This window comes from Pseudomonas sp. Marseille-Q5115, from assembly GCF_916618905.1.
In the GTDB taxonomy this organism is placed as follows: Bacteria; Pseudomonadota; Gammaproteobacteria; order Pseudomonadales; family Pseudomonadaceae; genus Aquipseudomonas; species Aquipseudomonas japonica_A.
This window is the reverse complement of sequence record NZ_CAKAKI010000002.1, coordinates 56167-112522: the sequence shown is the minus strand read 5'-3', so window position 1 is coordinate 112522 and position 56356 is coordinate 56167. Positions and strand designations below refer to the sequence as shown.

The 56356-nt window shown below is 57.2% G+C and carries 60 protein-coding genes and 1 pseudogene; 44 read left to right on the top strand and 17 right to left on the bottom strand.

The window, feature by feature from the left end; all coding sequences use genetic code 11:
* Positions 1 to 1052 precede the first annotated feature (1052 nt).
* The 3 genes from LG385_RS24405 to LG385_RS24395 are packed head-to-tail and all read left to right on the top strand — an operon-like array spanning position 1053 to position 7227.
* On the top strand, positions 1053 to 2015 hold the full coding sequence (locus tag LG385_RS24405) for a DNA-processing protein DprA (RefSeq protein WP_225776391.1): 963 nt from the start codon (positions 1053 to 1055) through the stop codon (positions 2013 to 2015).
* Positions 2012 to 6676: a RecQ family ATP-dependent DNA helicase gene (locus LG385_RS24400; RefSeq protein ID WP_225776390.1), complete on the top strand. Its 4665-nt coding sequence runs from the start codon at positions 2012 to 2014 to the stop codon at positions 6674 to 6676. Before LG385_RS24405 ends, LG385_RS24400 begins: the two co-directional genes overlap by 4 nt.
* The gene (locus tag LG385_RS24395; RefSeq protein WP_225776389.1) at positions 6673 to 7227 is read left to right on the top strand and encodes a hypothetical protein; all 555 of its coding nucleotides are present in this window, start codon (positions 6673 to 6675) and stop codon (positions 7225 to 7227) included. The genes LG385_RS24400 and LG385_RS24395 overlap by 4 nt, the downstream gene beginning before the upstream one ends.
* Positions 7228 to 7745: 518 nt before the next feature.
* Here LG385_RS24395 and LG385_RS24390 read toward each other — a convergent pair.
* Positions 7746 to 8639, bottom strand: a complete 894-nt coding sequence (locus LG385_RS24390) for a LysR family transcriptional regulator (RefSeq protein ID WP_225776388.1) — start codon at positions 8637 to 8639, stop codon at positions 7746 to 7748.
* 135 nt (positions 8640 to 8774) lie between these two features.
* Between LG385_RS24390 and LG385_RS24385 the strand changes: the two genes are divergently transcribed.
* Complete coding sequence (locus tag LG385_RS24385) at positions 8775 to 9920, top strand: TDT family transporter (protein ID WP_413247398.1); 1146 nt, start codon at positions 8775 to 8777, stop codon at positions 9918 to 9920.
* Positions 9921 to 9923: 3 nt separating this feature from the next.
* Here LG385_RS24385 and LG385_RS24380 read toward each other — a convergent pair whose 3' ends face one another.
* The 11 genes from LG385_RS24380 to LG385_RS25850 form a co-directional block, all read right to left on the bottom strand.
* Positions 9924 to 10499: a uracil-DNA glycosylase gene (locus LG385_RS24380; protein ID WP_225776386.1), complete on the bottom strand. Its 576-nt coding sequence runs from the start codon at positions 10497 to 10499 to the stop codon at positions 9924 to 9926.
* Between the two features lie 18 nt (positions 10500 to 10517).
* Positions 10518 to 11252 carry an arsenical resistance protein ArsH gene (gene arsH / locus LG385_RS24375; RefSeq protein ID WP_225776385.1) on the bottom strand — a complete coding sequence of 245 codons (735 nt, stop codon included), beginning with the start codon at positions 11250 to 11252 and terminating at the stop codon, positions 10518 to 10520.
* Entirely contained in the window at positions 11252 to 11722 is a 471-nt protein-coding gene (locus tag LG385_RS24370; RefSeq protein ID WP_225776384.1) for an arsenate reductase ArsC, read from the bottom strand. The genes arsH and LG385_RS24370 overlap by 1 nt, the downstream gene beginning before the upstream one ends.
* Before the next feature lie 10 nt (positions 11723 to 11732).
* Positions 11733 to 13022, bottom strand: coding sequence for an arsenic transporter (locus tag LG385_RS24365; protein ID WP_225776383.1), 1290 nt, complete (start codon positions 13020 to 13022; stop codon positions 11733 to 11735).
* Positions 13023 to 13041: 19 nt separating this feature from the next.
* Positions 13042 to 13392: a metalloregulator ArsR/SmtB family transcription factor gene (locus tag LG385_RS24360; protein ID WP_225776382.1), complete on the bottom strand. Its 351-nt coding sequence runs from the start codon at positions 13390 to 13392 to the stop codon at positions 13042 to 13044.
* A gap of 77 nt (positions 13393 to 13469) precedes the next feature.
* Positions 13470 to 14993, bottom strand: coding sequence for an IS66 family transposase (gene tnpC / locus LG385_RS24355; protein ID WP_225776381.1), 1524 nt, complete (start codon positions 14991 to 14993; stop codon positions 13470 to 13472).
* Positions 14994 to 15044: 51 nt separating this feature from the next.
* Positions 15045 to 15455: an IS66 family insertion sequence element accessory protein TnpB gene (gene tnpB, locus LG385_RS24350; RefSeq protein WP_225776380.1), complete on the bottom strand. Its 411-nt coding sequence runs from the start codon at positions 15453 to 15455 to the stop codon at positions 15045 to 15047.
* On the bottom strand, positions 15377 to 15709 hold the full coding sequence (locus tag LG385_RS24345; protein ID WP_225776379.1) for a transposase: 333 nt from the start codon (positions 15707 to 15709) through the stop codon (positions 15377 to 15379). The genes tnpB and LG385_RS24345 overlap by 79 nt, the downstream gene beginning before the upstream one ends.
* A 1037-nt stretch (positions 15710 to 16746) precedes the next feature.
* Positions 16747 to 16956, bottom strand: coding sequence for a hypothetical protein (locus LG385_RS24340; protein WP_225776378.1), 210 nt, complete (start codon positions 16954 to 16956; stop codon positions 16747 to 16749).
* 195 nt (positions 16957 to 17151) lie between these two features.
* Complete coding sequence (locus tag LG385_RS25855; protein ID WP_225776377.1) at positions 17152 to 17655, bottom strand: LytTR family DNA-binding domain-containing protein; 504 nt, start codon at positions 17653 to 17655, stop codon at positions 17152 to 17154.
* Positions 17588 to 18061, bottom strand: coding sequence for a LytTR family transcriptional regulator DNA-binding domain-containing protein (locus LG385_RS25850; RefSeq protein WP_225776376.1), 474 nt, complete (start codon positions 18059 to 18061; stop codon positions 17588 to 17590). Before LG385_RS25850 ends, LG385_RS25855 begins: the two co-directional genes overlap by 68 nt.
* A gap of 62 nt (positions 18062 to 18123) precedes the next feature.
* On the opposite strand from LG385_RS25850, the gene LG385_RS24325 reads away from it, so the two are divergent.
* The 18 genes from LG385_RS24325 to LG385_RS24235 all read left to right on the top strand — a co-directional run bounded on the left by LG385_RS24325 (position 18124) and on the right by LG385_RS24235 (position 34011).
* Positions 18124 to 18813 (top strand): AAA family ATPase, encoded by a 690-nt coding sequence (locus LG385_RS24325; RefSeq protein WP_225776408.1) that lies wholly within the window; start codon positions 18124 to 18126, stop codon positions 18811 to 18813.
* Positions 18813 to 19193, top strand: coding sequence for a hypothetical protein (locus LG385_RS24320; RefSeq protein ID WP_225776375.1), 381 nt, complete (start codon positions 18813 to 18815; stop codon positions 19191 to 19193). Before LG385_RS24325 ends, LG385_RS24320 begins: the two co-directional genes overlap by 1 nt.
* Before the next feature lie 558 nt (positions 19194 to 19751).
* On the top strand, positions 19752 to 20399 hold the full coding sequence (locus LG385_RS24310) for a helix-turn-helix domain-containing protein (protein ID WP_225776373.1): 648 nt from the start codon (positions 19752 to 19754) through the stop codon (positions 20397 to 20399).
* Between the two features lie 73 nt (positions 20400 to 20472).
* Positions 20473 to 21326, top strand: a protein-coding gene (locus LG385_RS24305; RefSeq protein WP_225772267.1) for an IS5 family transposase whose coding sequence is annotated in 2 segments (ribosomal slippage) — positions 20473 to 20821 and positions 20821 to 21326 — 855 coding nt in all. Because the reading frame shifts where the segments join, the coding sequence is not laid out codon by codon here.
* A 385-nt stretch (positions 21327 to 21711) separates the two neighbouring features.
* On the top strand, positions 21712 to 22419 hold the full coding sequence (locus LG385_RS24300; RefSeq protein ID WP_225776372.1) for a lytic transglycosylase domain-containing protein: 708 nt from the start codon (positions 21712 to 21714) through the stop codon (positions 22417 to 22419).
* Positions 22416 to 22754, top strand: coding sequence for a conjugal transfer protein (locus LG385_RS24295; RefSeq protein WP_413247397.1), 339 nt, complete (start codon positions 22416 to 22418; stop codon positions 22752 to 22754). Before LG385_RS24300 ends, LG385_RS24295 begins: the two co-directional genes overlap by 4 nt.
* Positions 22755 to 22766: 12 nt before the next feature.
* Positions 22767 to 23201, top strand: coding sequence for a VirB3 family type IV secretion system protein (locus LG385_RS24290; protein WP_225776371.1), 435 nt, complete (start codon positions 22767 to 22769; stop codon positions 23199 to 23201).
* A complete protein-coding gene (locus LG385_RS24285) occupies positions 23104 to 25650 on the top strand; it encodes a VirB4 family type IV secretion system protein (protein ID WP_225776370.1) in 2547 nt (848 codons plus the stop codon). The genes LG385_RS24290 and LG385_RS24285 overlap by 98 nt, the downstream gene beginning before the upstream one ends.
* Positions 25647 to 26327, top strand: a complete 681-nt coding sequence (virB5, locus tag LG385_RS24280) for a P-type DNA transfer protein VirB5 (protein WP_225776369.1) — start codon at positions 25647 to 25649, stop codon at positions 26325 to 26327. The genes LG385_RS24285 and virB5 overlap by 4 nt, the downstream gene beginning before the upstream one ends.
* A 20-nt stretch (positions 26328 to 26347) precedes the next feature.
* A complete protein-coding gene (locus tag LG385_RS24275) occupies positions 26348 to 26680 on the top strand; it encodes a hypothetical protein (protein WP_225776368.1) in 333 nt (110 codons plus the stop codon).
* 9 nt (positions 26681 to 26689) lie between these two features.
* Entirely contained in the window at positions 26690 to 27634 is a 945-nt protein-coding gene (locus LG385_RS24270; protein ID WP_225776367.1) for a type IV secretion system protein, read from the top strand.
* Positions 27635 to 27702: 68 nt separating this feature from the next.
* Entirely contained in the window at positions 27703 to 28032 is a 330-nt protein-coding gene (locus tag LG385_RS24265) for a conjugal transfer protein (RefSeq protein ID WP_225776366.1), read from the top strand.
* Positions 28033 to 28075: 43 nt separating this feature from the next.
* Complete coding sequence (locus tag LG385_RS24260) at positions 28076 to 28864, top strand: virB8 family protein (RefSeq protein ID WP_225776365.1); 789 nt, start codon at positions 28076 to 28078, stop codon at positions 28862 to 28864.
* A 94-nt stretch (positions 28865 to 28958) separates the two neighbouring features.
* Complete coding sequence (locus LG385_RS24255) at positions 28959 to 29687, top strand: TrbG/VirB9 family P-type conjugative transfer protein (protein WP_225776364.1); 729 nt, start codon at positions 28959 to 28961, stop codon at positions 29685 to 29687.
* The gene (locus LG385_RS24250) at positions 29674 to 31008 is read left to right on the top strand and encodes a TrbI/VirB10 family protein (protein ID WP_225776363.1); all 1335 of its coding nucleotides are present in this window, start codon (positions 29674 to 29676) and stop codon (positions 31006 to 31008) included. Before LG385_RS24255 ends, LG385_RS24250 begins: the two co-directional genes overlap by 14 nt.
* 9 nt (positions 31009 to 31017) lie before the next feature.
* The gene (virB11, locus tag LG385_RS24245; protein WP_413247396.1) at positions 31018 to 32067 is read left to right on the top strand and encodes a P-type DNA transfer ATPase VirB11; all 1050 of its coding nucleotides are present in this window, start codon (positions 31018 to 31020) and stop codon (positions 32065 to 32067) included.
* 9 nt (positions 32068 to 32076) lie between these two features.
* Positions 32077 to 32433: a hypothetical protein gene (locus LG385_RS24240; RefSeq protein ID WP_225776362.1), complete on the top strand. Its 357-nt coding sequence runs from the start codon at positions 32077 to 32079 to the stop codon at positions 32431 to 32433.
* A gap of 15 nt (positions 32434 to 32448) precedes the next feature.
* Positions 32449 to 34011 carry a type IV secretory system conjugative DNA transfer family protein gene (locus LG385_RS24235; RefSeq protein ID WP_225776361.1) on the top strand — a complete coding sequence of 521 codons (1563 nt, stop codon included), beginning with the start codon at positions 32449 to 32451 and terminating at the stop codon, positions 34009 to 34011.
* Positions 34012 to 34069: 58 nt separating this feature from the next.
* Here LG385_RS24235 and LG385_RS24230 read toward each other — a convergent pair whose 3' ends face one another.
* The gene (locus LG385_RS24230) at positions 34070 to 34531 is read right to left on the bottom strand and encodes a phospholipase D family protein (RefSeq protein ID WP_225776360.1); all 462 of its coding nucleotides are present in this window, start codon (positions 34529 to 34531) and stop codon (positions 34070 to 34072) included.
* 116 nt (positions 34532 to 34647) lie between these two features.
* Here LG385_RS24230 and LG385_RS24225 point away from each other — a divergent pair, with 116 nt between their 5' ends.
* The 7 genes and pseudogenes from LG385_RS24225 to LG385_RS24190 all read left to right on the top strand — a co-directional run bounded on the left by LG385_RS24225 (position 34648) and on the right by LG385_RS24190 (position 42891).
* Positions 34648 to 35010 (top strand): TrbM/KikA/MpfK family conjugal transfer protein, encoded by a 363-nt coding sequence (locus LG385_RS24225; protein ID WP_225776359.1) that lies wholly within the window; start codon positions 34648 to 34650, stop codon positions 35008 to 35010.
* Between the two features lie 26 nt (positions 35011 to 35036).
* Positions 35037 to 37184: a type IA DNA topoisomerase gene (locus LG385_RS24220; protein WP_225776358.1), complete on the top strand. Its 2148-nt coding sequence runs from the start codon at positions 35037 to 35039 to the stop codon at positions 37182 to 37184.
* Positions 37185 to 37632: 448 nt separating this feature from the next.
* Positions 37633 to 40257, top strand: a complete 2625-nt coding sequence (locus LG385_RS24210) for a M10 family metallopeptidase C-terminal domain-containing protein (protein ID WP_318781427.1) — start codon at positions 37633 to 37635, stop codon at positions 40255 to 40257.
* A gap of 427 nt (positions 40258 to 40684) precedes the next feature.
* Positions 40685 to 41401, top strand: coding sequence for a StbB family protein (gene stbB / locus LG385_RS24205; RefSeq protein WP_225776357.1), 717 nt, complete (start codon positions 40685 to 40687; stop codon positions 41399 to 41401).
* A pseudogene (locus LG385_RS24200) lies at positions 41401 to 41724 on the top strand (hypothetical protein); the annotation flags it as partial. The gene stbB and the pseudogene LG385_RS24200, both read left to right, overlap by 1 nt.
* Before the next feature lie 14 nt (positions 41725 to 41738).
* Positions 41739 to 42592 (top strand): IS5 family transposase gene (locus LG385_RS24195; protein ID WP_225772267.1). Its coding sequence is split into 2 segments (ribosomal slippage): positions 41739 to 42087 and positions 42087 to 42592, totalling 855 coding nucleotides; the frame shifts between segments, so codons are not numbered across the junction.
* A gap of 20 nt (positions 42593 to 42612) precedes the next feature.
* Positions 42613 to 42891, top strand: coding sequence for a hypothetical protein (locus tag LG385_RS24190; RefSeq protein WP_225776356.1), 279 nt, complete (start codon positions 42613 to 42615; stop codon positions 42889 to 42891).
* A 3-nt stretch (positions 42892 to 42894) separates the two neighbouring features.
* On the opposite strand, the gene LG385_RS24185 is transcribed toward LG385_RS24190, so the two are convergent.
* The gene (locus LG385_RS24185) at positions 42895 to 43308 is read right to left on the bottom strand and encodes a hypothetical protein (protein WP_225776355.1); all 414 of its coding nucleotides are present in this window, start codon (positions 43306 to 43308) and stop codon (positions 42895 to 42897) included.
* Positions 43309 to 43652: 344 nt separating this feature from the next.
* Between LG385_RS24185 and LG385_RS24180 the strand changes: the two genes are divergently transcribed.
* The gene (locus LG385_RS24180; protein ID WP_225776354.1) at positions 43653 to 44003 is read left to right on the top strand and encodes a plasmid mobilization protein; all 351 of its coding nucleotides are present in this window, start codon (positions 43653 to 43655) and stop codon (positions 44001 to 44003) included.
* Positions 44004 to 44169: 166 nt separating this feature from the next.
* Here the strand turns inward: LG385_RS24180 and LG385_RS24175 are convergent, their stop codons facing one another.
* Entirely contained in the window at positions 44170 to 44463 is a 294-nt protein-coding gene (locus LG385_RS24175; protein WP_225776353.1) for a hypothetical protein, read from the bottom strand.
* Between the two features lie 526 nt (positions 44464 to 44989).
* On the opposite strand from LG385_RS24175, the gene LG385_RS24170 reads away from it, so the two are divergent.
* From LG385_RS24170 to LG385_RS24130, 9 genes are all read left to right on the top strand, one after another.
* On the top strand, positions 44990 to 45412 hold the full coding sequence (locus LG385_RS24170; RefSeq protein WP_413247395.1) for a hypothetical protein: 423 nt from the start codon (positions 44990 to 44992) through the stop codon (positions 45410 to 45412).
* A gap of 164 nt (positions 45413 to 45576) precedes the next feature.
* On the top strand, positions 45577 to 47466 hold the full coding sequence (locus LG385_RS24165; RefSeq protein WP_318781428.1) for an LPD7 domain-containing protein: 1890 nt from the start codon (positions 45577 to 45579) through the stop codon (positions 47464 to 47466).
* Positions 47454 to 48380, top strand: a complete 927-nt coding sequence (locus tag LG385_RS24160) for a hypothetical protein (RefSeq protein ID WP_225776352.1) — start codon at positions 47454 to 47456, stop codon at positions 48378 to 48380. Before LG385_RS24165 ends, LG385_RS24160 begins: the two co-directional genes overlap by 13 nt.
* 528 nt (positions 48381 to 48908) lie before the next feature.
* The gene (locus tag LG385_RS24155; RefSeq protein WP_225776351.1) at positions 48909 to 49268 is read left to right on the top strand and encodes a histone-like nucleoid-structuring protein, MvaT/MvaU family; all 360 of its coding nucleotides are present in this window, start codon (positions 48909 to 48911) and stop codon (positions 49266 to 49268) included.
* A 34-nt stretch (positions 49269 to 49302) separates the two neighbouring features.
* Complete coding sequence (locus LG385_RS24150) at positions 49303 to 49926, top strand: hypothetical protein (RefSeq protein ID WP_225776350.1); 624 nt, start codon at positions 49303 to 49305, stop codon at positions 49924 to 49926.
* 270 nt (positions 49927 to 50196) lie between these two features.
* The gene (locus LG385_RS24145; protein ID WP_225776349.1) at positions 50197 to 50553 is read left to right on the top strand and encodes a type II toxin-antitoxin system RelE/ParE family toxin; all 357 of its coding nucleotides are present in this window, start codon (positions 50197 to 50199) and stop codon (positions 50551 to 50553) included.
* Positions 50546 to 50866, top strand: coding sequence for a helix-turn-helix domain-containing protein (locus tag LG385_RS24140; RefSeq protein ID WP_225776348.1), 321 nt, complete (start codon positions 50546 to 50548; stop codon positions 50864 to 50866). Before LG385_RS24145 ends, LG385_RS24140 begins: the two co-directional genes overlap by 8 nt.
* Positions 50867 to 51424: 558 nt before the next feature.
* Complete coding sequence (locus LG385_RS24135; protein WP_225776402.1) at positions 51425 to 52195, top strand: MarR family transcriptional regulator; 771 nt, start codon at positions 51425 to 51427, stop codon at positions 52193 to 52195.
* Positions 52196 to 52811: 616 nt separating this feature from the next.
* Positions 52812 to 53516 carry a hypothetical protein gene (locus LG385_RS24130; protein WP_225776347.1) on the top strand — a complete coding sequence of 235 codons (705 nt, stop codon included), beginning with the start codon at positions 52812 to 52814 and terminating at the stop codon, positions 53514 to 53516.
* 4 nt (positions 53517 to 53520) lie between these two features.
* Here the strand turns inward: LG385_RS24130 and LG385_RS24125 are convergent, their stop codons facing one another.
* Entirely contained in the window at positions 53521 to 53886 is a 366-nt protein-coding gene (locus LG385_RS24125; RefSeq protein WP_225776346.1) for a hypothetical protein, read from the bottom strand.
* A 219-nt stretch (positions 53887 to 54105) separates the two neighbouring features.
* Between LG385_RS24125 and LG385_RS24120 the strand changes: the two genes are divergently transcribed.
* From LG385_RS24120 to LG385_RS24110, 3 genes are all read left to right on the top strand, one after another.
* Positions 54106 to 54384 (top strand): hypothetical protein, encoded by a 279-nt coding sequence (locus LG385_RS24120; RefSeq protein WP_225776345.1) that lies wholly within the window; start codon positions 54106 to 54108, stop codon positions 54382 to 54384.
* Positions 54381 to 54629 (top strand): cysteine desulfurase, encoded by a 249-nt coding sequence (locus LG385_RS24115; RefSeq protein ID WP_225776344.1) that lies wholly within the window; start codon positions 54381 to 54383, stop codon positions 54627 to 54629. The genes LG385_RS24120 and LG385_RS24115 overlap by 4 nt, the downstream gene beginning before the upstream one ends.
* 129 nt (positions 54630 to 54758) lie before the next feature.
* Entirely contained in the window at positions 54759 to 54905 is a 147-nt protein-coding gene (locus LG385_RS24110; protein ID WP_225776343.1) for a hypothetical protein, read from the top strand.
* Between the two features lie 66 nt (positions 54906 to 54971).
* On the opposite strand, the gene LG385_RS24105 is transcribed toward LG385_RS24110, so the two are convergent.
* Positions 54972 to 55247: a hypothetical protein gene (locus LG385_RS24105; RefSeq protein ID WP_225776342.1), complete on the bottom strand. Its 276-nt coding sequence runs from the start codon at positions 55245 to 55247 to the stop codon at positions 54972 to 54974.
* Positions 55248 to 55453: 206 nt separating this feature from the next.
* Between LG385_RS24105 and LG385_RS24100 the strand changes: the two genes are divergently transcribed.
* Together LG385_RS24100 and LG385_RS24095 are read left to right on the top strand one after the other, a co-directional pair.
* Positions 55454 to 55786, top strand: coding sequence for a hypothetical protein (locus LG385_RS24100; protein ID WP_225776341.1), 333 nt, complete (start codon positions 55454 to 55456; stop codon positions 55784 to 55786).
* Between the two features lie 235 nt (positions 55787 to 56021).
* Positions 56022 to 56339 carry a hypothetical protein gene (locus tag LG385_RS24095; RefSeq protein WP_225776340.1) on the top strand — a complete coding sequence of 106 codons (318 nt, stop codon included), beginning with the start codon at positions 56022 to 56024 and terminating at the stop codon, positions 56337 to 56339.
* Positions 56340 to 56356: the final 17 nt, after the last annotated feature.

Here is a 56356-nt window from a genome sequence, read left to right as displayed (position 1 = left end):
AGTGAAGAACACGGATCTCGATACCCTCGTCGCTGACATGTAGGCAAGTGCCACGAACGCGTAACCCACGGTGGTCTCGGTCTCACCATACTCACGCTTGCCGGCGTATTTGGCCTGAGTGATTTCGCTCATGCTGGCATGGCCGATATCGGCCTCAGGAGAGCAGCCCCAGTCATTTGAACCCGTCCTTCAAGTGTTATTAGTGGGAAGGGATACTGCAGCACGGCCGCTCACCCTCGGCCTGTTCCAACTCACAAACGACCCAGCTCCGCCAGCGCTGCCAGGGTGTCTTGGGCGGTGCGCCAAAAGCCGCCCGGGGGGCAAGCGTGCCTATGCTTCTACTGACAAGTGCAGCGCACCTACGGAGGTGATGATCAGTCTCCGTTCTACTAATCCTGCGCATGGCCTGTACGTGTTGCGCAATACAGTTTCGAATGTGCCCTGGCCCAGGCGACTGGTGACCTGATGATGGTTCGCTCGCTGGCCGGGCACGCGTGTCTGGACACCACCAGCCGTACCTGCATGCCGAGGCGGCTCAATTGCATGCGCAGGTGATACAGACACTGGTCACGCCCTCCAGTCGAGAAGCGAACGACCAGCTCTAGCCAGCCGGTACCGGTCCGGCAGCTATTAATGGAGTATCCTACCCGCCTCCCATCCAGGGGGCTATCAGGCGCTATCCTAGTCGGGTGCTGGGCTTCCCAGAGCCCTGCGCTGCTGAAGTCTCCAGCGGGGAAGCCGGAGAAAACAAAACCATCGTACATGAGCAGGCAGGGAGATCCGACCCATGGGCGAAGACGCCTCAGCGGCTACATTGCGATTTTTAAGGAATGACCCGCCAAACAAGATCCTTCACTGCCTCTCGCGAAGGGCTCCAATCCGCCAAGCAGTCACTGAGTGTCTACAAATTTAAGGGGGCGATTCGGAGCGCTTGCAAGGCCTCAGTGATGTATGTGCAAATTATTTGCACTCAGTCTCCGCAAAGGCGATGCTACAGCTGTCACAGATGGGCGGTTCCCCCTTGGCTGGACAGCAGAAAATAAGGAAATTTAGTGCAAATTACAGATGTACTTGTACTTCAAAGCCTGAAAGGTGTCGGAAATCGCACCTTGGTGAAAATCATCGAGTTTTACCGCGCCAATAACCTAAAGGCGGTACACGATATAGATTTTACCAAGGTACCAAAACTCAATGGCTCAATCGCGCAAGCGGCTGCAGATTTGTTCAGCGGCGGTGAATATGACGTCTTGAGTTTGAATTTTGAGAAAATGCTCTCCACATGGCGTGATGCAGGGATCAATGTCTTGGCTTACGGCTCTAGCGACTACCCCGCTCAACTGAACCTTCTCCTCGACCCACCCGCTCTGCTTTTCTACAAAGGCGACTTTGATCTTTTAAAGAACCCCAAGTCCATAGCGGTCGTCGGTACTCGCAACAACACTAGGCTGGGTGAAAAGATTGCTTACAAGACAGTGGAGCATTTTTCCAGCGAAGGGTTCTGCATAGTCAGCGGCCTAGCTCTTGGCATCGATGCCATTGCACACCGCGCCGCTTTGGATCACCAAGGCCGTACCGTAGCGGTACTGGTCGACCTGATCAGCATTGCTCCAAGCAATCACCAAGACCTGGCAGAACAAATACTCCGCCAGGGCGGTGTGCTGGTTTCCGAAAACCCGCCCGGCACCAAAGTCATTCCAGCACTATTCGCCAAACGCGATCGTATTCAGGCAGGGCTTGCGATGGCCGTTTTCGCCATTGAAACAGCCATCGATGGTGGAACCATGCACGCGGTCAAGGCCGCCAGCTCCATGCGTCGCAAAGTCTTTGTTCCCAATGCCAGCGCCGCTGGCTATCCAGACCTTGGCATTGAACAGATCAGTGGAACGCAGGAGCTGGTGCACTCCGGAGTAGCAACGTCTTACACCCGCGACACCTATGCGGAAATCTCCCAAGCGCTTACTGTTGCAGCATCATCATTTGCAGATACCCCGAGGGGGACAGGCAGTTTTCTATGATCAAATGCATTATCATCGATCTAGATGGAACGCTTGTTGATACCTCGGCCGTCGCGGGGCTGCGTGATCAGAGGCAATGGAGAGAGGTGGAATCGCAAATCCAGCGCTGCACGCCTTATAATGAAGCCGTTAATTTAATTGACACCGCTCGCGCCGCTGGCATCAAGGTTGCCCTTTTTACAAACTCCCCCTCGAACTATGTCCAGGTAATTTTAAAACACTTTCAGCTTGCCGTTGATTCCGTTGTTGCGTACCACGATGTCCGGGATCATAAGCCGGCAAGCGAAGGCGTCGAAAAGATAAGGAACCGTTTCGATGTATCGTGCGAAGAAACGATTTTCATCGGCGATAGCGAGGTGGACAGAGAGTGTGCACTCAATGCCCAGGTCAAATTCTTCGCCGCTGGCTGGGCAGAAATTTCCCCGATTGAAACTCGTCGTTCAAGTGCGGCCGAAATCTTCGAATATATTGGGAGCGCGATCGCTCATCGGCAGAAACAATCTCGCACAAATCTCATCCAAGACGGCCACAGATTCTACTTGGGCTACTACCTAGATGGCATCAAGCAGGAAATCTGGGCCTTCAAGAACCGCGAGAAAAGCGCGGTCGAACGCTGGATCAACAAGGCGCTAGAGGTATCTAACAACTTACCGCACATTGATGTTGTCGTCAGGGCCCTCGGTCATGGGGAGTTGGATGCCTCTTCCAACGGCACGTCGTTGGATTTGTTCGGTGCACGTCTGGCCTCCTCGATCGGCGCCGAGTACCGCCCTTATTGCCTGCACAAGAGCCGCTCGCTTGCTAAGTCAACGATGTGCTCGGCAAAGGAACGTGCGCAGCAGGTGCACGGCGTGTATCGCGCAACCTCTGGCCTGACGGCCTCACAGGACAAGAGCGAGCCAACCTTTCTCATTGTCGACGATGTACTGACTTCGGGCGCCACAACCGGTGACATCGTCCGGGCGCTTTCGGAGGCGAACCCCAAGGTGCGGGTGTTCATCTTCACACTGGTCAAGACCCTTCGCCGAGCAGAGTATGAGCGTGAGAGTGCCGAGGCTCAGCACAACGCTCAGCTCTTCTACGATCTTTACAGCTTCAAGCAGCGGCTGCCCGAGCGCGCTGCCGTCAGGACTGATGCTGCTCTGGTCAGCAAACAATTCAGTGCAAACTACGCAAATACCAACCACAACTTTGTTTTCCAGAACCTCAGGTCATATTCCATTGCATCGGAGCCCGACTCAAAGCCGATTCTCGATACAGTGTATATCCTTCGGAACATGCTACAACGTGGCAAGCCCACTATTTCCTCACGCAGGTTGAGGAACGCGTTTGGGCTCAAGCAGTCACAAAGCGGGCTTGAGTTTGCAAGCCAGGCACTTATTTCTCGCCACCCTCTCGAATGGCGTCGATTGATCAGAGGCGATGTCAGAAAAGAAAATTATCCCGCCAAGCGTTTTTTTGACGAACTGATACCAAAGTATTTTGGCGAATATCAGTTCGTCAAACAGCTTACCCTGCCCGAGGTCAGCATTTTCGACATGACGCAAGTATACGTCGACCATTTCAATAATCGGCAGGTAGACTTTTTCATCCCGCAGGCGGGGCTGATCATAGAGATTGACGGTCAGCAACACGAGGCGTCGGCGCAAGATGACGAAAGGCGCGACGAGTTCACTAAGACACTTGGTTTGAAGACCATACGCTTCAGTACCCAAGAGATTGCCACTGAAAACGAGAGCCTCGTCGAAAAAATATCAGCCGCCGTCGATCACCTGAAGATGGTAGACAGGCTTGAGCAAGAGGGAATATTGAGCCCTCCCAACGGGCTCACGTTGCAGGACTACCGGCTCGCCTACAACGACGGTGTCGATACCAGCACGCCCAGTATTAGGTTAACCGCAGCGATCCGCTTCCAACTGCTGGTCCTGGAACTGATCGAGAGTGGTGACATTCGCTTGGGCAAGGCAAGGAAACTCATCCTCCTGAACCGCGACGGCATCGATTTTGCGCAGCAGGCCATCGATGACTTGGCAGAATTGCTCTCGCAGCTACTGACGCTCAGAGGATTGCCAAAGCTGGCACTGAAGGTCGATCTGGAAGAAATTCAAAGTCCAACAAAATCCTTTCCAGGCCATGCCCTATTGGTCGACTTCAGTATCCTAGAACGCTTTGATGATGCGTTCCAAGTCAACCAGAGTGTCATTTACACACGAACGCACTATCTCGATTTCTATCGATATTTTGCTAATACCAACGCACTTTCAATGGAGAGTTGCGAGCTGGTTAGCTACGACTTTTTCCGGATGTCATGCTCTGCGCCCATTACCTACCAGCTCGACTTGAGTCCAGGAAGCAGGCAGCGAGAGGCGCTGAGGTTCTTCCTCGCCAACCTCTTCCTCCCTCTTCTGGACGATGTAGACTTTCGCGAGGGTCAGGTCGGAATCATCGGTTCCGCATTGTCAAGAAAAGGCACTATTGGCCTGTTACCAACCGGTGCCGGAAAATCGATTTGTTACCAATTTTCTGCCGTGCTGCAGCCCGCCATCAGCTTCGTGGTCTGCCCTATCAAAAGCCTGATGTATGATCAGAAGGCTGACCTAGATGCCATCGGATTTACACGCAGCAATTTCATCACGAGTGATTTGAAATCTGACCAGAAAGTCAGGATTCAGAATGACTTCGGGCGTGGTAAATACTTCTTCGTGTTCATCTCTCCCGAGCGCTTCCAAACCCAAAGCTTCCGCCGCGAAATGGCCGCGATCGGGTTTGACCGTGCCTTTGCCTATGCCGTGATCGACGAGGCCCATTGCTTGTCCGAGTGGGGCCATGACTTTAGAACCTCGTACCTAAATCTGGCCAACACCATCGGGAAGCTGGCACCAGATGCGAGTTACATCGGCTTAACTGCAACCGCTTCGGTCAACGTTCTGAAGGACATTCAGTCGGAATTCCAAATTTCTGATGATAATGTGCGCACCCCTCTCGATTACACCCGGGAGGAGCTGTCATTCCATGTGGTGGATGACCGAGGCCGCAAGACTGAAGCATTGACCCAACTTGTGGACAAGATGGAAGCCAAGTGGAACGGTTCGGCTTCAGCAGCGCAAGGATCAAAGGCGGGTATAATCTTTACTCCGACAGTCAACGGGAATAAAGGTTGTTATGAGTTGGCGGGACGACTCTCCACCAGCCTAGGCATGGATGTGCGATATTTTTCCGGCTCGGCGCCGACAAAGGCAGGCATAGGGGGCGACGCATTCGACGCCTACAAGCGAGAGGTGCAAAACGACTTCAAGTCCAACAAGTACCGTTTGCTGACCGCGACCAAAGCCTTCGGCATGGGTGTCAACAAGGGGAACATTGCGTATACCGTTCACTACGGCATTCCCGGCTCCATGGAAGCTCTCTACCAGGAGGCCGGCCGAGCGGGCCGAAACAAGCGAATGTTCACAGACGGGCCTGCCGACTGCTATGTACTCCTGACGAAGGAGAGTAAGACCGACCTGCTGGATAAGATCTGGGACGCCTCTACAACGGTGGCCGAACTGAAGACTTCTGTGGAGGGGCTGAATCGCGAAAGTGACGTGAAGATCAATCTCTTCCTGATGACGAACAATCTCGACTCCATCAATGATGAATTCAAGCTGCTCAGCGCGATCTACAAGTACCTCCTGAAGAACAGTGATGTCCAGACGGTTTCGGCAACCGCTGCCCAATTCAGTACCGATAAATCCAAGTTTGAAAAGGCCGTTTATAGGCTCTTCCAGCTCGGCATCGTTTCAGATTGGATCGTAGAGGACTTTTTCAAAGGCAAGCTGACCATCGAATTCTGCTGCCCCGATGAAGAGCAATTGCAAAACAATTTAGAAATAAAGCTCAAAAAATACGATGCGACGTTCAGGCTCAGCGACATACTCGAAAGCAGCAATTCGTACCACAGGATTCTGTGTGAGCGCTTGCACAACGGAGCGATCGACAAGACCCAGTTCATCTTTCTTGTCCTGCTGCTATGGTCATACGATCACTTTGCATACAATCGCCGCCAGTCGCTGAAAACTGTGTATGAACAATGCAGCGACCTAGCCACTGATAAGATCAGCGAACAGGACTTCAAGAATCGCCTGGAAGGCTACTTTAAATTCAATGAGTCGAGCCATCTTCTGGCCCACTTGGCAGAGCACCCTGATGATACTTCCACTTGGCTAGGCGTGTTTTTCAAGGAAGATCCCGCATCGAAATTGCCAGAAATCTTAAAACCAGCACAGCTTGCCACACTTAAAGAGCAACTCTCTCGCTTTCTGGAGTCGTACAAGGACAATATCTGCCTGGATTACTTGAGCGGCATAATTCGCCTGACCACCGACGACTTTGATGACGCCGATGGAGAGCGGCGAATGGCCGCGTCCTTGGAGCGCCTCAAGCAACAAGGTAGCCAGCCGGTCGAAGATTTGATCCGGGAGACCCTACTGCTCAAACCGCTGTTCTCGGTTGACGCCCAGTGTCGATTCGCGCGCTTGATCCATGAGAAATTCCCCGAATCATCCTTCCTCGCGCTCATCAATGCCGAATTCGAGGATCCCTATTCCTACCGTCAGCTTTTGACTCCTCTGCTTGCAAGACTGGACAAGCTCACGACTGTTTATAAAGGTATCGAGTGGTGAACGACTTACAAATGCTGCACAAGGCCATCGGTTCGCTTGAGGAACAGGCGTCCCAGATAAGTGAATTCAATGGAGTACTACGCGCGGTAAACGATGCACGCACGGAGATTGAGGCGAGCAAAGCCTATCTCTCATCACTGTCCACTGAGCACAAGCAACTCGTCAAGGACAGTTATGGCAAATTTGAGGATGTTGAAAAACGCCTTTCTGACTTCGAAAAAAAGCTGGTCGATTTGGCAAAAGGCCAGGATCGAGTACAGCGCACCATCAATGAGCTGAAGATCCTCACCCCCGACCAGTTCGAGCATGGCCGGGACAAGATTCTGTTGAAACTAACAGAACTCAACTTCTTGACCCCTGCTCAGTTCGAGGATGGACGTCGGGCTACTAATGAAACGTTGAAGCATGCAATTAGTGAACTAGCGCAGAATTTTGAAGAGGCCAACCGCACTCAGCAAGCGTCACTCAAGTCACTCAAGCTAATGACTGTCTTGGGTCTGCTTGCGTTAACTGGAGTTACCACATACCTTGTATTTGCCTTGCTACACTAGAAAAACGCTTATGGATACATTCAGGAGGGGTTTTGGGCAAAGGCAGTTTACCTCCTTGCTCAACACATTGGCTGGCCAGGGTGTGTCGGCCGCAATCTTGGGCACTCGCCTGGCCGCTATGCTGCTGTCCTCATGACCACATGCCCAGCGTGCTGATCGGGGCACTCTCCATTCAGGCATGGCGATGCCACAACCATTGTTCACCGTGCCACGGTCTACACCAAGTATCGGCAGCTGAATTCTGCCATAAGATGTGTAGGTGCCTGCGTGACATCCGAACGATTTTGCGCTCGTAGACTGCCTAAGATTTCACATAGACGCGTGGTTCAGGATCGCCGTTGGGTCCGTTCCTTTCCAGCGCTTTGGCGGCGCATAGGGTAGAGGCCTAGAGGGGCCGTTTGGCTCCCCTCCCCTTCGGGGCAACCCTGCTCCAGTGCATACCGTGGCTGTATGCACGCTCTGTAAGCGGCTGGTGAACACGTCTTCCATTTTGATGAGGGCATCGCGTGGCCTGCCCCTCATCTGGCGTTGGCCGACGCAAAATCCTTGATCACATTGAAAAACGTTTCAAGGGAGCGTGAAATGAACTTGTCTCTGTGATGAATCGCGTGCAATTGACGTTTGTGCTCGGGAATCACGTGGTTCAACGAGATCAGGCTTCCCTCGGCGATGAGATCGCCAACCACCCAATAGGAAAGGCAACTGATTCCGACTCCAGCCGAGACCATCCGCTTGATAGCTTCTGAACTGCCAATTTGCCGCGCATTGCGCCAGGCACCCAAGTGTGGAAACAGCCAGCGCTGCACCTCTTCAGCCGTGCCCGATCCCTCTTCGCGTATCAGCCAGCGCGCATCTTGCAGGTCACTGAGAGAAAGCCGCCCCTTGTGGGCCAAAGGGTCATCTGCCGCTGCGACAATGATCAACTCGTCTTCACACCAGGGCTGCACGGCCAGAGTGGGCTGGTGGCTCGGCCCTTCGACCAGGCCAACGTCGATTGACAGTTGTGCCGCCTGACGGGCGATTTCTGCGCTGTTACCCAGAATGACATCGATCTGCGTCCAGCCGGCACGCTCGGCCATTTGTTGCATCAGCAGCGGCATGATGTAGTTGCCAATCGTCGTGCTGCAACCTACTCGCAGCCGCGCGACCACGTCAGCCCGAAAGCCACCCTCGATCTCCAGCGCAGCCTCCAGCAGGCGGATAGCCTTGGGCAACAGTGTCTGGCCGTTTTCATTCAGCACCAGGCGTTTGCCGACACGGTCAAAGAGTCGAATACCCAATGCGCCTTCGAGTTCATGTAGTGCCGCACTGGTCGCTGACTGCGACAGGGCAAGGGCTGCGCAGGCTTGGGTGGTTGAACCCAGTTGGGCGATAGCGCGGAAGATGTCGAGTTGCCGAAGTGTGAGCTTCACTTTTCTACCTTGAAAATAGGTATGCCATATCCAAAATATCCGTTTTTCCAGATAAGTGCATGTCGCTATTCTGAACCTGTCACCGCATCGCAATCATTCGGAGGTTTTATGCGCGAGATCAGCCTTACCAAGATCATGCAGGGCGGCCAGCCGCTCTCGGCGCTTTCCAACCCCAAGGAGGCGATTCGGCAGTTCACGCCTAACTGGTTTGCCGCCACGATGGGCACCGGCATTCTGGCCTTGGCCCTGGGGCAGTTGCCGGGTCACATTGCGCTGCTTGCAGGTGTTGGGGAGGCCCTTTGGCTGTTCAACATCCTGCTGTTTACCGTCTTCACCCTGATGTACGCCGCCCGCTGGGTTTTCTTCTTCGATGAAGCGAAACAGATCTTTGGGCATTCCACGGTTTCGATGTTTTTCGGCACGATACCGATGGGCCTAGCAACGATCATCAACGGCCTGGTTCAGTACGGCCTGCCGAGCTGGGGAGACGGCGTGATCCCCTTCGCTCATGCGCTCTGGTGGCTGGACGTTGTCATGGCACTGGCGTGTGGGGTGCTGATCCCGTTCATGATGTTTACCCGGCAGGAGCACAGCATCGACCAGATGACCGCCGTATGGCTGCTTCCAGTGGTAGCGGCGGAAGTGGCTGCGGCCAGCGGCGGTACCATTGCACCGCATCTGGCCGATACCAGCGCTCAGTTCACGATGCTGATCACCAGCTACGTCTTGTGGGCCTACTCGGTTCCGGTGGCCTTGAGCATTTTGGTAATTCTGGTACTGCGTCTGGCACTTCATAAGTTGCCCCATGAGAGCATGGCGGCATCGTCTTGGTTGTCTCTGGGGCCTATTGGTACCGGTGCTCTAGGCATGTTGGTCATTGGCAACGATGCGCCAGCAATCTTCGCTGCCCATGGCATGCCAGGCATCGGCGCGGTAGCCGGGGGGATCGGGGTGGTATCGGGTGTCCTCTTCTGGGGTTTGGGCTTATGGTGGATGCTGCTGGCGCTGTTGATCACCGCGCGTTATGCCAAGGGCGGCATTCCCTTTAATCTTGGCTGGTGGGGTTTCACCTTCCCGCTGGGGGTGTATGCGGTGACAACGTTGAAGCTCGGCGCGACGCTGAAACTGGCCTTTTTTGATATCCTGGGCATTATCCTGGTGATGATGTTGGCCATCATGTGGCTGGTGGTTGCAACCAAAACCGCAGCTGGTGCCTACCGTGGCAACCTGTTTGTATCGCCCTGTATTGCATCGCTGAACGCTAAGCGCGCCAGTCGCTAACGATTAGGCATTGGCCACGCTCGCCGCTCGGGTGAGCGTGGTGACGATGTTTGTAGCGACATCAGGGTGCTGACATATCGAAAGCGGGCTCGGGTGGGGCATGGCGAACAGCCTGACCTCAGGGCGATGATGCTCGATTTCGGGTGCCGCTCTTTGCGCCACGCGCCCAGCCAAGACCACGACGCGCAGACACGGGAGCAGATCCATTACCTCTTTCAGCACTGTGACGCCCTCTGTGATTTTCGAGCGGGTGATCGCTTCGGCAGGGCTGTCCAGCTCCGGCAGCCATGGATAGAGATTCCATAAAATGGTCTGCTCACGCGCGAGGCACGCCTGTTCGAGGAAGCGCTTCAGGTTTCGCTGGGATGGCCCTTTATTGTCGCGGGAAACGAAGCGTGGCCACGTGCAATCCCTGGCCGGAGATTCTAGCAATATCAGAACAGATGCATCGACCCCACCATCCAGCGGATCAAAGTATGGCAGCCGTCTACCACCCAGACTCCGGGCGTCCACCCACTTGTTCAGAATGCCAGCAGGCTGGGAGTACAGATGATGTCTACGGGTCTCTTGAGTATTCATCCCCCACCCTCGCGCATCTTAGATGGAACGTTGATTCACCCTGGCCGATAAAGCTTCCGCGCTTTCTTTCCGCTCTGAATAGCGATCAACCAGATAGCCCTCACGACCCCGAACCAGCAGCGTGAACTTCACCAGCTCCTCCATGACATCGACCACTCGGTCGTAGTACGTCGAAGCCTTCATTCGGTCTGTGTCATCAAACTCCAGGTACGCTTTAGGCACTGACGACTGATTCGGGATGGTCAGCATGCGCATCCACCGACCCAGAACACGCATCTGGTTTACTGCGTTGAAGGACTGCGAGCCGCCACACACCTGCATTACCGCGAGCGTTTTACCCTGTGTGGGGCGTACTGCACCCATGGTCAGCGGAATCCAGTCGATCTGCGCCTTGAACACCGCAGACATCGCACCGTGACGCTCGGGGGAACACCACACCTGACCGTCTGACCACAGCACCAGATCGCGCAGCTCCTGCACCTTAGGGTGATCGACAGGCGCGTCATCTGGCAGCGGCAGTCCGGACGGATCGAAGATCACCGTTTCGGCACCCATGTGTTGGAGCAGACGTGCTGCCTCCAGCGTCAGCAGTCTGCTGAACGACCGCTCTCTGGTCGATCCATAGAGCAGAAGGATGCGTGGCTTGACGTTCGCAGCATCTGCCAGGCCCAGCTTATCGGTGCTGGGGAGATCCATTAGCGACAGATCAAGGGCTGGAAAGGCCTCGGCAGAGTCCATATCAAATTCGCTCATCACAGGGCTCCTATCTGATCTAGGGCTTGCTTCAGATCAGCCCCCTGAAGCGTTTTCAGATCCAGGGTAAAGAACGCAGCAAACCGCCTTTTGATGTGTTCAACCGTCGCATCGAATGCGGCCCGAACATCCTCATCAGCTCCATCGACCTCAGACGGGTCAGACAACCCCCAGTGGCTTTTGATGGCCGGGCCGAAATACACCGGGCAAGGTTCACCGCCTGCCTTGTCGCACACGGTGATGACGACATCGGGTGGTGTGTCTGCGAAGGCTTCCGAGCCTTTGCTGTACAGGCCGGACGTGTCGATTCCCAATCCTTGCAGAGTGCTCACTGCTCGCGGATTGAGCTTGCCGCTGGGGAAGCTGCCCGAACTGATGGCTGTGAACCCTTCGGGGGCTACATGATTGAACAGCCCCTCTGACAGGACGCTGCGGCAGCTATTGGCCGTACACATGAACAGGATCTTCATAAGCTAACTCCTACGCGCTGATGCTCAAGCGCACGGCAAGTGCTGCCAGTGTCGCAAGCAGAATGGGAAAGGTGATGACGCAGCCGACCTTGAAGTAGTAACCCCAGGTGATGCGGATGTTTTTCTGAGCCAGGACATGCAGCCATAGCAGCGTCGCCAGACTGCCGATGGGCGTGATCTTGGGGCCGAGGTCACAGCCAATGACGTTGGCGTACACCATGGCCTCGTGCGCAAGCCCCATTGCGCCACTGCCCTGAATCGACAAGGCACCGATTAGGACGCTGGGCATGTTGTTCATCACAGATGACAGCAGCGCGGCAGTGAAGCCGGTGCCCAATGTGGCAGCCCATAAGCCATGGTCGGCGAACGAGCCAAACAGCGAACTGAGTCCCTCAGTCAGACCGGCATTCTTGAGCCCGTAGATCACCAGATACATGCCGAGCGAAAACAGCACGACTTGCCAGGGGGCGTTGAACATCACTTTGCGTGTCGAGATCACATGCCCCTTCGCAGCAATGATCAGCAGTACCAGAGCGCATACGGCGGCGACAGCACTGACAGGGATGCCAAGTGGTTCAAGGGCGAACAAACCGACCAGCAGAAGCAGTAACACCCACCAGCCTGCAATGAACGTGTGGCGATCTTTGATGGCCTCTTCTGGTCGCCGTAGCTGCTCGGGCGAGTACGCCAGCGGCACCTCCTTTCGATAGAACAACCAGAGCATGCCCAAGGTCGCAACGATGCTCACCAGATTCACTGGCCACATGATCGAGGCGTACCGCGCGAATCCAATATCGAAAAAGTCCGCAGAGACGATGTTCACCAGGTTCGAGACCACCAGCGGCAGGCTGGCAGTGTCGGCAATGAATCCGGCAGCCATCACGAAAGCCAGGGTCGCTGCGGGACTGAAGCGCAGCGCAGTCAGCATTGCGATCACGATGGGTGTCAGGATCAATGCTGCGCCATCGTTGGCAAACAGGGCCGAAACCGCTGCCCCCAGCAGCACCATCAGTGCAAACAGGCGTGCGCCGCTGCCTCCACCCCAGCGAGCCACATGAAGCGCTGCCCACTCGAAAAAGCCCGCCTCATCCAGCAGAAGGCTGATGATGATCACCGCGATGAAGGTCGCCGTGGCGTTCCACACAATGTGCCAGACGACCGGGATATCGCTGAGCGTGATGACACCGGTCAGCAATGCGAGTACCGCCCCGGCAGACGCGCTCCAGCCAACGCCAAGTCCGCGAGGTTGCCAGATCACCAGTACCAGCGTGACCAGAAAGATTGAAACGGCCAACAGCATGTCAGTTCTCCAGAGACACTTAGCAGCAGGAAACCTGGCGTACCGGGCGACCTTCCATCGAAGCAAGGCGACCTTGGTCATCGCCTAGCCAGGAGCGGTTAGCCTCAAGGGTCGTTTGGAGTACCTCCACTGCCCATTGAGGCAGTTCTGGATGAAGGCGGTAATAGATCCACTGCCCCTGACGGCGATCTTCCAGCAGCCCACAGGTACGCAACTGCCCAAGGTGGCGGGAGACTTTAGGCTGGTGATCGTCGAGCGCCCAGATCAGTTCGCAGACACATAGCTCGCCCTCGGCAGCGAGCATCAGCATGATCCGCGCGCGGGTTTCGTCACCGAGGCATTTGAAGAAGGTGTGGGGCTGAATCGACATGGTCAACCTGTATATTCGTTTTTACGTATATACGAAGTTACAGATATCTATTCCCCATTGGAAGCAGCTGTTTTTGCTTAAGACGACCAAACGTGCGGAAGCAGGTCGTGCAGCTTGCTTGCTCTGTGAGTTGGCAGCCGTGTCAGTACGTCCTTGAGGTAGGTGTACGGATCATGCCCATTCATGCGCGCCGACTGGATCAGGCTCATGATCGCCGCCGCTCGTTTACCACTGCGCAGTGATCCGGCGAACAACCAGTTAGAGCGACCGAGCGCCCATGGCCTGATCGTGTTTTCGACAGGATTGTTGTCGATGGGCACAGCACCATCATCCAGGTAGCGCGTCAGCGCTGCCCAGCGTTTTAGGCTGTAATCCAGTGCTTTTGCCGTGGCTGAGCCCTCGGGCACCAGCTCTCGCTGAGCCAGCATCCACTCGTGCAGTTTCTCTGCGATGGGCACCGCTATTTCCTGGCGTAATCGCCAGCGATCTTCATCGCCCATGTCTTTGGCCTGCCGTTCCACCTCGTACAAACCGCCGATTGAGTGCAGTGCCTGGTCTGCCAGTTGGCTTTTGTTCGCCACATGCAGGTCGAAGAACTTACGACGCGCGTGGGCCATACAGCCGATTTCGGTGATGCCCAGCACGAAACCGGCCTTGTAGCCCGCAAAGTCATCGCACACCAGCTTGCCGTTCCACACACCAAGGAAGTTACGCGCATGCTCGCCTGCACGACTTGGGCTGAAGTCGTAGACCACGGCCTTTAGTGCCGAAAACGGCGTGGTGCAGTAAGCCCAGACATAGGCACGGTGCGTTTTCTTCTCGCCCGGCGCCAACATCTGTACGGGAGTTTCATCGGCATGCACGACTCGCTGGGCTAGCACCACTTCACGCAGTGCATCTACCAACGGCTGAAGTTGCACACCGGTTTGCCCTACCCATTGAGCCAGTGTTGAACGCGGGATGGCCAAGCCTGCTCGGCCAAAGATCTTTTCTTGCCGGTACAGCGGCAGATGGTCGGAGAACTTGGCAACCATCACATGTGCAAGCAGCCCGGCAGTGGGGATGCCCTTGTCGATAACTTGGGCGGGCACCGGCGCCTGGATCAGTGTTTCGCACTGACGGCAGGCCCACTTGCCTCGCACATGCTGCTCAACTGTGAACACGCCCGGCGTGTAATCCAGTTTCTCGCTGACGTCTTCGCCGATGCGCTGAAGTTGGCAGCCGCAGACACACTCGGTGCTCTCCGGCTCGTGACGAATGACTGTGCGGGGGAACTGCGGCGGCAATGGCGCGCGTTTGGGCTTTTGACGGGTATCGTCCGGCGTCGGAGTGGGACGAAGCGCGTTCAGCTCCGCCTCAATAGCTTTAAGGTCAGTGTTGAGCAGGTCATCCAGCAAGCTGCCTTGCGCCGGGCTGATTTGCTCACTTCGCTTGGCGAACTTGTGGCGTTTGAGGATGGCGATCTCGTGAGAGAGCTGCTCGATGACAGTTTTGTCGCGACGGTTCTCTCGGCCCATGGTGTCGACCTGAGACAGCAACTGCGCAGCGAGTGCGCGCAGTTGATCGGGAGTCATTTGGTCGAGATTGGGTGAGGAAATCATGCTGTGGATTTTACCAAAGCAACCTACCTGCCACAGCTACAAGACCCTGATTCAGAGCAACGTAATTGCGCCGTTAGCGCCCACTCGCTGCCAAGGAAGGCCCAGCACCAGCGCTTGAAGTTGCTCAGCATCGAGTTCGACTTCCAGGCCCCGGTGGGTGCCGGGCCAGTGGAATTTTCCTTGGTTCAGGCGCCGCGCCGCTAGCCAGATCCCAACTCCGTCATGGACGAGTACTTTCATCCGATTGGCGCGACGGTTGGCGAATAGATAAGCGCAGTGTGGCTTCGCGGCACCGAATACGGCAACCACGCGGGCCAACGCTGTGTCTGTACCGGCGCGCATGTCCATGGGTTCGGTGGCGAGCCAGATGGCGTCGATGCGGATCACCGCAATAGCTCTCGAATAAAGCTTGCGCAGTCGATGGCACTGTCTACTGGCCAAGTCATTTTGACGGGCGTACATGGATGCTGAATTTCCAGGCAGATGCTGGAAGGCTGAGCAAGTGATCCGGTACCAGGCGCCTCGGTATGCAGCCGAATGAAGGCAGGCTGGATCGCCTTGGTTTCTTGAGCATGCAGCCGAATCCACTTGTGAAGAAGGTTGGCATTGAGGCTATAGCCCAAGGCGATATTTGCGATAGAGGCGCCAGGCTCGGCGCACTCCTGAATGACCTGGGTTTTGAATGACTTACTATAGGTACGGCGCTTAGGGGTCATGAGTAATCCGCTTGATGGGCCAGAACTGGTGTCCACTTAAATTAGGTGGACACCATGGCCTTAGGCGGTAGCTTCAGGAAGGTGTGTTTACCGGACGGTTACCACGCTCTATACTTTATGCTTGATATATACAGTATTCGATGACACGCAAAAAAGGCGGCTCTGCGCCCGCCCTCCTCGACTGTCTGCAATTATCTGCGCGATGACAGCTTTTTCTTGCTGGAGCCTATAATAGCCCTTCCGGCTCATCCACAGGACCGCGGCGAAGACCATCCAGTAAACGCATGTCCATAGCATTCATGACGCGTGCTTTGTGCAGAGTCAGGGCATAGACCGCACCAGCCGATTCTTGGCCCTTGTGCTTGCCAGCCTTACCGCTCTGAGTCGCTTTAACTTTACTCAGATCGCCCCCTCTATCGGACTATGATCGCGATCTGCGTGGCCCCAATGATCTTGCAATATTGGTTCACTGCGATGACGCACAGTTTCATCACCAGGCCTCTGAGCGGGTGTGGTGCATCTCCTTGAGTCGGTTGCCCCTCCAGCAGCTTGATCCAAACCAGCGTGTGCTTGTTGCTGGGCGTTGCGAAACACAAGCTGCAGAGTTCGTCCTCATACCAGAGAGCTGGGTCCAGGTGCCGAGGGTCATCCCGGATCGTGTCCGGCGAATCGTGCCAGGGAAACCCATGAGATGATTCCCATTCGGCAAACTGCTTTAGCGGATGATCGTCAATCGGCGTAAAGCGCGCATTGGTGTAATCAATCGTTCCTGCAGAACCAGCGCAGCCTACTCCTCGGCGAGCAGCTCGATCAGCTCTTTAGCTCTTTAGCTCTTTAGCTCTTTGGCTCTTTAGCTCTTTGGCGCGCGGCCCTTGGCGTATGCCTTCCATTCTTCTTGTTTGCGACGGCCGTGACTTCCCGCAATTACTCCTTTGCAGCGGCATACGCTATATATGGTATGCAGCGGATATATCAGCTGTACGTTGCTGCTGGAGCCTGCCTGCAATACGTCAAGGCGATCTCTCAGGCGTGCAAGATCATTGGGCATGACAGCGCTGGAAAGGCTCAGACCAGGATGAACGCGGCAGCGCAAATAACGCCGGCGAAAGCGGCACCCAGGCAAAACGGTACGACGCCATATGTAGATACGAACGATCTTTGCGGTTGGCCACCACGTCAATCTTGGCGACGTGCTCACTTACAAATGACTTAGCGCCCTTGGGCGAAGCCTTGGCAGAGCTGGCCATAGTACGTGCTCTCTCAGGGCGGTTGGGGCCTGCCAGCTGCCTAGCCCCTGGGGTAATTTTTGCACCCGCCTACCGGGAACACTCAACCGCATCGCAGCTAAGCCTCACTGTCCATTCGCAGAACGAATCTTTAAGTCGATAGCGGGTCTCGTATATACAGTATGTACTCTATATATGGTATGCAGAAGGCACGAATTATGGTGCTTGCTGGCCACTATGCGCCGCCGCCAGCTGGGCCAGGACAGCCTTCGCTCGCGGCCGAGCAATGGGCAGTCTGGGGGACAGGCCGTGCAAGCGAATCGCGTAGCCGCGATCGGGTGCGCGCTCGATAGCCTGGATTGCACTGCGGCGCAGCAGGAACGACTTATGAACCCACACAAACGCGGCTGGGAGCTTCTCAGCCAAGGCATGAAGCGGGCCGTGCCTGCGCTCCATAACCAGCTCCCCGCCGACATGGCAGGCGTAGATCAATCGGTCGAAACTGCGGAAATACAGAACCTCCTCCAGCGGAACCTTAGCGGTGACCTCCCCCAAAGAGGTTTGGTGCAGAATCGACGGGAGGGCCAGGATTAGCGATGTTCCAAGCAATGATGTCTCTCGTGCCGTCTCCGCATACCATATATGCGATATGCTATGTATATATTTTATATATCGTATAGACGCGCCGGACGCTATGCGGCTTGAGCAGGGCACGCACATGCGCCCCATGCCTCCTCGCGTCACCAAGCTGTTCGCCCGTTCCTCGCAGCCTGACAGCGTAAGCACTGTCTCTGTAAAGGATGCTTTCGATGCAGCTCAGCCGAACCAACGTATTTCGGTGAATTCGCACAAAGGACGCCACTAGCATCACCCCGATGTCGTTCAGGCAGCCCAACTTAGGATAGAGCGTGACCTCGCCACCAGGGTGGCAGGCATGGGCGTATTTGTCGGCCGCTCGAAAGTGAGTGACATCGGCCAGCGCCACGCTCCGCCGCACCTGCCCGTAATAGGTTTCGTCAAGGCGATCAGGTAGCGATTTGGCTTGGCTGATTGGTAAACATAAGTTTATCTCCAAGGTAGTGGCTGCTATGATTCCCGCATACCGTATATACGGTATATCGGACATATCGCGTATATACCACGTATACAGCGCATGGCTTATGAGCATGGGGGGTTGGTGAAGTGGAACTGTCTGTCGTTACAAAAGCGATCCAGGAAGCCTTGGGGCAACGGCAATTCATCATTGTGCTGGGCGGGGAGAAGGGCGGGCCGGGCAAAAGCTGCCTCGCGCAGAATCTGGCGGTTTGCCTCCAGAATGCCGGGGCCGACGTCCTTTTAATTGATGCTGACCCCCAAGCCACGACATACAACTGGGCTCACATTCGCGACGAAGTGGGCAAGCTCGTTTCGATCCCCCACGAAAAAGCCCACGGTGACATCAGCACGACGATCATCGACAAGGCGCGCCGGTACCAGCACATCATCATCGATTGCGCCGGTAGCGACTCACAGGCCTTCCGATCGGCCATGACCTTAGCGACCCATCTGGTATTGCCGTTCCGGCCAAAGCGCCGCGACCTGCACACGCTGGAGAACGTCGAAGCAATCGTCGCGCTCGGTAAAGCGTCGAATCCGGGGATGGTCGTGCGCACCATCATTACCCAGTGCCCAACCCTGCCAAGCCAGATCCAGCGTATTCTGGACGCAAAGGACGCGTGCGCCTCGTTCGGCCTCCAGCCCATGGATTCAGTAACTTTCACGCGCAACGTGTACGACGATGCGGAGGAAGACGGTTCGTCCGTGATCGAGAATGGCACTGATCCGAAGGCAATCGAAGAAATCCACATGATCGCAGCAGAGCTGCTGGGAGCTAAGTAATGGCGGGATTGAAAGGTATGGGCCGCAGGGCCGAGCCAACCCCAGAGGAACGAGAGCGCCAGCGCCTTGAGTTCATCCATGGCGCAGCTGTGCATGCGAATCTCGCGGAGGCTGCCCTTGTGGTTCCCGAGCCACCACGCGGCAAACCCGTTACCGCGCGGAAAAAACCCGTGCCCGTGCGCACAATCTTCTCTTTGACCGAGGAGGTGAATAAGCAGATCGATAAGCTGTCGCTGGTACCGCGCCACTTTAAGGCGACCCGCTCGGACGTGGTCCGGGCAGGGATACTGGCCCTTCGCGCAATGAGCAAAGCGGACCAGGTGGCGTTCCTGGCACAGGCAACCGGCGCCAACCCGGTAGACGAGAGCGGGCAGGAATAGCGTATATACGCTATTGCCACTGCATAACCTGCATACAGCCATCTATCGCTCCTCGAACAGCGTCTATATCGCAAATACTCGCTATACCATGCATACGCTGCATACGGTATGGCGGGTACCTATCCGGACCTTCCAAGGTCGAGCCCGGTATCGCACCTTCAATATCGACTCCACCTACTAAACGGCGGATACAGCATTTGTCCTACCTTAGTGTTGGCTCTGTGCGGTAGCGCTCAGGGTAAAGGATGTGTAATTCAGTGATTTCTCCCTCAAAAACACGGCAGAGATTCTCTGCTAACGCCGTAGATGCGCGCTGTTCACATCGCTCGATTCGGGAGAGATTGCCTGTATCGGTCCGGTCTGCCCCAACGGCAGCTAAACGATCGGAGACTTCTGTAAGGGTCCAACCCCTCGCAATTCGTGCTTTTTTTAGCGGTGTCATAGCTACAGCCTGTATGGAAGGTAAGGCTGATTCTGCGATTGGCGCATAGTCAATTCAAGCAAAATTTGCGTAGATAAATTTGCGCCGAGCGCATTAGGACCGGAAAATTCGTGCCTATGGACATAGGACAGATCATAAGAAACGCACGCAAGGCGAAAAAGCTCTCGCTAGAGGAGCTCGCCTACCGTATTGGCTCTGATTCAGGAAACCTATCAAGACTTGAACGCGGTTTGCAGGGAACCACCCCTGAGAAACTGAAGCTCATCATGGCTGCGCTCGACATCCAGCTCACTGCGCAGCAGCAATTGGAAACAGTACTTTACTCAGACCCCAACAACGTATCGGGCGCGCATCAGCCTGTGCGTGAGCCTCGCCAATTCCCCTTAATAAGCTGGGTTGAAGCAGGAGCGTTTACTGATACGCCTGGGAACATCGGAGAAGATCATAGGATGATTGAATCAACAGAAAATGCTGGTCGGGGAGCATACTGGCTGACCGTAAATGGCCACTCCATGACCTGCACAGGAAATCCGAGTTTTCCTGAAGGATGCCTGATTCTGGTGAAGCCTGACGCAGACGTAATCAACGGCAAATACTATGTAGTCGAAATGCTGGATTCGGGCGACAAGACGTTTAAGCAATACGTTGAGGACGCGGGTTATCGCTACCTGCGACCACTGAATGACAAATACAGGACCATTGAGATTGACGGTAATTGTCGCTTCATTGGACGCGTGGTAGACGCGAAAATGTCCGGTTTGTAGCCTTTGCCTAGCTAGGTTTTGTACGAAAAGTCGGTGCGGGTAGAATCGCCGCCATGATTGGCTGGAGGTCCGCATGGCAAGGCGTTACGAACTCCCCGACGCAGCGTGGGAATTGATCAAGGATCTGGTTTCTCCAGAACAGAAAATGGGTCGCCCGCGCAGTGATGATCGTGTGGTACTCCATGGAATCTTATGGATTCTGTGCTCCGGGGCTGCCTGGCGCGATTTGCCGGAGCGCTTTGGGCCTTGGTCAACGGTGTATCAGCGTTTCCGTGACTGGCGCGACGACAGTACATTCGACCGGATACTGGAGCGTCTGCACATTCGACTGAATCAGGAAGGACGGATCGATCTGGACACCTGGATGATCGATTCCACTGCGGTACGTGCAACCCGAGCCTCTTCAGGCGCCGGGAAAAAAGGGGGCCTGGAGAACCGCTAGACCATGCCCTTGGGCGCAGTCGAGGTGGCCTGACCACCAAGATTCACATGCTCTGCGACGCTAATGGCGTGCCATTACGCTTTATGCTTTCGCCGGGACAAGCCAGCGACATCGCTCAAGCCCAGCCGCTGCTGGAGCAGGTACGCATTCCCGGAAAGCCAGGGCGACCACGCAAACGTTGTCGCTGGTTACTGGCTGACAAAGGGTATGACGCAGAACACCTGCGTCACTATTGCGACCGTTACCGAATGCAGCCGGTGATCCCACTGCGCGCCATGCCGCGCAAACCCAGGCCTGGTTTGCCCCGGCTATTTGATCGACCGAAATACCGGCAGCGAAACATCATAGAACGGATGTTTGGCTGGCTAAAAGAGAATCGCAGAATCGGCACCCGCTACGACAAACTAGCCAGAAGCTTTGCAGCCATGGTCACGCTGGCCTGCAGCCTACGTTGTATGCGGCAATACTTTTCGTACAAAACCTAGCAGCCAGCCCCCCAAATCCCCTCATTCAACACCAAGCCCGCCTAGCGGGCTTTTTTTTGGCTCCAATTTGCACTTGACGCAGAACCAGCTCTGCGCATAATGCAGCCTTAGTTCTGCGTAAAGCGCAGAATTGTGCCGGATAGACACCGGCCTTTCCAAGGCAGCGATGAGTCGGCCTCGACGGCTCAGAGGGTTGGCAACTGGCCCAGGGTGCGCAGCGTAAAGCCCCAAACGAGTTATTCGGCGGACAGACGGTCGCGGTCGAAGTCAGTTACGTAGCTCCTCTCGATTCCCAGTTCTTCTGGATTGAGAGGGGTTTCCCAAATGTCCTACAGGTAGGCCATTTGGGAAATCTCTCCCTCCTCGCAGCAAAGGAAAAACCGCAATGCTCACCACCAGTGCCTTCCTGGCCCTGGCTATGCAATGCGCCCCCTCGATACACCCCGCCACGCTTACTCCCATCGTCAAAACAGAATCCTCCTTCAATCCCTGGGCCATTGGGGTCGTGGGCGGAGCCTTGCCGCATCAGCCGCAAAGCCTGGATGAAGCGGTGTTGACGGTGAAAAAGCTGGTAGGGGAGGGCGCCAACTTCAGCATCGGCCTGGGCCAGATCAACCGGCAGCACTTCGATGTCACCCACCCCGAAACCATATTCGAGCCTTGCACCAACCTGCGCATGACCGCGCAGCTTCTGCAGGACTGCTACACCGCCGCCGGTGAAGCCGACCCTGACCCGCAAGGGGCCTTGCGCAAGGCCATCTCCTGCTACTACAGCGGCAACCTCACACGCGGCTTCCAGGCCGAAGCCGACTTTGGCGGCAGTAGCCACGTTCAGCGTGTGCTGGCCAACGCAGACATCACCGTGCCGGCCCTGGAAGGCGGCGCTCAGCCAGCGCAAAGCCGGCTACAGCGCGCAATCGCTGAACCCGTGACCACCGTGCAGCCGGTGTACGAAAGCTGGGACGTGCTTCGGCAATACCCACGCTATCCACCGCCCGCCCCGGTTTCTGCTCCACCCGCTCCACCCGCTGTTTCCGCCGTTCCCGCATCAACCCCGCAAGAAACCTCCCCGACCGTTAAGGAAGCTCAATGATGACCAAGCGAAGCCTTGCCCTGAACAAAACCGAGCTGTGCATTCTGCTGGTAGCCGTGGCCTGTATGCCGGGCTTTGCCTCGGCTGACTGGCAAGAGACGTTGCAGACCTGGGGCACCAACATCCGGCTGGCCCTGTATGCCCTGGGCGGCACCCTGGGCCTGGGTTGCCTGATGTGGTCCGGCATTCAGTGGATGATTGCCCGCTCCACAGGTGACCGGTCCCACACCTTCATGGACTACCTGCAACAAGTCGGTGTCCTGGTCGTCGTCGGCGGCACCATGGTGCTGGGCGCTGCAGCCTGGCAGGTCTTCGGCACCGGCGAGCCGGCCTGACCAGGAGCGCTTATGGCCGGTAACGAAGCACTCAAGCAACTGACCTTCGAAAGCTACAACGGGATGAGCCGGCCCGCGATGTTCTGGAGCATTCCCATCATGCCGATGGTGGGGCTCCTGATGGGGGGACTGGTGTGCGGCATTGCCGCCACCACCCTGCTGTCCTGGGTGTGGGGGCTGATCGCCGCCGCGCCCTTTCTGATCGCCCTCATCGCCTTGAGGGTTGTCGGCCTCATTGATCCCCAGTACCTGCGCCGTATCCGCTTTGGGCTACGGCGCCTGAAGCTGGGCCTGAGCTACGGCAAGCCGTTGTTGCTGACCCCGTTCAACCCGCAATGGAGTGAATTCTATGGCGCGCGATTTTCACAGAAGCGTTATGCCCCCGGAAGTGAAGGTGCCGCTGCTGCGGTACCCGGTCCACGAACACATGGTGACCCTGCCCGGTAATCGCCTGGTGAGCCTGATCCGGCTCAAGGGCGTGTCGCACGAAACGCGCAGCAATGACGAACTCATTGGGCTGTTTCATAAGCTCAACCGCTTCTTTCTGGCCATGGGCAAGAAGGAAGGTAAGAACCTGATGCTGCAAACCTACATCACCAAGACCGGCATCGAGCTGGATTCGCAGTACACGCTACCGCTGCCGGCCTTGCAGGATTTTGTGGACGCGTACACCGCTCCGTTCCGGGACGGCACCTTCTACCAGGTCGGTTACAGCATCGCCTTGATTCTGAAGTACCGCGAGGTCGATGAAGGCATCCAGCGCATGAGCGAACTATTGACGCTCAGCGAAACCATGCTGGCCGACTATGACCCGGCCATCATGGGGATCGAGGAGAACGCGCACGGCGCGCTCTTTTCGCAGATGGGCCGCTACTACAGCCTGCTGTTCAACGGTCACGAAAAAGACATCCTGGTCAGCGACACCCGCCTGGGTGACGCGGTGATCGACAGCGTGACCAGCTTTGCCCAGTACGATTTTGTCGAGAACCGGCCCAACCGGGGTGGCCAGCGCTTCGCCACGACCTATGACCTGCGCGACTACCCCGGTTCCAGCTATCCAGGCATGTGGGACGAGGCCATCGAGCAGCAATTCGAATTCACCCTGGTGCAGTCGTTTCTATTCGAGGACCGCAACGTGGCCAAGGGCAAATTCAAGCGGCACATTGCGGACCTGGGCTCCGTGGAAAAGGAGTCCAGGCAATCGCTGGAGCTGGAAAACGCCATCGAGGCCATCATCCTTGGGGATAAGGCGTTCGGACGCTATTACGCCTCCCTGGTCGTGTTCGGCAAAACCCCGGACGAGGCCATCGAGAACGGCTCGAAAATGGCGTCGGTGTTTGCAGTCCACGACGCGACATTCGTGCGTTCCACCATGAGCAACATCGACACCTGGTACACGCAGTTTCCCGGTGCGACCGATGCGCTGTACCCCATGATCAAGTCCACCGAGAACCTGGCCTGCGGCTTTTCCCTGCACGCGACACCGACCGGCAAGGCCAAGGGCAACCCCATTGGCGACGGCACCGGCCTGATGCCGTTGCTGACCGTGAACAAGGCGCTGTACCTGCTGAACCTGCACGACAGCCCGCCCGGGCAAAACAACCTGGGCGAGTTGCTGCCCGGTCACGCGGCCTTCACCGGGCAAACCGGCGTCGGCAAAACCACGGCAGAGGCCACGGTGCTGACGTTCCTCAGCCGCTTCAATCCGATGATTTTTTGCATCGACTACAACGAGTCACTGAAGAACCTGCTGTGCGCGCTGGATACGCAGTACTACACCTTGCAGCCGGGGCATTTTACCGGCGTGAACCCGTTCCAGTTCCGCGACAGCGTAGGGCTTCGCCAGATGCTGTTCGACCTGGTGCTGGCCTGCGCCGGCGGCAAGGACAGGACCAGCGACGAGGAACAGGACGAAATCAAGGATTCGGTCGAGGCCGTCATGCAGCACAGCAACGTGGGCTACCGCGGCATGTCGCTGCTGCTGCAAAACATCACACACCGAGGCGGCAATTGCCTGCACACGCGCCTTTCGAAGTGGTGCCGCCTGGCCGGGAGCCGGGAAGGACAATACGCCTGGGTGCTGGACTCGCCCCTCAATCGCTTCGACGCGCACAGCTACCGGCGCCTGGCCTTCGATTGCACGCAGCTGCTGAAAAAGGAGTACGCCGAGAAACACCCCGAGGTGTTGGAGGTGTTGTTGAACGTGCTGTTCTACATGAAGCGCGAGATGCACCAGGCGCGGCCTGGCTCGTTGCTGGTCAACATCATGGCCGAATACTGGGTGCCGCTGTCGTTCAAGAGTACGGCGGACGCCATTCAGGAAGTGCTCCAGAGCGGCCGGATGCGCGGTGAAATTCTGATGATGGATACCCAGTACCCGGAGCAGGCGCTTAACACGCCTTACGCGCCGGCGATCATTCAGCAAGTCGTTACCCCCGTGTGGCTACCCAACCGCAAAGCCCAGGCCGAGAGCTACGAAAAATTCGGCGTCACCGGCAAGGTGTTCGAAGCCGTCAAGGACATGCAGCCGCTGAGTCGGGAAATGATGGTGCAGCAAGGTCACCAGACGGTGAAGCTGAAAATGGAGCTCACCGGCGCGCTCAAATACTGGTTGCCGCTGCTGTCCGCCACGCAAAAGAACCTGGCCGTGGCCGAACGCGTCCGCAAGCACCTGAACACCATCGACCCCAAGGTATGGGTCGGGCCGTTCCTAGTGGCCGAGGCGGTAAGGCAGTGGCTCAACACCGAAGACCCCGCCGAGTGGATACCCGCCTTCGAGCAGGCCGAGCGGCTGTGCAAGAGCCTGAACACGCGGGACGCCGAACGCTGGATGCCAGCCTTCCAGACGGCGTGGAAAGCCGCCCAGGAACACCACCACACCGAGGCCCTGTCATGAAAAAGAACGCAATTGCCTGCGCGCTTAGCGCTGTCCTACTGGCCAGCGCAGTGCCTGCCCTCGCGGTTACTGGCGTACCCACCCTGGATGCCGTGACCGCCGCGATCCTGGAAAGCAATGCCGTGGCCCAGGCCAAGCAGGCCCTGGAAGCGCTCAATACCGCCAAGGACGGTATCCGCCAGGTCGAGCAGCAATACAACAATTACAAGAGCATCGTGACCGGCAACGACAAGTTAGGGGCCTTCCTGGATAACCCGTCCGTGAACAAGGTGTTGCCCCTCGGGGAATGGTCCGATGTCTACGACACGGCGCAGAATATTGCGAGTTTGCGTGACCGATACGGTTTGACCTCTGATAATGCCAGCGTTCAGGCCAAGTTTGATCGGATGTTGTCAGCAATGGATGCACTGGAGCGCAATTATAAGGCCACTACAGAGCGGGTCAGCAATGCTGAGCAGCTGCGCGCCAAGCTCAATGGAGTCCAAACCCCGCAGCAGAAAGAAGACCTTCAGTTGCGCTATCAGCAAGAGCTGTTGGAACAGCAGAACCAGCAGATGCGATTGGCGAACATGCAGATGCTTCAACAGCAACAAGAAAAAATGGAAAACGTAAATCGAGGTCAGTCTTTTGAAGACTATATGAGTGGAAAAACCTCCGCTCGACCTGATTATGATTAGAAATAAATATGGAGATATACATGCCAAAGATTTTAAATGTCCTCTCGTTAGCTGCATTCTTCCTGGTAGCAGGGTGTGGGGAAGAAAAAGGGAAAGATTTTATTGGTCATTGGCAAGGCCAAGGAAGCGCATCGCGTTCTTCACTTGATATCTCTCATACTGATGGGTCATATCACATCGACTTCAGCTACCCCGATCCTGTAATGGGGAAAAAGCTAGAGGTTAATAAGCTTGAGGCGGTCGCTGAGTCCGATACTGTTTTGCTTGTACATGCTTCTCTTGGAACCGTTACCCTTCGACTAGAAGGGGACACAGTATCTATGGAAGATAAGGTTTTTAAAAAATCTCAGTAGGTGAACTCTATGGAGCTTCATGTTGCTCAGAATCTGTATGAGTCAGTAGACAGCTCCCTAGCCGGCATCCTTGGCAGTGGTACTGCCAAGGTAATGCTTGGGGTTGGAGCGCTTTTCGGGACTTTTTGGCTACTTAATTTTACGCTCAAGAGTATTTTCTGGCTTTATCGAGGTATGAATATAGCGTTTCAAGAAGTAGTTATGGAAATCGCTAAAATGGCTTTCATTGCTGGGGTCGCATGGAACGTGGATTGGTACATACAGACCATTGTTCCTTTTGTGACTGGGCTTCCTACCTGGATGGGAGGAGTGCTTTCAGGACAAGAAGGAAGCCAAGTTACACAAATCGACGCCTTGATTATAAGTTATTGTGAGAATCTACAGAAAATATATGATTCTTTAAGTTTTTCGCTTACCACCTTGAAGGCGGCTTATTTGGGTTTGCAGGCATTAGTTTTGTACCTGATAGGCGGAATCCCTTTTCTGTTAATGGCTGTGGGGACGTTGATAATATTAAAGGTGGCCACTACGGTTATTTTGGCGTTAGGCCCCGTGTTTATAGCCTTCGCCTTGTTTGATCAAACAAAGCAGTGGTTTTGGGGATGGGTATGCATCATTGCAGGGTTTATGTTGACTCAGGTTCTCTTTTCCGTAGTCCTTGCACTCGAAATTGCGTTCATTAATACGGTCATAATAAGTAATGGTGCTATAGATACCAGTCTTGTTGGTAATGTTACCATGCTCATATATTTCGCAACCTTTACGGTCCTTGCCACCGAATTGCCTGGATACGCCACAGCAATAATGGGTGGCGCGCCCGTATCAGCAGGCGGTGTGGGGGGAATTATTGCAAGAGGCTCCGGCCTTGGCGCTGCTATGAACGGTGCCAGGGCCGCTCGAAATATGGGGGCAAAAGTCATTTCAAAGGTTAGGAGTAGAAATAATATCCAATAAAGCAGCGTTCTAATCGGTCATCCTCTCCCGCTATCGCTGCACCCCTCGCTTCTACCAGGTATCCAATCATGAATTTCAAACTTGCTTTGAGCGGGCTGCTTTCGGCTGCCCTGCTGACGGGCTGTGGCTCTGCACCCAAGCTTTCCGAGCCTTCGGGAGACTGGGAGGACATGCCCTTTACCCACGCGCCGACGCCCCGGCAGGCCGTGATTGCGGCCCCTGTGGCGCCGCCGCCCACGGCAGAACTGGAGCAGCTGGTGGCCAGCGCCGCGCCTGAAGCGCCGCCGCTCACCGTGCGCAGGCCCGCCAGGCGCAAACCGCGTCCGGTCGCCGCTTCGCCGGTCCCCGAGGCCCCCGCAGTAACCCCACCTAGCGATTCCAAATGCTCCGCGAACTGATCCCCGCGCAGCGTGTGTTCAAGCCCAGGTTTTAGGTGATTTTATGATGAAGCGACGCAAGTCAAAGCAGGACGTGATCGAGCAGGAGCGGCAGCTGGCCGCCCGTACCAGCCTCGATGCTGCGACCGCACAGGACATCAGCCTGACCGAACAGGCGTACCTCCACGCGGCGCGGTATTTCGAAAAGAACATTGCCGCTGATGAGCGGGCTAAGGCACAACGGGCGACACGCCTGAACTATGTGTTTGGCGCGCTGGCTTTCATGTCGGTCGGTGCCGTGATCGGCCTGACCCCGCTCAAGACCGTGGAAACCTACCTGGTACGGGTAGACAACAACTCCGGCTTCACCGACGTGGTTCAGCCCGTCAGCAAGGCCAAGTCGCCTGAGCAGATCGACGACGAATTCTGGCTGGCCAGCTATGTACGCTTCCGTGAGAGCTACAACTTTTCCAGCAACGACGCCAATTTCAGCATGGTCAAGTTGATGTCCTACGACGCGACCTTTGCGGATTACCGCAACTTCCAGCTCTCCGCAAAGGGCTACCTGTCCGTGCTGGGCCTGAACCGCCAGATCCGCACCGACCTGAACAACATCAATTTCCTGGACCGCAAGGACGGGCAGGGCACCGCCCAGGTGCGCATCACCAAGACCGTCCTGGACCGCAACGGCGTGCCCGATCCGCAGCTGGACCCTGCGACCTGGATTGCGACGGTCACCTACGACTACAGGAACCCGACCAAGAAGGCCGGCGACCAGTGGCTGAACCCCCGAGGCTTTGGGGTAAAGGCGTACACCATGACCCAGGAAGTGGGGGTGTCTCGTGGCAAATAACATCATGACACGGGCCCCGCATCAAAGGCTCGCTTTCAGTCTCGCAGCGGTGCTGCTGGCATTCGATTCACACGCACATGCCGAGAGCGTCGGGATGGGTTCCACCCTGGACCCGCGTGTACAGACCGCTGTGTACAGCCCGGATAACGTGTACCGCGTGCAGACCGCGATAGGCCGCACGACGCTGGTTCAGTTTCCGGCCAATGAAACCATCAATGAGGATTCCGGCTTAATGGCCTCGGGCGATCCCAAGGCCTGGACCATTGGCCCCAACAAGGCCGGCAACCTGGTCTTGATCAAGCCCATCACGGACCTTGAGCCTGACACCAACCTGGTCATCAACACCAACCGGCATACCTATCTGCTGGAACTGAAGCTGGTCAAGCGCACCGAGGACATGACCTACGCGCTGCGCTTCACCTACCCCGAAGCGCCCAGGAAGCCCGCGGCGGTCCGCCGTGACCCCGGCAACCCCTGTGTCGGCTCCGTACAGAACGGCCCTTACCAGCGCCGCTCGGACGACACCAGCCGCTCCATTGCCCCGGCAGAAGGCTGGGACAACGGCATGCTGACCTGCTTCCGCTTCGCCGGCAGCGGGCCTCGCCCGGTGCTGTACCAGGTGCTGCCCGATGGCACCGAAACCCTGGCCAACACCCACAACGAGCAAAACGTGGTCGTGGTGCATGGCGTCAGCCAGCTGTTCCGGTTCCGGCTGAACAAGATGGTCGTGGAAGCCCGACCCAAGACCCGGATAGACACCGGGTACAACTTCAACGGGACCACGACCGGCGAGATGCGGGAGCTTAAACATGCAGAACAATGACGACACCCAGGCCCCGGATCATTCGCCTGAGCTAGACCGCATCAGCCCGGCTGAGCCTAACGGCACGGCTGAAGCCACACCGGGCGCAGCCAGCACCCAGGCCCGAGGCGCCTTCGACGTGCGCACCAAGCGCAAGGCCGTAGCCACCGACAAGAAGCGGCTGTACCTGGGCATCGGTGCCATTGTCGTGGTGTTCCTGGTCGTGGTGATCGGTGGCTGGTCCATGCTCATCTCAAAGATGAAGCAGGGCAGCACCAAGGTAGACGAAACCCACGTCAAAAGGGACGCCACCCTGGACGTCGATCAAGGCGACGACGACAGCATGCGCCAGGCCAAGATGGCCAAGCTGCGCGCCGAGGCTGCCGAGGAGGAACACAAGGCCCGCGCCGAAAGAGAGCGCCAGGCCCGCGAGCAGCAAGCCAAGGCGAACCCGGAGCAACCGCTCCAGGCGCCTGCCTCTCAGGCCGCACCTGGAGCCAGCAACAAGACTCAGCCACCGGTGATAACGGCCCGGCAACGCAAGCTGGACCCGGCCATGTTCGTGCAGTCGGATGACGGTCCAGCCAATGGCGCCGTTGGTAGCTCGCAACCGTCGCAAGGCGGCGAGCAGTCGCCTCGACCGCCGTCGCTTTTGGCTGACAGCCAAGCCGGCTTAGGTGGCCCACTAGGCGGTGATGCGTCATCGAGAACACGCGGCAGCTTGGGCGACCTTGGCGGTACGGGGTTCGCCTCGGCCAAGGCGTACCTGGCTCCGCCGCGCAAGTATTTGGTCACGCACAACACCTACACCCGCTGCGCGCTGTACACGGAAATCATCTCGACTCATCCGGGCATGGTCGATTGCCGTCTGACCGAGCCGCTGTATTCAGCCGATGGCAGCACGGTGATCGCCGACGCCGGCGACAAGCTCACCGGCGAGCAGCGGGTACAGGTTGGTCGCGGTCAATCCAGCGTGTTCACCACCTGGACCGAAATCGAAACCCAATCCGGCGTGCGCGCCCAGATCAACAGCCTGGGCGCCGGCCCCCTGGGGGCCAGCGGCACCGAAGCATGGATCGATCACCACTACCTCCAGCGCTACGGCGGTGCGGTGATGCTGTCGTTCATCCAGGACGCGCTCCAGGCCGCAGCGAACAGCACACAGCAAAGCTCAAGCGGCTACACGGTGAACAACAGCGAGCAGAACGTGGAAAGCATGGCCAACAAGGCGCTGGACAGCACCATCAACATTCCCGACACCGCACACGTCCTGCCGGGCACCGTAATCACCGTCATCGTCGCCCGCGACATCGATTTTTCGCCGGTTTTCGAGAACCGCTAAGGGGAATTCATGAGTTCGCTATTGCTGCCTGATGAAGCAGGCGTGCTGACCGAAGACACCCTGGTCCTGGACTTCCTGGACCAGTCCGGTGTGACCGAGCGGCTGAACCGCCCAGGCACTACGGACGTGGCCATCAACCGGCCGTATGAAATCTGGGTGGACGGCCCCGAAGGCTGGCAGCGGGAGAACGCGCCCTGGCTCACCTATACGCTGTGCTGGAGGCTGGCCAACGCCCTGTGCGCCCTGAACTACCGCGAGCTATCGGCGCACTCGCCGATTCATACCGTGGAGCTACCGGGCGGCGAGCGTGGCCAGATCGTGATGGCCCCGGCGTGTGAAAAGGGCACGCTATCCATGACGTTCCGCAAGCCCTCGCTGGAGCGCTTCACGCTTCAGAACTACATCGACAGTGGCCGCTTCGAGCGTGCCCAGGCTATCGCCGCGCCACGGGCTCACCTGGCCCCGTGGCAAGTGCAAATGAAGACCGCACACAAGGCGCGTGAGTGGGGACGGTTCTTCCCGCAGGCTGTGGCCTACCGCCAGAACATCATCATCTTTGGCGGTCCAGGCTCCGGCAAGACCACCTTCGGCAAATCGCTGATGGACCTGTTTCCCGAGCAGCGCCGGATGATCACCATCCAGGAAGTGAGGGAGCTTCAGCTGCCCTATCACCCGAACCACGTCCACCTGTTCTACGGCCATGTGGTGGCCCCCAAGGCACTGGTAGCCAGTTCGCTACGGATGAAGCCTGACCACCTGTTCCTAGCCGAACTCACCGGCGACGAGGTGTGGCATTTCATCGAAATCCTCAACACCGGCACCAAGGGCACCGTGACCACTGCGCACGCCAATGACAGCGCGTCGGGTTATGCCCGCGTGTGCGGCCTGGTGAAGCAGTCCGAGGTTGGCAAGGGCCTGGAATATGACTACATCGAGCGCCTGGTGCGCACATCGTTTGATGTCGTGGTGTACATGGAAGGGACGCACATCTTGGAGGTGCATTACGAGCCTGAACACAAGCTGGCCTTGCTCAGCGGCAAGCACGCGATAGCAGCCTAGGAGGCGCGTATGTGGTGGAAAGTCTTGCTGTCCATTCTATTCCTGATGGCCGTGTGTTTCGTGATCGGCCTGTACGCAGGCGGCGCGCTGTTCCTGCACCTGACCCATGCGCCACTGGCCGGCCTGTCCTGGGACACGCTCTGGCAGGCGCGCGCCATCCCCTGGAATGACAAGCGCGTCCTGTACCTGCCGTGGTCTTGGTGCGTCACGGTCGGGCTGACCTTCCTGCCGGCAGGCGCTGCGCTGCTGGCTATTTTCTTCCAGCTCAAACCCCGTACAACGCTTCACGGTGACGCGCGCTTTGCCAACAACCGCGAGCTTCGCCAGTTCGAGTACGCCGGCGAATACAAGAACACCAGCAAATAAAAAGGGAGCTGCTAAATGGCCAAAGCCAAACCCGTCAGCCCCTCGAATCCGCAAAGGCGGATCGAGGAGTACCCGGCCTTTCTGCTGGGCAAGCACCCCACCAAGGACACCTTTCTGGCCAGCTACGGGCAACAGTTCGTGATGCTGGCCGCGCCGCCCGGCACGGGTAAAGGCGTCGGGGCTGTGATCCCCAACCTGCTGAGCTACCCCGATTCGATGGTGGTGAACGACCCCAAATTCGAAAACTGGGACATCACTTCAGGCTTTCGGGCCTCGGCAGGCCATAAGGTGTTCCGTTTTTCGCCGGAGCGCTTGGAAACGCACCGCTGGAACCCCATCAGTGCTATCAGCCGCGATCCGCTGTACCGGCTGGGGGAGATTCGCACCCTGGCCCGCGTGCTGTTCGTCTCGGACAACCCGAAGAACCAGGAGTGGTACAACAAGGCCGGCAACGTCTTTACCGCCATCCTGCTGTACCTGATGGAAACCCCGGAAATGCCCTGCTCGTTGCCCCAGGCCTACGAAATCGGCGCGCTGGGGACCGGCATCGGCGTGTGGGCTCACCAGGTCATCGAGCACCGCGGCAGTGGGCCTCATGCACTCAGTGTTGAAACCCTGCGCGAGCTGAACGGCGTGCTGGAAGCGTCGAAGAACAAGAGCAGCGGCTGGTCCACCACCGTCGATATCGTGCGCGACGTGCTGTCGGTGTACGCCGAAAAGACCGTGGCCTGGGCCGTGTCGGGTGACGACATCGACTTTGCCAAGGCCCGCGAAGAGAAGACCACCATTTACTTCAGCGTGACCGAGGGATCGCTGAAAAAATACGGCCCGCTGATGAACCTGTTTTTCACCCAAGCGATCCGGCTCAACTCCAAGGTACTGCCCGAGCAGGGCGGGCACTGCGCGGACGGTACGCTTCGGCTCAAGTACCAGCTGGCCTTGCTGATGGATGAGTTCGCCATCATGGGCCGCATGGAAATCATGGAAACCGCGCCGGCACTGACCCGAGGCGCCGGATTGCGGTTCTTCCTGATCTTCCAGGGCAAGGACCAGATCCGGGCCACCTACGGCGAGGAGGCGGCCAACGGCATCATGAAGGCCATTCACAACGAAATCGTGTTCGCGCCCGGCGACATCAAGCTGGCCGAGGAATACAGCAAGCGCCTGGGCAACACCACCGTGCGCGTACAGAACCAGTCGTTCAACAAGCGGGACATGAAAAACCGGGGACAGACGGACAGCTACAGCGAGCAGGCGCGGCCCCTGATGCTGCCTCAGGAGGTCAACGAACTGCCTTATGACAAGCAGCTGATTTTCATCCAGGGCACCAAGCAAACGGAGCCGATCAAGGTGTTGTCGCGCAAAATCTTCTTTTATGAGGAAGAGGTGTTCAAGTCGCGGGCCAACATGACGCCGCCGCCGCTGCCGATCGGAGACGCCTCGAAGATCGATGCGCTGACCGTGCCGGTGCGCACGGTCGAAGCCAAGGTGGCCCTGTCGGACGATCAGCCGCTGCGCGCCGAGCAACAGCAGCGTTGGAGCCCCCAAACCAGTCATTTGCCGTCGAAAGCGCTGTAAGCGCGGCAGCTTCGCAAAGCAACCAGTGATCCTTGCGCGGTAACTACTAGCGACTACCTCAATGTGCCGGCATGAGGGCTGGCAGAGCGCCGAGGTACGTTGAAAGCTGAGCATGGAGTGGGTCGCTCACGCTTCCTTCAATAAGGGTCGATAGCTCCTCGTTTTTCCATAGGCCTCCGGCCGTCACGTTTGCCGAACCTATGATCGCCATGAAGTGATCGCCTCGGCGTCCGTAATACAGCTTCGAATGGAAATACTCAGGCGCGGGAATGTTGGTGTGCAAGAGTCCCGGCCTCTGGGAAAGCGCAGCGACACAATCCGTCTCGGTGTGCCTTTCGTTGGTGAAAACCAATATCGAGGCCCCACGCTCCAGAGCAAGGTCCAGGGTTGGCAGAACCTCTGATAGCCCGCACATTTTCATCCAGCCTGAGCAGATGACCACCTCGTCATGGTTGGCGATCAACCGGAGCACTTCCGGCAGGTGAGACCGATTCTTCCGAACGTTCGTGATGATTCTCATGCTGGCCGCCTAAAAGCAGCGATTCTATATCGCCACTATCGTTTGGCCCAGCATTGAATGCCCCTCTGAACCCCCCTTGATTGACCGGCGCGCCCTGCGCCTTCAGGAACTTCCACATGAAACCATCCGTACACGCGGCTGACCGCCCAGGTCAGGCCGAGGGCTGTGCTGTGCCTGGTCGCGGCCAAAAACTGGTGCGTGCCGTGTTCGCCGTCTGCCTGTTTGGCAGCGCTCCCGCCTTCGCCGGCGACGCCTGCAAATCGGTGCTGTGCATGTTCGGCAAGCTCACCGGCAACAGCGGTGGCAGCGCGTGCAGCAGCGCCGAGCGGGACTACTTCAGCATCTTGGTGAAGAAGCACGGGAACATCAAATGGGGCAAGACGGCCACGGCCCGCCTGAGCTACCTCAACAGCTGCCCCGGTGCGGACCGCAGCTACACCCAGCAGATCAACGCCAAGTTCGGCACCGTCCGGGGCTAAGCCCTGGCCAAAACAGGGAGAACACCATGCGCGTATTTATCGCGGAAAAGCCCGCGCTGGGCCAGGTCATTGCCGAAGCGCTGGGCACGGTCATCCGCAAGGATGGCTATTTTGAGTGTGGCAGCAACGACATCGTGACCTGGTGCATCGGTCACTTGCTCGAACTGGCCCCGCCCGAGGCCCATAACCCCGCCTACAAGGCCTGGAACGTGGCTGACTTGCCGCTGAAGCTGCGCCCGGCCAAGTACCAGCCAATTGCGCGCACGCAGGCCCAGTTGAAGACGGTCCAGCAGCTGATCGGTCGCGCCTCGGAAATCGTCCATGCCGGCGACCCGGACGACGAAGGCCAGTTACTGGTGGATGAAGTTCTGGAGCATTTTGGCAACACCGCGCCGGTCAGACGCATCCTGATCAACGACCTCAACGCCAACGCTGCCCGCAAGGCCCTGGCGGGCCTGCGCGATAACCGGGAGTTCTTCGGCCTGTACCAAAAGGCGCTGGCCCGCAGTATTGGCGACCAGCTGTACGGCTTCAACATGACCCGCGCCTGCACCCTGGCCGGCCAGGCTAAAGGCGTCAAAGGCGTGCTGTCGGTCGGCCGCGTGCAAACCCCGATCCTGGGCCTGATCGTGAACCGCTACCTGGCCAACAAGCACCACGCCAGCGCGTTTTACTACACCGTCGCGGCCAGCCTCGCCTTTGATGGCCATCGCGCTCAGGCGCGCCTGGTGGTAGCCGCTGATGCGCCGGTGGACGACAAGAACCGGATCATCGAGGAGGTCTACGCGAACCAGGTGGCCGACGCCTGCCGGCTCAAGCCCGCCAGCGTGATCGAGGCCCGCGTGGAGGAAAAGCAGACGCCGGCACCGTTGCCGTTCGCGCTGCTGGACCTTCAGGTGTACATGAGCAAGGCGCACGGCATCGATGCGGAAAAGACCCTGGCACTGACCCAGGCACTGCGCGAGAAGTACAAGGCCATCACCTACAACCGCTCCGATTGCAGCTACCTGTCCAGCGACCAGTTTGCCGAGGCCCCGCAGACCTTGGGCCTGCTGCGCCAGGCCTTGCCGGACCTGGCCGGGATGTTCGCCGAGGTGAAGCCCGAGCGTAAAAGCCGCGCTTTTGATGACAGCAAGGTGTCGGCCCACACCGCGATCATTCCAACAGCGGTCAAGATCAACCTGGCGCAGCTGAGCGCGGATGAACGCGCCGTGTACCTGGCCATCGTGAAGCGCTACGTCGCCCAGTTCCTGCCAGAGAAGCGCTATCTGAGCGCCGAGGTACGGTTTGACGTGAGCGGGCACGCCTTCGTGGCCCGCTCCACCAAAGTGACCCACCCCGGCTGGACCGCACAGGTAGCCGAGGAGCGCGAAGACGACGAGGAAGGCCAGGACGTAGACGCCGCAAGCCCATTCGATGCCCTGGCGGCACTGAAGGCCGACGACACGGGACGCTGCGACGGCATCACGGTGGCCAAGGAGAAAACCAAGCCCCTGCCGCTGTACACGGAAGCGACGTTGCTCAAGGATCTACAGCGCGTGGCCAAGTATGTAAAAGACCCGCGCATCAAGCAGCTATTGATCGCCCGTGACCACGGCAAGAAAGGGGAAAACGGCGGTATCGGTACGCCGGCGACCCGCGCCGCGATGCTGGCCAAGCTTCAGGAACGCGGTTTTTACGCAGTCGAGAAGAAAAAGCTGATCCCCACCCCGCTGGGCCTGGAGTTCATCGCCGCGTTGCCGGCGATTGCCACTACGCCAGATATGACCGCGCTCTGGCACGAACAGCAACAGATGATCGAGGCCGGCGAGCTCACCGTGGATGCGTTCCTGGACGAGCTCGAGCGCTTCATTGCCGACCAGGTGCAAGGTGTGGACCTGGGCAACGTGCAGGGCACCGCCAAGCCGGTACCGGCTGTGCTGAACGCCAAGTGCCCCATGTGCGGCACTGACCTCGCGGTGACGCCGCGTGTGATTGGTTGTCGTGGTTGCGCCTTCAAGCTGTACCCAGAGGTCAGCGGCAAGATGCTCACCCCCGGCCAGATCGAAACCCTGCTGACCAAGGGCAAGACCGGCGTATTGAAGGGCTTTCACAGCAAGAAGACCGGCAAGTCCTTCGACGCCGCGTTGAAGCTCAACCACGAAGCCAAGCTGGAATTCGTGTTCAGCCGCTAGCCGTCCCCCACCCACCGACCACCGCGGAACTGGCCACGTCAGGTGCCGTGCTCCCGGCTCGTCGTGACGCGCTCCATGGTCGCGGCGAACGGAAGCACGGGCGAAGCGAACACTTGACGGCACCCCGACCCGAAAAGGCTTACCGCAGGAGTGTGGGGTGGCTTCATCGCCCCGCGCTCCCGAGGTCAACGCGGCCGTTGCAGGATGACAAGGGCGGAGCCCTTGGTGTTGAAACGCTCCGCCACAACCATTCAATCCAGATGAATGAATCGCCTCACGTTAGGGGCCGCGCTTCGGGCCTGTCATCAGGGGCTTTCCAGTGCGCCACCGAACGCACGAACACACGAAGCGAACCGGAGGCCAATGCCCTAGTCTTTGGACTGGCTTTCTTCCGTTCAGCTCGTAGTCGAGCGGCCGTGTCTCCTATCTTCTCAAGGAAAAATCGTTCATGACGACGATCTTCAATGTGTTCGACTACGGCGCCAAAGGTGACGGCGTCAGCGATGACACCCTGGCCATTCAAAAAGCTATCAATGCCGCTGCGAAGGCGGGAGGCGGCGAGGTTTACCTGCCTCATGGTACCTATATTGTCAGTGGCCCCAACAGTGATGGTGGATGCCTGACCCTGAAGAACCATGTGACACTCAACGGCGAACGCATGGGGCTCACCACGCTCAAGCTGGCCGATGGTTCCAGTAATGACGTGGCGGGACTGATCCACACCGCTGCACACTTCAATACCACAGAAATAACCATCAGCAACTTGACCCTGGACGGCAACAAGGCCAACACCAGCGGAACGGTTGACGGCTTTGTCACTGGTAGCGCGACCGATAAGTCAGCACATACCGCAGGCTTTCACGTCGCCGGCGTTGAGTTTCAGAACTTCAGTGGCGACGGGCTACGTGCCCAGGCGCTCACCACTGCTGGATATGTATTTGACAGCCTGTCCCATGACAACGACGGCGACGGCTTTGCCACCCAATTTAAAGATGAGCAGGTCCGTCGGGATGACATCACGTTCAGCGACAACAAGGCCTATCAGAACGGCGGTGACGGGTTCGATCTGAAAGCGAGCCAGGATTACTCTGATTACTTCGGGGTTTTTACATTCCCCAATAACGATGCGTACGACAATGTAGGCAACGGCATCATACTGACCGGCCTGGAGACGGACTTGGTGTATACCTACGGGGGCATTGTCGGAGGGAGGGTGCACGGCAACGGCGGGGCTGGTATTCAGCTACAGGGCATCAAGGGCATGGGTGTGAGCCATACCGAGATCTATGACAACGGGAAAGAAGGCGTTGCCTTGCTCGGCACCTACTATACGCCGGTTTACCAGAACTACATTCACGATAATGCCCAGGGTAGTGCTGCCGCAGAGATCCTTGTAGATACCTTCACCAACGCTCAAGGGCAGACCTACGCTGCGGACACATACTACGACCTGGTGGACAACGTTATCGTAGGTAGCGACCAATCGACTTACGGCCTGGACGATCGTTATGCCGCCGATAGCGACCAGTTCCGCCTGTTCTACGGCAACGTCATCAGCCATACGCAGCAAGGGCAGGTGATCAGTGATCGTGACCATGTGACCAGCAACTCGCTAAAAACCACGTTCACGTTCCTGGGCGGCGACGGCGCTGACCACCTCGTGGGCACGCCCAGCGCCGAATTGATGCACGCGGGCCGCGGCCGCGACGTGCTGGACGGCGGCGCTGGCCATGACATGCTGGACGGGGGCCAAGGCGCGGATCGCCTCACCGGCGGCGCGGGCGACGATGTGTTTGTGTATGCCCGTCGGCAGGACAGTTACGCCAGCACGGCCGGCGATACTCACGACCGCATCCTGGATTTCGATGCGGCTCACGATCAACTGGACCTTACCGCGCTTCACCTGAAGGGCCTGGGGAGCGGCTACTACGGTACACTGCAGCTCAGCTATGACAGCAGCAATGACACTACCTACCTGCAAAGCCTGGATGCCGATGCCGATGGTTACCGGTTCAAGCTGGCGCTGAGCGGCGACTATCAAGGTAGCCTTAACAGCACCAACTTCTATTACCGTTGGGACGGCACCGGTTATGCCAATACGTTCACCACTGCGCGTGTAGGCGGTGCGCTGCTGGTAGGCCACAAAGGCGACGATACGCTTTACGGCGGCCCAGGCGACGATCGTTTGCAAGGCGATATTGGCGCTGACCGGCTGACGGGTGGGGACGGCCACAACACATTCGTCTACAAGGCACTGAGCGACAGCTACGTCAACGATACTGACAGTACTCGTCACGTTGACCTGCTGATGGACTTCAGCCAAGGAGAAGGCGACCTGATCGACGTCTCTGCGCTAGGTTTCACTGGTATCGGGAATGGCCACCACGGCACATTGACCCAGTCCTATGACCGCAATACAGGACTGACCACGATCGAATCCCTTGATGCCGACGAAGCCGGAAACCGCTTTGCGATCACCCTGCTCATGAGCGGTTTCACGAGCGGTTTTGTGAACGATGGCCGGTCGACCGACGCCGACGCCTTCATCCTGGCACCCTCGACACCCGATCCCAGTGGCTTCTTGGACGGTCGTCGAGTGGGTAGCGACAGCTTTGACACTTTGCGGGGCAGTACCGGTAACGACGTGCTGATAGGCCGCAGCGGCGGTGACCAGTTGTATGGCGAAAGTGGGGCCGACACCTTCGTGTACCAGCAGATCAGCGACAGCTACCATGGTGCCTCAGACTTGATCGGTGACGACTTTCTGGTGTCAGTGGACCGTATCGATGTGTCTGCCCTGGGGTTCACCGGGCTCGGCAACGGTGATAACGGCACCTTGAAACTGGGGTATAGCGCCACTACCGATCGTACCTACGTGCAGTCCAACCAGGTGGACAGTGACGGCCATCGGTTCGAGGTAGCACTGGAGGGTAATTACCGGGATACGCTTTCTGCCGACAATTTTGTATTCAGTACCTCCTCATCGGTGCCAGACACAAACCACGCCTCTGTCCTTACTGACCACAGCGTTGAAATTCTGCCGATAGGCGTAGCCGCTGCCGAGCATGCCTGATGTCGACGGGAGTACTCAGTCCAAGCGGTACGGCTTTTCAGTAGTCGATGCTATGGCGTGTGGGTAAATGCTTTTAGAGCAGCGCCGCAACCCACATCCCTAAAGGCCACTGACGTTCCTCACCTACCACCTCCGTACCTGATCACGTCAGGTGCCGTCCTCCCGGCTCGTCGTGACGCGCTCTAGCGTCGCGGCGAACGGAAGCACGGGCGAAGCGAACACTTGACGCTACCTCGCCCAGAAAAGGCTCACCGCAGGAGTGTGGGGTAGCTTCACCACCCCGCGCTCCTGAGGTCAACGCGGCCGTTGCGGGATGACAAGGGCAGAGCCCTTGGTCTTGATCTTCACAAAACACTGGACACACACACCACCAAGCGCATCGGGTGACTGCACCCGGTGCGATATCTCCTGCCTGAAGGAAACCCACATGAAAGTAGTCACCATTAATTACACCGGCACCGTTGGCAAAACCACCCTGGCCGCGAACTTCCTTTCGCCTCGCATGAGTGGTGCACCGATTTACGCCATTGAATCCATCAACGAAACCGCTGAAACCCTGGGTCTTGACGTTGAAAAGCTGCGCGGCAACAAGTTTCGCGAGCTTTTCAAGAAATTGATGCTGGAGGACCATGCAATCATCGACGTTGGGGCTTCCAACGTCGAAGACTTCATGGCCAACCTGGAAGGCTTCGACGAAGCGCATGAAGAAATTGACTTCTATATGGTTCCGGTGACTTCAGGCACCAAAGAGCAGAAGGAAACGATGACACTGATTAGCAGCCTCTCCGCCATTGGTGTTCCGCCGGAGAAAATCAGGGTTATCTTCAACCGCGTTGAGCGCGATGTTCGGGCGGAGTTTCCTATTATTTTCGCCTACTACGACACTTCCAAGTCATTCTGGATCAATGAGCGTTGCGCCGTATTTGAAACTGAGCTTTTCGATGCCCTCTCGGTCAACCGCACGTCTATGCAAGCGCTGATGGAAGACGAAACGGACTATAAGCAACTGCTTAAAAACAAAGAGGCGAGCCCAGAGGACCGCAATCGTTGGTCCGATATGTATGGGCTGCGCGCACTGTGCCGTGGGGTCAACCGTAAACTCGACGCGGTATTTGCTGAGTTGTTCGCTGAGGAGGCAGTCTGATGAATGGACAAATCGCCATGCCTGCAACGGCCAGGGATGCGCTAATCACCGAATTGCTAAGCGACGTTGGGCGCTTGCATGATGATATTAAAAGCATTCCCAAGGTGCTTGAACTGTCCATGCGGGATTCGTTGAACATCGTGGCCGACGCGGTTGAAGACGCCGAAGACACCGCGTTATCTCTGCAAAAAAGTACCAAGGACTTTATCCAGGCAGCCACGGCTCAAGCGGGCATGGATGTTGGCATCCAGCTAACCGAAGCGATACACCAAAGCCTAGGTTTTGTACGAAAAGTCGGTGCGGGTAGAATCGCCGCCATGATTGGCTGGAGGTCCGCATGGCAAGGCGTTACGAACTCCCCGACGCAGCGTGGGAATTGATCAAGGATCTGGTTTCTCCAGAACAGAAAATGGGTCGCCCGCGCAGTGATGATCGTGTGGTACTCCATGGAATCTTATGGATTCTGTGCTCCGGGGCTGCCTGGCGCGATTTGCCGGAGCGCTTTGGGCCTTGGTCAACGGTGTATCAGCGTTTCCGTGACTGGCGCGACGACAGTACATTCGACCGGATACTGGAGCGTCTGCACATTCGACTGAATCAGGAAGGACGGATCGATCTGGACACCTGGATGATCGATTCCACTGCGGTACGTGCAACCCGAGCCTCTTCAGGCGCCGGGAAAAAAGGGGGCCTGGAGAACCGCTAGACCATGCCCTTGGGCGCAGTCGAGGTGGCCTGACCACCAAGATTCACATGCTCTGCGACGCTAATGGCGTGCCATTACGCTTTATGCTTTCGCCGGGACAAGCCAGCGACATCGCTCAAGCCCAGCCGCTGCTGGAGCAGGTACGCATTCCCGGAAAGCCAGGGCGACCACGCAAACGTTGTCGCTGGTTACTGGCTGACAAAGGGTATGACGCAGAACACCTGCGTCACTATTGCGACCGTTACCGAATGCAGCCGGTGATCCCACTGCGCGCCATGCCGCGCAAACCCAGGCCTGGTTTGCCCCGGCTATTTGATCGACCGAAATACCGGCAGCGAAACATCATAGAACGGATGTTTGGCTGGCTAAAAGAGAATCGCAGAATCGGCACCCGCTACGACAAACTAGCCAGAAGCTTTGCAGCCATGGTCACGCTGGCCTGCAGCCTACGTTGTATGCGGCAATACTTTTCGTACAAAACCTAGGGCGCGCTTTCGAACCTGCTTTGACCAAAGCGGCCATTCAGATCGAGCAGCTGGAAAGCAGGGTTAAGGCGCTTTCGGGGAGTGTGCGTGACACGCAAGCGACCCGGTTCAATTACATCCTATTGGCCGGGTTTGTTGCCGTAGCGCTAACGATGATTGGTGCGATGGGATGGCTTGCAATCAAAGCCCAGGATGCTAGCGAGACGAATAAATGGTTCTTCGATGAATACCAGGCACAGCGGAATGCGATTGATGCTTTACCGCAGAGCATCAGGGACCGTTACAAGCTACAGCCGTAAACGTCACTTTTCGGCGTAGACAATCCCTTTGCCTGAAATGAGCGCGTTTAGGTCCATCTTGTTCACGTCTTCCCGGATCTTCCTGAAGTCCGCTTGCGTGAGGGGGGCTTTAGGAGCGGAAGGCGCTTCTACCGCGCTCGTAGCGGCCTGCTGGGGACGTTCAACGGGCTGTTCGGCAGCTGGTGCTGTGCGATTTCCCCCGTGATCGCGTGCCGGCATCTGAACGCTGGCCGTAAGGCCGAACGCCTTGATGTACCGGCTGAATTGCGCGGCGCTCATCTCGAAATCTCCGCCCTGGCTCAGTGCCTGGCGAATCGTGGTTTGGGTTTCGCCGGCGTTCAGCCGCGCCTGGATCACTGCCCGGTGCTTCACAAACTGGGCTTTGCCGGTTCGGGGTTTGCTTCTCCAATCGGCCATTTTTGCCGCCCTCATTGGTCGTTCGAGCTTCAAACCTACCAGCCCATGCCTATTAGTGCAACGTAGTGCAATGGTGTGCACGCTAGTGAACGTTTGTGCAATCTAATGAACTGGAATGCACGCCAGTGCATGACAGTGCAACACAGTGAAAGCCGCCCGAATTTCCTGGGTCAATCCCCATCCTCGGGGGCGATAAGCAGGCACGTTACCGATGTATACGGGGGCAAGCCCCCTCCTACATCGACGTGCCAAAGGGGACACCCCTTTGCAACCCCGCAGCGCGCTAGCGCTTCGCTTGTCATTCGTCGTCAGTCATCAAAGCAATCGTCATTGTTGGAGGCCCTATGGCTGAGCAGTCCAAGAAAACCCGCGTCCTGACCCTGCGCGTGACCGAGGAAGATTTTGCTGAAATCGACAAGAAGCTCAAAGCCACGGGCATGACTACATCCGAATTTCTGCGCGATGTTTTCCTAAACTCCAAAGTCACGTTCAACGTCAAGCAAGCTAGGCCGGTGGATTACCACCGATTGCTGTTCTTCTATAACAAGGCCAGTAACAACATTAACCAGCTGGCTCATAGCGTGAATGCCGCGAACCGGCGCGGCTTAATTTCGGAATCTGTCTATCTCAAATGGCTCAATAAACTGGCCTCGATTGAGTCCCGCTTTCTGACAGGTATCTCCAATGTTGATTAGGGCGAGTGGGTACAACACTGGCGCGCAGGAGTATCTTGAAAAAGGCAAAAAATCAGGTCGCGAATTAAGCCGCGATGAACTGGACCACCGAATGGTCCTATCGGGTGACCTGGACCTGACTCGGGCAATTTATGAAAGCATTCCCGACCGTGGCCAGGACCGGTATCTAACGTTCACGCTCAGCTTTCATGAAGACATTATACCCGAGGCCACGCTTCACGCGGTAACTACCGAGTTCAAGCAGTTTTTGATGTATGCCTATAATGAGGATGAATTCAATTTCTATGCCGAAGCGCACTTGCCAAAGCTCAAATGGGTAAACGATAAGAAGACCGGCGAAGCCATCGAGCGTAAGCCTCACATCCACGTCATCGTGCCTCGCATAAACCTGCTCAGCGGCAATGAAGCCAACCCCGTAGGCTTCTATAAAAACCACGAAAAGCATTTTGAAGCGTTTCAAGAGTACCTGAACCAGAAATACAACCTTGTTTCACCCAGAGAGCGCGTCCGAGTAGACATCAGGGACGCGGCCAGTGTGTTGTCCAGGTACAAGGGCGATGATTTCTACGGGAAGAACCGTGAGTTCAAGCAGTCCCTGGTCAAGCAGGTCATTGAAAGGAATGTCACCACCCGTGCCGACTTTTACGAACTGGCCTCTACCTACGGTGATACGCGAATTCGCAACCAAGGTAAGGACAATGAGTATCTGGCGGTAAAGCTACCTGGTGATACCAAGTACACAAACCTGAAAGAGACTATTTTCCAGGACGATTTTATCGTTCGGCGCGAGTTGAAGAAGCCACCCTTGGATAAAGCCGTCATTGCTCAGCGGTTGACGGAGTGGCCGCAACGCGCCAGGGAAATCAAGTATGTGGAAAAGGCTACGCCCTCGTTTCGTAAGCGCTATGTGGACGCTAGTCCCGAGGTAAAACAGCAATTACTTGCTGAGCGTGAACAGAAATTCTACCGAATCCATGGAGAGCATCATGACTTACAGCCCAGCAAACGGCCGCGAGATCACCAGCGAAGTGTTGTTGAAACTACGGGGCGACGCGCTGCCCAGTCTGCCGATGGCCTGCAAGACCTGTCCGTCAGCGATGTGGCAAATCACCGGCAAGCCGGATCGACCCGAAGCCGTGACGGTACGGTGTTACTGCCCAGTGATGCACACGTTCACCTGGGACAGCCGCAACCAGGAGGAGATTCTGGACTGCGATCATCTGTACGAGGAACAGGACGAGGAGGGCACAGCCGGCCCGCAGCTGAGCGAGGAGGAAGAGGAAGCCGGCCTGCCGCCGTTTCTCAGGCAACAGCGGGAACAACAGCGCCAACAGGCGCCGCAGACCGGCGACGCGCCGGAGCTGCCCGAACTCCACGAAATGCCCGAGTACAACGAGCTGGACGCGTAGTCCCGCCCTACGCGAAGAACCCTCATCGGGTGGCAACGATTGCGGACATCGAGGAGCGTGGCCGGCGCTTATTCGATCCGCTAAAGCGGCCTGCGCAGCGTGAATTGGTGTTTTTGCGTAAGCCCTTCAAAACGCTGGCCAGCGATTCCCAGGCCGGCACGTCGATGCCTAAGGCCGTGCACGCAGGCCAAGGCGCTGGCCAAGCCCGTACACCCCGCAAACCCCGCAAGCGCCGGCTGGGCACAACGGTACCGCCTTATGCGAGAAACCCCCACCGCGTGGCCACGGTAAAGGACATCGAGCAGCGCGGACGAATGTTGTTCGACCCACTCAAGCGTCCTGCAGAAAACCCGCTGGTGTTCAAACGGGCGCCCATCAAGGCCCTGACAGCCAACAAGCACGCCTCAACGGTGGCCGCGTATTTCACGCGGGAGGCGCAGCACAACCAGATTTTGCCGGCTCACCGCTACGTCATGCGTCGCATCGACCAGCAGTTCTATTCGACCCGGCGCGCCGTGTTTTCCGATGACCGCTTGACCCGCCAGGACAAGGCCCAGCTGATCTCCGTGCTGACCTTCGAGCGGTTGCGAGCGCGCGAACAGCTTCAATCACCCCAACCCAGCACCGAGGTAGATTTCATGGGCAGTGCAGCCATACGACAGCTAATTGAGGAAGAAAAGGAAGAACCGGGCTTCACCATCAGCGGGGCCAAAGGGCATTCCCCTGAAGGCGTGCGTGATCGCGTGAAGCGCATCATGGATCGCTTCGCCAACCAGGTAGACCCGCAAGCCGCCGAGGAACGCGCCCGCGATCTGAGCGCCAAAGACCTCTATACCAAAAAGGCAAAATTCACCCAGAACGTGCATTACCTGGACAAAGCAACCGACAAGACGCTGTTCGTGGATACCGGCAAAGCTATCTCGATGCGCCGCACGGGCATTACCGAGCCTGGTGTGGCCGTGGCGCTCCAGCTGGCCAAGGAGCGGTTTGGCAGCACGCTCACGATCAATGGCACCGCGGACTTCAAAAAACTGGTGATCGAGGCGGTAGCCAAGAACGGCCTTGACGTGCATTTCACTGACAAGGCGATGAACCAGGGCCTGGCCGCCCGCCGTGCTGAGCTGGATATTGCCAAGGACGGGCAAACCATCGAGCCCGGTGTGGACACGTCGAAGGACGTTGACCAGGCCACCGCTAAACGGGCTAATGAGCCTGGTCAGGACCAGCCCACGAATGAGGCCGCGCCGAAGGTCGGCGCTGGGCTAGACCCTGACGCGCAAAGCCCCAGCGAGATGGTCAGGCGCGAAGCGGCCTGGCGGCAGGCGATGCCGCTCACTGAGGCAGACGTGCGTGCCTCGGACACGGTGATGAGCCTCAGGGCTGAAGACCATGCAGTGTGGCTGATCGCAACCGACGACAAGACGCCAGAGGCCACCGCCATGCTCGCGTCCTACATGGAAAACGACGCTTACCGCGAAACGTTCAAAGGCGCCATTGAAGTGCTGTACGCGCAGGCCAAGGGCTCGCCGGAAACCGTTCAGGCCCTGGACGCCGCCACGGAAACAGCGGTCGGGATTGTTCACCAGGTCGAAGACCGGTTGCAGGCAGCCGCCGTGCCGGCGCCATCCGAGAACCCGGCCAAGGCCAATACCAAGGTGATTGAGGGCGAGCTGGTGGACCATGGCGCAGCGCGTTACCAGCACCAGGACGACAAGCAGATGAGCTACTTCGTCACGCTCAAGACCGACGCCGGCGAGCGTACGGTGTGGGGGGTAGGTCTGGAGCAGGCCATTGATAACGTCATGGAACACTCAGACTTGTCAGTGGGTGACCAGTTGCGCCTTGTAGACCTCGGCACGCGGCCAGTCGTGGTGCAGGAAGTGGCCGAAGATGGCACGGTGAAGGAGAAGACGACCAATCGCCGCGAGTGGTCAGCGCAACCCCCCATGCCAGAACGCGAAGTGGCCGGCACCACGCCGAAGGGCTTGGCCGTCGCAGCCGGCACGCCGGAGCTGCCCGAGCCGGAGCAGGAGGCCGGCATGTGTTCGGACTGATCTTCCTTTCTGAAACCGTTCCAAGCGGGGCGGTTTCGACTATTCTCTCCATCCGCTTTCGATCCATAGCAAACGGTCGTAAGGGCAGCTCTCGGTCATTCTCAATTTATTTATGGATAGTGGGCGCTATGGTGAAATTAAAGGACGTAATAAAAGAAGGATTTCAGCTTGGTGACCAAAGTAGGTCAGAGAATGATTTGGCCTTGGTTTCCTTAAGGGTGGCATTAAAGTCATTTTTTATGACGTATGCTAAATTCCGTGGAAGGATTCGATCCATTACCGATTCTACAAGCGATAAGCAGGACATAGTCGACGCTCATTCATTGAGCTATGCAGAAGCATACGCTGAATGCATAGTCCATTTTCAGCATTTCGCAGAGCTGGCTTGTAAAAGCTTTCTACGAGCAGATCATCCGCTTCTTTCTGATGTTGCTTCAGCGAAGGTAGGAGTACTTCATAGTCTTCTACACAAAAAGAAGTTAACAGCAGATGAAGAAATTCAGGTTAAAAGCATTGAGTTTTCGGAGGCCATGAGTCGGCTCAAATTACTCGTGGAAACCGGGAAGCTTAAAGGGTATAAAGAGCTAGAATTTATTTCTGATCACTATAATACCCTAGTTGAGCTAAATAATCTCAGAAATAGAATATGGCATCGCGGTATATTCATTCTTGAATATAAGGCGTTGGATATATTTATTGGGCGGTTCGTGCTACCTTTCGTTCGAGATGTTATCAATCATCCTTTGTACTCTGGCAGGGAAATAATCTGGAAGTATTCCAATTTAAGCTGCGGACTAGACCCTCTTGAAGAAATAATTAGGCATTTCTCAAGTGAAAAATATAAGTTAGAAAAGGTCGCTTATTTAAAGAGATTGGAAGGGCGGCATATGATGAAAAGCTACCTAAAAACATAGGCTCTTCAAAGTTCAAATCTTTTACATTTAAACTTGTAAATCATGAAAAACATCGAGCTGAGCGGGTGGCTGCGAGCGAAGCAGACCGTGATTATTATAATGTCCGCGAATGTCCAACTTGCGGTGTGAAATCTTTAATAATTCATGACGAAACTGATTCGGATTATGACGACGAAGGTTTTCCAGTGAATTATTATCGCTTCACACACGCTGCTCGATGCGAATTTTGCACCCTCTCTTTAGACGATGATATAGGAAATGCATCTGATCACGGACTAATTGGGATTCCTGATTATTTCAGCAGCGAAGTAGGAGGATGAGCTAGTTCGTCACGCTCAAGACCGACGCCGGCGAGCGTACGGTGTGGGGGGTATCCGCTCTGCAATGTGACCCCAAAGCTATATTGCAGAGCGGATTTACCTAGCTCCCACGTTAGCTACAAACCCTGGCAGTACTGCAATGCTTGCCTATAGGCACAGAGCGTTTTAGCCATTAAGATAGGATTTTAACACACGAACAGGTAGCACCATGTCACGCCTCGCTGAATTCCGCGCTTTAGAACAGAAATTGGCTGATCAGCTCGCTGAGCTTGAGAGCATGAAAAATGATGAGGGCTTAAAGCGCGAAGTCGAATTTGAGCAGAAGCTACGCGATCTGTTGGCTGAGTATGGTTACAGCCTGCGGCATATCATCGCAATCCTTGATCCTCAGTCTACCCGCGCAACCACAGCAGAACCCAAGAAATCCACGCGTAAGGCGCGCACGGTGAAGCGTTATAAGCACCCTGACACGGGAGAAGTAGTCGAAACGAAAGGCGGTAATCACAAGACTCTCAAAGCTTGGAAACAGGAGTATGGCTCTGAGATGGTCGAGGCCTGGTTGGAGTAATAATTTAAGCTTATTGATGGCCCAGGGGATGCCGATGCGTCGCTTCCTAATCGAAGAATACGAGACCATTGACGTAGACCTGGTACGCGCTAACCGCGATCAGATTTATGCCATCGATTTAACGTTGGATGGCCGAGCCTGTATCGGTTTTGAACACGTCCTGGTCGAACCTAACATCTGCGGCATCCCTGTACGTAAAGCCATCTTCAAAGACACCCACGTGCCTTTTTCAGACCAAGAGGAAGAGCGTGAAGCCTTGCTGGCAGCGCTTCGTAAGCTCTATCGCTTGGCCTCTGGTCGAAAGCTACGAGTCCCCCAAGCAGGTATCGGAGCTGGTCCATACGGGCTGGCACTCCATAGCCCCCGTATCTATCACGACCTATGCCGGATACTGGCTGATCACTTTGGCTATCAGCAACCGTCCGCTTCGCCCTGCCATGCTCATGACGACTGTTACGTCACCGCTGCCTACTGTCACGCGCTTTTTTCCGAAGTATGTCGCCAGGGCTTTTACATGATTGACCATGTTGCACAGAAGCATGGGCTGACCTTGGAGCAGTTGAAAGCTCATTGCTCAGCAGCTGGGCGGACGCTGGAGGCGCAGGGCAAGCTCTTTGCGCTTCATTTGCCGATCTATCGCTGGGCCAGCGATCAGTAATCAATCGCGATCATTCAGATGCGCGTCACTCAGAGAGCAACGCTGGGTTACTCAACCAGTGCTGCTTCATGAAATCAGAGCGTAACAACCCCCCTAAATTGCCTGTTGTAATCGGGTCAGACCTTTGGCCACCCCTGAAAATAGGGGATGGGCGCTGCTATGGGGTTGTTTTACCCACCTATTGGCATTGGCTATGCTGCCTCAGACCCGATACGGAAACCTTTGACCTCCCTACCACCTAGTGATAGATTTCCTCCTAAGGGAGGATCTATGCCGACGAGGGTATTCAAAACGAAAATTTTTGCTGTCACCGCAAAGAAGGCCGCCATTGCTGATGCCGAGCTCTGTGAGGCAATACAGGAGGTGATGAAGGGGCAGGCTGACGATCTGGGCGGGGGGGTATGGAAAAAACGCCTGAATGAAAACCGGCACCGCTCCATTATCCTCGCTAAAGGTGGTGATTACTGGGTGTACCAGTTCCTGTTTGCCAAGAGCAATCTGGAAAACATCAGCAAAAAGGAGCTAGCCGGATTCAAAAAGCTTGCCAAGGCCTATGAGGGTTTGAGCACTGAGCAGATCCAGCTGCTGCTGAAGCGAAAAGATTTTTTGGAGATATGCAATGGCTAAAAAATTCAAAAGCGAGGCTTTGGAGTCGATTCACAGCTCGGCTGACGCGCTGCTGGCTGTCGGTGCTATCAGCAAGGCTACGATGCGGGAATTCGACGAGTCCTGCATTGCTGAAGTACCTACTGAAATCGAACCCGCGCAGATCAAGCAGATACGTCAACGCAGCCATGTCAGCCAGCCCATTTTTGCCCGGTACCTCAATACAAGCGCATCAACTATCAGGCAGTGGGAAGCTGGCGACAAGCGGCCTAGTGGCATGGCGCTCAAGCTGCTCATGATTGTGGAAAAGCACGGCATCGAGATCCTGGCCTAGCTGCGGCCTATAGCCCCTTACCTGAGGCTGAGTATTCCACGCTAGGCTAGAACGCTCTGGCAAGGGCGTTTCGAGATTGCGTGTGTAGCCTATTGATACCAGCGGATTTGTACAGCGGAATGCGAGACGGCCGTGGTACTATCCAGCGCAGCTTTATTCGCAGGAAAGCAAACGATGTAAATCTCGAATCGCAGAAACCAAAAAGCCCCGGTTGGCGCCGGGGCTTTTTGGAAAATCCTGAACAGGCCGTTTGGAAAGCGGAGTACCTGTCCAGCACACTTAACGTGAGCCAATTATGGCGATCACTACGGCTTCGTGCAAGCCCCAAAAAGTGATCCCAACTGGCTCACCGCTCAATGGCGGACTTATGGAAAAGATTCCTCCGCAGGCGGTGCCATACCCTGGCCCTGGCCTGCACACCCAGCGACACCCAGACCTGACCGGCTTCACCCCAGCGCATGACCCTCGTGGCCTAGGCGGTGAAGCATGAGACACCTCAAGGCTGTCAGGCTTGCCCCCTCCGATCCCCACTCCGCGCTGCGCCGACCTGGCCGGCAGATGCCTGCCCGTTATGCCGCCCCACGCCACCTCTCGGAACAACAGCTTAAAAACCCCCTGATCCGCAGCGCCTACGAGCGTCTGAGCAACATGGTCAGCTACCGCGGCCAGTACCTGCGCCGCCTGGACGGCGTCCACGGTGACCGCCGTACCCGCCGTGAAAAATTCTGCGCCATCGAGCGCGTGGCCGAGCAGTTGCTGGTGCGCCTGGACTTGGCCACCAGCGTGCTGGGCTACATCGATCCGCAAAATGGCCGCTATGTCCTGAACACCCAGCGCGGCATTGCCGAGGACGCGGGTATTTCCGCGCCGGCGCTGTGCCGTCTGCTGAAAACCCTGGACGAGGCCGGCTATGTGTACCGGCGCATTGAGCGCATCCGCCTGGACGAGAAAGACGACAACGGGCTGCACCTGGTGCGCACCCGCGTCCTGGTGCGCTTCACCCGGCTGTTCTGGAAAGACCTGGGCTTGGCCTACGTCTATGACCGGGTACAGAAAGCCGCCAAGAAGCGCCGTGACGCGCAGCTGCGCGACATTGGCCAGCAGCGCCTGTTCGAGCTGGAACGGCACTCGCTGGAGCTTCAGCGCCGTGAACTGTCCCGGGAGCGCTGGCAAGCCAAGGAAGCGCGTGAGGCACGCTTGGAAAGCCCGCGCAAGCCGGCAACCCCAGCCCAACCCGAGGCGCGAGGCGGTCCGGCCGTGAAGGCCAGTAACAAGGTGCAGGGCGCAATGGACAGGCTCTTTGCATCGATGGCCAACAAGGCCAAATAAGCACCCCTACGTCCAAAATCCGTATCCGCTCACGCGGAGGCCCTGTCACGCCTGCGATTTAGTGGGCTTTCTCCCGCTTCGCTGTCACCTGTGGGAATGCCCTGAGCGGGGCGCCAAGCGCGCCCATTTCCGCCTCAAAACGACCCCGGCTGGACCTTCCAAAGAAGATGCTTGTGGATGCTTTGGAATAAATGAAATTTTATACCCCCTTCAGTTTCCCCGTCCCGGAAAAACAGGGAATTACGAGGTGTGGAGCCCCCCTCGTAGAGCATAATGCCCACGCATTTCGTGCCTGCGGCACGGCGTGGACCGGTGACCTTCAGACCGTACAAAAGCCTGTCTAAGCGGCCCAGGGCGGTACCCGCCCTGCCCTGGCCTTGCGGCCACCCTTCGGGCGCCAAGACCCGGATACATCGCCCCCAGGCGGCTACGCCACCTGCCGGCTCAACCGGGCGCGTGTGCGCGCAGGCTTTCGGATTCAATAGAGCCTGAACCACCGCCTTGTGCCTTCGGTGAAGGCATGCGTTTTGAGGACTCTGCTTGGGCAGATGAACAGCGGTGACACGGCACGCGCTGGGTGTCACCATAGGTGCATTAAACGCACCCTGGTACCTCCATGTGCTATCCAAAAGGTGATCTGCGACGAATGCTCGCCGTGCTGGCCGCCATTGACCTGATACCCGACGCCAGCCTGGTTAAAATCGTGGCCCGCACAGGCCTGGACAAGAAAACCGTCACGCACCTGGTGGAACAGGCCCGGGAGCAGGCCGGGGTGATCGTCACCAAAACCGGCCCTGTGTATGCGCTCGAAAGCTGGGGCCCCGTAATCCAGCGCAGCGGCGCGTTGCAAGCGCTCCGGGGTGCATCGGCAGTACCTGAGCCGCGGCTAGCGGCTGAGACGATCAATCTCGTAAAGCCCGCAGCCGAGTCCATGTCGCGGCCCCCCCACATGAAGCTGATGCAGGAGATAGAGAGCGCTCAATTGATCCGCCCGCTCGGGCATGGGTGGGTCGCCTGCGCTGACGCGTTGCCCTGGAATGACTATACCCGTCAGTTGGAGTACATCGTCTATAGCCCAGCCTATGGCGGTGACCTGCACTTGTGCACGTTCAACTTGAGCGGGGCTCACTGGTATGAAGAATCCCTTGAAACGGGCATCAGCGGCGTGACGCACTGGCGCCTGGCAAAGCCGGGCGAGGCGCGCAATAGCAGGCTGGACGGGCCGCCCCCCATGGCCACCGAAGAGGATAGCGAAGCCTTGGCACCGCTTCATCGCTGGTGGGATTGGTATCGCCACCACACCGGCCGTGAAGACGCCTAAGGGCTCAGGGACGACCGGGAAGACGCGCTGCCGGCGGCGCGGCCAGGTAGGCATGCTCGTGGAACGCGGCGCTGTGGCCAGCGTTCTCGTGGCTGGTCGAGGTGACCAGCCGGTCCTTTAGCCGCTTCACTTCGGTTTCGAGCTCACCGATCCGGGCCTGCTGGTGTTTGATTTGCTGCTGGTCAGTGTCGTGCCGGGTTACCAGCTGCGCGATCCGGCGCCGACTATTCGTCAGCTCGCGGCACGTCTCGTCCAGCTCACGATTGAGCAAGGTGCAGTGGTGTTTCCACGCGGCGAGCATGGACGGAATACCGAGGGAAAACGCGTCCTGGTCGGGATCAGGCAGTGAGTTCGAGGGCTGTGCGTCCATGGCGGCGGTCCGATTAATATGTATGGATATACAGTGTAACCCTATGCAGGCGCTTGGGAATCGTCCTGCTGTTGTCAGCCTGGCAGATGGCACGCAGCCATTCCATCGCGCACGCCTGTGTTTGCAAACGGGGCGCCTATCTGACTCATTTTGTCGCCGTAAACGGCCTTGACGGTCCTTGCTGGCCTAAGGTTAAGGTACACGCTTAGGAGGACACGAATGAAAGCGGCTGACGAGTTCTGGACCCTGACCCGACCCTTACAAGCATTCTGGATCGACGAGGACACGGTGTATGCGGCCTTTGATGCGCAAGGCGCGGTGCAGCTGGCCAACGAAGAATACGGTTTTACGTGGTTCACCCTGGCGGATGTCATCCCTTGCAACCGCGTCATGCTGGACGGACCGGCCTATTCACCATCTGGCCGGCGACTGGGGACGCTGTGGCAGCAACTGGTCCTCATGCCGGAGCCGGGCTACCTGTGTGCGAGGCTGCCATGAGGCCCAGACCCCTGAGCGTGTCACGGGTGGATCTGCCCGATTTTCTGCTCATCAAATGCCAGGGGATGCTGGACGACATCCAGCGCGCCGACAGCCCCAACGTTGCGCTGTTGACCGAACAGCGGGCGGCCGGCTTCACCGAAGCGCTGGAATGGTTGCAGGTGCTGCCAGCCTCCCAGATCGAGCAATTGTATGAGCTGTATGAACGTGCCCTGACCGGTCGGATAGCCGACCTTGATCATTGAGCCATGATTTCACCCAACGTTCTGCTCTTTGCATGCTGCGCTTAGGCCGGGTCCTTCAAGGACGTCAATCCACCTACGGATGTCTCAGCATTTATCGCCACGCCTTCGATTATGGAGTTGGAGAGAGGATTGGCCGGTAGGCGTTTCATTCTGGGTGAGAACGTGCCGTCCTTCGGGGGTAAGTCGCAGATCGAAGTAACCGAGCCGGACGCCGGTCACAAGGCCGCGCGCAATCAAGGCGTCAATCTGCACAATCCCGCTGCCGCTGACGACTGACAGGCCTGAACCAATTTCGGCGAGCAACTTTAGTTGGTGAGGTGTAGGGGTCATAAGCCGACCTCCTTAAGGGGCAGAGGGGACATCTGTAGACCTACGCCGGTAGTGCAGTACCGACCCCGCCCGTTCAGGTCGGGCATACAGGTCGTTCAAATACTGCACGCCCTTGAAGGTCAGCACGAGCCGGGTCTTGGCTGAGCTGGGACTGGACATCAACTGCGCGGTGACGTACCCGGCGTATACCAGCGATTGAAGCAGCACGTTGTCATCGCTGCTGAAGCGGAACCAGCGCTGTTCGCGGATGAGGCCCAAAAGGCGCTTGTGTTCATCATGGACAGGCATAGCTGAAGTACCTACAAGGCGATTACAGCACGATAGTCAAACGGAAGGATCAAGGCAAAAAACGGGTTCGTTATGGCTATTTGACACAGCGTGAGCAAGCCCCGCGTTTCCTGCCGATCAAACCCTTTCACTCAACGAAACCTGCGCCGCCTATACTCACAGATCTGCCCGCGCTCAGGTGAGCACAGCGCTACCGAGGATTGCTGATGGACCCCACCGATGAAACACTCCGACTGGCACAGGAGTTGGCGGCCAAGCATGAAGCGTTGTACCAGCAAGCCACGACATTGTTTCGGACGCTGGCCGCCCTCAACACGCCGGCAGACGCGACGGAGGCTTCGCAGTTTCCAGATCGTCTGCCAGCATTCGAAATCTGGTGGCGGCTCAAGGGGCGATACTGCCGAGCCAATGCCGGCGATCATGAAAAGACCTTTGCCTACCGTGCCTGGGAGGCCCGGGAAGCTGAAGTGACCGCCCTGCAAGCGCAAATAGCCGAACTCAAAGGTGTTCTTCGCGGAGCCCCGCGCGGTAAGGACTGAACGTGCACGGCTGGCTCAGGCATACGACAACACCCCGTGTCGTCAGACCTGAAATCCGATCCGGTCACCTTAAGAACAGTGCGTCTGGGCCAGCGTGGGCAATGAGCGTCTAGCCCCGCGCTGATGTTGCTACGCTGGTCGGATACCGCCCGAGCAAGGGGCGGGCTCCGCTCGGAGGTGAAACCTGGCCTGTGGCAAACTGCCGCGCTTTGTCCGCTTGGAAACGGAGCACGACGTGGAACAATGGCATCGACTGCCGCTCGGCCACGGCGCAGCGGAATATCAAACGCTGCGCGAAGTACGCCGGTTGCGGCTTGAATACGACGAGGCCATAGAGCTTGCCTCTGTTTTTCCGGTGCTGCTTGATCGGGCATCCATCAGCTTGTGGCTCTATCTTCCCCCCGGGAATGACGGTTTGGCCGAACGCCTGGAGGCCGTACCCTGTCCTGTCCCTGATTATGAGGCAGACCCACTGGTCAAGCTCAGCGAGGAATATCACCCGGCGTGCCTGCCGCTGCGTGTGCCCGTGCCAGTCGATAGCGTCCGGGAATAGTTGTCCGCGAATTGGAC

Excerpts from the sequence above, each read along its gene's own strand:
- LG385_RS24400 (WP_225776390.1), top strand. The coding sequence starts at position 2,012 with ATGATCAAATGCATTATCATCGATCTAGATGGAACGCTTGTTGATACC.
- LG385_RS24385 (WP_413247398.1), top strand. The coding sequence starts at position 8,775 with ATGCAGGGCGGCCAGCCGCTCTCGGCGCTTTCCAACCCCAAGGAGGCG.
- LG385_RS24380 (WP_225776386.1), bottom strand. The coding sequence starts at position 10,499 with ATGAATACTCAAGAGACCCGTAGACATCATCTGTACTCCCAGCCTGCT.
- arsH (WP_225776385.1), bottom strand. The coding sequence starts at position 11,252 with ATGAGCGAATTTGATATGGACTCTGCCGAGGCCTTTCCAGCCCTTGAT.
- LG385_RS24370 (WP_225776384.1), bottom strand. The coding sequence starts at position 11,722 with ATGAAGATCCTGTTCATGTGTACGGCCAATAGCTGCCGCAGCGTCCTG.
- LG385_RS24365 (WP_225776383.1), bottom strand. The coding sequence starts at position 13,022 with ATGCTGTTGGCCGTTTCAATCTTTCTGGTCACGCTGGTACTGGTGATC.
- LG385_RS24360 (WP_225776382.1), bottom strand. The coding sequence starts at position 13,392 with ATGTCGATTCAGCCCCACACCTTCTTCAAATGCCTCGGTGACGAAACC.
- tnpC (WP_225776381.1), bottom strand. The coding sequence starts at position 14,993 with ATGATTTCCTCACCCAATCTCGACCAAATGACTCCCGATCAACTGCGC.
- tnpB (WP_225776380.1), bottom strand. The coding sequence starts at position 15,455 with ATGTACGCCCGTCAAAATGACTTGGCCAGTAGACAGTGCCATCGACTG.
- LG385_RS24345 (WP_225776379.1), bottom strand. The coding sequence starts at position 15,709 with ATGACCCCTAAGCGCCGTACCTATAGTAAGTCATTCAAAACCCAGGTC.
- LG385_RS24340 (WP_225776378.1), bottom strand. The coding sequence starts at position 16,956 with ATGGCCAGCTCTGCCAAGGCTTCGCCCAAGGGCGCTAAGTCATTTGTA.
- LG385_RS25855 (WP_225776377.1), bottom strand. The coding sequence starts at position 17,655 with ATGTGCGTGCCCTGCTCAAGCCGCATAGCGTCCGGCGCGTCTATACGA.
- LG385_RS25850 (WP_225776376.1), bottom strand. The coding sequence starts at position 18,061 with ATGTCCGATATACCGTATATACGGTATGCGGGAATCATAGCAGCCACT.
- LG385_RS24320 (WP_225776375.1), top strand. The coding sequence starts at position 18,813 with ATGGCGGGATTGAAAGGTATGGGCCGCAGGGCCGAGCCAACCCCAGAG.
- LG385_RS24310 (WP_225776373.1), top strand. The coding sequence starts at position 19,752 with ATGGACATAGGACAGATCATAAGAAACGCACGCAAGGCGAAAAAGCTC.
- LG385_RS24300 (WP_225776372.1), top strand. The coding sequence starts at position 21,712 with ATGCTCACCACCAGTGCCTTCCTGGCCCTGGCTATGCAATGCGCCCCC.
- LG385_RS24295 (WP_413247397.1), top strand. The coding sequence starts at position 22,416 with ATGATGACCAAGCGAAGCCTTGCCCTGAACAAAACCGAGCTGTGCATT.
- LG385_RS24290 (WP_225776371.1), top strand. The coding sequence starts at position 22,767 with ATGGCCGGTAACGAAGCACTCAAGCAACTGACCTTCGAAAGCTACAAC.
- LG385_RS24285 (WP_225776370.1), top strand. The coding sequence starts at position 23,104 with ATGGCGCGCGATTTTCACAGAAGCGTTATGCCCCCGGAAGTGAAGGTG.
- virB5 (WP_225776369.1), top strand. The coding sequence starts at position 25,647 with ATGAAAAAGAACGCAATTGCCTGCGCGCTTAGCGCTGTCCTACTGGCC.
- LG385_RS24275 (WP_225776368.1), top strand. The coding sequence starts at position 26,348 with ATGCCAAAGATTTTAAATGTCCTCTCGTTAGCTGCATTCTTCCTGGTA.
- LG385_RS24270 (WP_225776367.1), top strand. The coding sequence starts at position 26,690 with ATGGAGCTTCATGTTGCTCAGAATCTGTATGAGTCAGTAGACAGCTCC.
- LG385_RS24265 (WP_225776366.1), top strand. The coding sequence starts at position 27,703 with ATGAATTTCAAACTTGCTTTGAGCGGGCTGCTTTCGGCTGCCCTGCTG.
- LG385_RS24260 (WP_225776365.1), top strand. The coding sequence starts at position 28,076 with ATGATGAAGCGACGCAAGTCAAAGCAGGACGTGATCGAGCAGGAGCGG.
- LG385_RS24255 (WP_225776364.1), top strand. The coding sequence starts at position 28,959 with ATGGGTTCCACCCTGGACCCGCGTGTACAGACCGCTGTGTACAGCCCG.
- LG385_RS24250 (WP_225776363.1), top strand. The coding sequence starts at position 29,674 with ATGCAGAACAATGACGACACCCAGGCCCCGGATCATTCGCCTGAGCTA.
- virB11 (WP_413247396.1), top strand. The coding sequence starts at position 31,018 with ATGAGTTCGCTATTGCTGCCTGATGAAGCAGGCGTGCTGACCGAAGAC.
- LG385_RS24240 (WP_225776362.1), top strand. The coding sequence starts at position 32,077 with ATGTGGTGGAAAGTCTTGCTGTCCATTCTATTCCTGATGGCCGTGTGT.
- LG385_RS24235 (WP_225776361.1), top strand. The coding sequence starts at position 32,449 with ATGGCCAAAGCCAAACCCGTCAGCCCCTCGAATCCGCAAAGGCGGATC.
- LG385_RS24230 (WP_225776360.1), bottom strand. The coding sequence starts at position 34,531 with ATGAGAATCATCACGAACGTTCGGAAGAATCGGTCTCACCTGCCGGAA.
- LG385_RS24225 (WP_225776359.1), top strand. The coding sequence starts at position 34,648 with ATGAAACCATCCGTACACGCGGCTGACCGCCCAGGTCAGGCCGAGGGC.
- LG385_RS24220 (WP_225776358.1), top strand. The coding sequence starts at position 35,037 with ATGCGCGTATTTATCGCGGAAAAGCCCGCGCTGGGCCAGGTCATTGCC.
- LG385_RS24210 (WP_318781427.1), top strand. The coding sequence starts at position 37,633 with ATGACGACGATCTTCAATGTGTTCGACTACGGCGCCAAAGGTGACGGC.
- stbB (WP_225776357.1), top strand. The coding sequence starts at position 40,685 with ATGAAAGTAGTCACCATTAATTACACCGGCACCGTTGGCAAAACCACC.
- LG385_RS24185 (WP_225776355.1), bottom strand. The coding sequence starts at position 43,308 with ATGGCCGATTGGAGAAGCAAACCCCGAACCGGCAAAGCCCAGTTTGTG.
- LG385_RS24180 (WP_225776354.1), top strand. The coding sequence starts at position 43,653 with ATGGCTGAGCAGTCCAAGAAAACCCGCGTCCTGACCCTGCGCGTGACC.
- LG385_RS24170 (WP_413247395.1), top strand. The coding sequence starts at position 44,990 with ATGACTTACAGCCCAGCAAACGGCCGCGAGATCACCAGCGAAGTGTTG.
- LG385_RS24165 (WP_318781428.1), top strand. The coding sequence starts at position 45,577 with ATGCCTAAGGCCGTGCACGCAGGCCAAGGCGCTGGCCAAGCCCGTACA.
- LG385_RS24155 (WP_225776351.1), top strand. The coding sequence starts at position 48,909 with ATGTCACGCCTCGCTGAATTCCGCGCTTTAGAACAGAAATTGGCTGAT.
- LG385_RS24150 (WP_225776350.1), top strand. The coding sequence starts at position 49,303 with ATGCGTCGCTTCCTAATCGAAGAATACGAGACCATTGACGTAGACCTG.
- LG385_RS24145 (WP_225776349.1), top strand. The coding sequence starts at position 50,197 with ATGCCGACGAGGGTATTCAAAACGAAAATTTTTGCTGTCACCGCAAAG.
- LG385_RS24140 (WP_225776348.1), top strand. The coding sequence starts at position 50,546 with ATGGCTAAAAAATTCAAAAGCGAGGCTTTGGAGTCGATTCACAGCTCG.
- LG385_RS24135 (WP_225776402.1), top strand. The coding sequence starts at position 51,425 with ATGCCTGCCCGTTATGCCGCCCCACGCCACCTCTCGGAACAACAGCTT.
- LG385_RS24130 (WP_225776347.1), top strand. The coding sequence starts at position 52,812 with ATGTGCTATCCAAAAGGTGATCTGCGACGAATGCTCGCCGTGCTGGCC.
- LG385_RS24125 (WP_225776346.1), bottom strand. The coding sequence starts at position 53,886 with ATGGACGCACAGCCCTCGAACTCACTGCCTGATCCCGACCAGGACGCG.
- LG385_RS24120 (WP_225776345.1), top strand. The coding sequence starts at position 54,106 with ATGAAAGCGGCTGACGAGTTCTGGACCCTGACCCGACCCTTACAAGCA.
- LG385_RS24115 (WP_225776344.1), top strand. The coding sequence starts at position 54,381 with ATGAGGCCCAGACCCCTGAGCGTGTCACGGGTGGATCTGCCCGATTTT.
- LG385_RS24105 (WP_225776342.1), bottom strand. The coding sequence starts at position 55,247 with ATGCCTGTCCATGATGAACACAAGCGCCTTTTGGGCCTCATCCGCGAA.
- LG385_RS24100 (WP_225776341.1), top strand. The coding sequence starts at position 55,454 with ATGGACCCCACCGATGAAACACTCCGACTGGCACAGGAGTTGGCGGCC.